Origin of the sequence: Sphingobacterium sp. 40-24, assembly GCF_001899705.1 — a bacterium.
Taxonomy (GTDB): Bacteria; Bacteroidota; Bacteroidia; order Sphingobacteriales; family Sphingobacteriaceae; genus Sphingobacterium; species Sphingobacterium multivorum.
In genome coordinates this window covers 173,015-220,604 of sequence record NZ_MKWH01000004.1, presented here as the reverse complement: position 1 = coordinate 220,604, position 47,590 = coordinate 173,015, and the positions used below count along the sequence as shown (strand labels likewise).

48 protein-coding genes and 1 pseudogene (1 of these 49 only partly in view) are annotated in these 47,590 nt (G+C 40.6%); 15 read left to right on the top strand and 34 right to left on the bottom strand.

The window, feature by feature from the left end; all coding sequences use genetic code 11:
* Positions 1 to 160: 160 nt before the first annotated feature.
* Complete coding sequence (locus BGP15_RS01320) at positions 161 to 727, bottom strand: ATP-binding protein (protein WP_115049953.1); 567 nt, start codon at positions 725 to 727, stop codon at positions 161 to 163.
* A 225-nt stretch (positions 728 to 952) separates the two neighbouring features.
* Here BGP15_RS01320 and istA point away from each other — a divergent pair, with 225 nt between their 5' ends.
* Together istA and istB are read left to right on the top strand one after the other, a co-directional pair.
* On the top strand, positions 953 to 2,530 hold the full coding sequence (istA, locus tag BGP15_RS01315; protein WP_236560129.1) for an IS21 family transposase: 1,578 nt from the start codon (positions 953 to 955) through the stop codon (positions 2,528 to 2,530).
* 34 nt (positions 2,531 to 2,564) lie between these two features.
* Entirely contained in the window at positions 2,565 to 3,281 is a 717-nt protein-coding gene (gene istB, locus BGP15_RS01310; RefSeq protein ID WP_159332801.1) for an IS21-like element helper ATPase IstB, read from the top strand.
* Positions 3,282 to 3,615: 334 nt separating this feature from the next.
* On the opposite strand, the gene BGP15_RS01305 is transcribed toward istB, so the two are convergent.
* The 21 genes from BGP15_RS01305 to BGP15_RS01205 all read right to left on the bottom strand — a co-directional run bounded on the left by BGP15_RS01305 (position 3,616) and on the right by BGP15_RS01205 (position 26,495).
* Positions 3,616 to 4,086 carry an Abi family protein gene (locus BGP15_RS01305; protein WP_286768501.1) on the bottom strand — a complete coding sequence of 157 codons (471 nt, stop codon included), beginning with the start codon at positions 4,084 to 4,086 and terminating at the stop codon, positions 3,616 to 3,618.
* Complete coding sequence (locus tag BGP15_RS01300) at positions 3,981 to 4,493, bottom strand: Abi family protein (protein ID WP_115049946.1); 513 nt, start codon at positions 4,491 to 4,493, stop codon at positions 3,981 to 3,983. Before BGP15_RS01300 ends, BGP15_RS01305 begins: the two co-directional genes overlap by 106 nt.
* Before the next feature lie 50 nt (positions 4,494 to 4,543).
* Positions 4,544 to 7,558 (bottom strand): type I restriction endonuclease subunit R, encoded by a 3,015-nt coding sequence (locus BGP15_RS01295; RefSeq protein WP_115049944.1) that lies wholly within the window; start codon positions 7,556 to 7,558, stop codon positions 4,544 to 4,546.
* A gap of 29 nt (positions 7,559 to 7,587) precedes the next feature.
* Positions 7,588 to 8,385, bottom strand: a complete 798-nt coding sequence (locus BGP15_RS01290; protein ID WP_201303485.1) for a hypothetical protein — start codon at positions 8,383 to 8,385, stop codon at positions 7,588 to 7,590.
* Positions 8,386 to 8,417: 32 nt separating this feature from the next.
* On the bottom strand, positions 8,418 to 9,698 hold the full coding sequence (locus BGP15_RS01285; protein ID WP_115049942.1) for a restriction endonuclease subunit S: 1,281 nt from the start codon (positions 9,696 to 9,698) through the stop codon (positions 8,418 to 8,420).
* A 2-nt stretch (positions 9,699 to 9,700) separates the two neighbouring features.
* Positions 9,701 to 10,696, bottom strand: coding sequence for a virulence RhuM family protein (locus BGP15_RS01280; RefSeq protein WP_115049940.1), 996 nt, complete (start codon positions 10,694 to 10,696; stop codon positions 9,701 to 9,703).
* A 3-nt stretch (positions 10,697 to 10,699) separates the two neighbouring features.
* Positions 10,700 to 13,039, bottom strand: a complete 2,340-nt coding sequence (locus tag BGP15_RS01275) for a type I restriction-modification system subunit M (RefSeq protein WP_115049938.1) — start codon at positions 13,037 to 13,039, stop codon at positions 10,700 to 10,702.
* A 330-nt stretch (positions 13,040 to 13,369) separates the two neighbouring features.
* Positions 13,370 to 14,239 carry a hypothetical protein gene (locus tag BGP15_RS01270; protein WP_115049936.1) on the bottom strand — a complete coding sequence of 290 codons (870 nt, stop codon included), beginning with the start codon at positions 14,237 to 14,239 and terminating at the stop codon, positions 13,370 to 13,372.
* 432 nt (positions 14,240 to 14,671) lie between these two features.
* Positions 14,672 to 15,058, bottom strand: coding sequence for a nuclear transport factor 2 family protein (locus BGP15_RS01265; RefSeq protein WP_115049934.1), 387 nt, complete (start codon positions 15,056 to 15,058; stop codon positions 14,672 to 14,674).
* A 1,077-nt stretch (positions 15,059 to 16,135) separates the two neighbouring features.
* Entirely contained in the window at positions 16,136 to 16,582 is a 447-nt protein-coding gene (locus BGP15_RS01260; RefSeq protein WP_115049932.1) for a nuclear transport factor 2 family protein, read from the bottom strand.
* Between the two features lie 151 nt (positions 16,583 to 16,733).
* Positions 16,734 to 17,063: a metal-sulfur cluster assembly factor gene (locus BGP15_RS01255; protein WP_070565732.1), complete on the bottom strand. Its 330-nt coding sequence runs from the start codon at positions 17,061 to 17,063 to the stop codon at positions 16,734 to 16,736.
* A 37-nt stretch (positions 17,064 to 17,100) separates the two neighbouring features.
* Positions 17,101 to 18,363, bottom strand: coding sequence for a hypothetical protein (locus tag BGP15_RS01250; protein WP_115049930.1), 1,263 nt, complete (start codon positions 18,361 to 18,363; stop codon positions 17,101 to 17,103).
* 1 nt (position 18,364) lies between these two features.
* The gene (locus tag BGP15_RS01245) at positions 18,365 to 19,192 is read right to left on the bottom strand and encodes a DUF2249 domain-containing protein (RefSeq protein ID WP_115049928.1); all 828 of its coding nucleotides are present in this window, start codon (positions 19,190 to 19,192) and stop codon (positions 18,365 to 18,367) included.
* A 14-nt stretch (positions 19,193 to 19,206) separates the two neighbouring features.
* Positions 19,207 to 20,133 (bottom strand): iron-sulfur cluster repair di-iron protein, encoded by a 927-nt coding sequence (gene ric, locus BGP15_RS01240; protein WP_070565738.1) that lies wholly within the window; start codon positions 20,131 to 20,133, stop codon positions 19,207 to 19,209.
* A gap of 29 nt (positions 20,134 to 20,162) precedes the next feature.
* On the bottom strand, positions 20,163 to 20,930 hold the full coding sequence (locus BGP15_RS01235; protein ID WP_070565740.1) for an ABC transporter permease subunit: 768 nt from the start codon (positions 20,928 to 20,930) through the stop codon (positions 20,163 to 20,165).
* A gap of 7 nt (positions 20,931 to 20,937) precedes the next feature.
* Entirely contained in the window at positions 20,938 to 21,651 is a 714-nt protein-coding gene (locus BGP15_RS01230; RefSeq protein WP_115049926.1) for an ABC transporter ATP-binding protein, read from the bottom strand.
* Positions 21,648 to 22,898, bottom strand: a complete 1,251-nt coding sequence (locus BGP15_RS01225; protein WP_201303484.1) for a nitrous oxide reductase family maturation protein NosD — start codon at positions 22,896 to 22,898, stop codon at positions 21,648 to 21,650. The genes BGP15_RS01230 and BGP15_RS01225 overlap by 4 nt, the downstream gene beginning before the upstream one ends.
* 10 nt (positions 22,899 to 22,908) lie before the next feature.
* Positions 22,909 to 23,358 (bottom strand): nitrous oxide reductase accessory protein NosL, encoded by a 450-nt coding sequence (locus tag BGP15_RS01220; RefSeq protein ID WP_083295915.1) that lies wholly within the window; start codon positions 23,356 to 23,358, stop codon positions 22,909 to 22,911.
* A complete protein-coding gene (locus BGP15_RS01215) occupies positions 23,345 to 23,959 on the bottom strand; it encodes a hypothetical protein (RefSeq protein WP_198386050.1) in 615 nt (204 codons plus the stop codon). Before BGP15_RS01215 ends, BGP15_RS01220 begins: the two co-directional genes overlap by 14 nt.
* Before the next feature lie 11 nt (positions 23,960 to 23,970).
* Positions 23,971 to 25,959: a Sec-dependent nitrous-oxide reductase gene (nosZ, locus tag BGP15_RS01210; RefSeq protein WP_083295916.1), complete on the bottom strand. Its 1,989-nt coding sequence runs from the start codon at positions 25,957 to 25,959 to the stop codon at positions 23,971 to 23,973.
* A 59-nt stretch (positions 25,960 to 26,018) separates the two neighbouring features.
* The gene (locus tag BGP15_RS01205) at positions 26,019 to 26,495 is read right to left on the bottom strand and encodes a c-type cytochrome (protein ID WP_115049922.1); all 477 of its coding nucleotides are present in this window, start codon (positions 26,493 to 26,495) and stop codon (positions 26,019 to 26,021) included.
* A gap of 262 nt (positions 26,496 to 26,757) precedes the next feature.
* On the opposite strand from BGP15_RS01205, the gene BGP15_RS01200 reads away from it, so the two are divergent.
* Positions 26,758 to 27,369 (top strand): Crp/Fnr family transcriptional regulator, encoded by a 612-nt coding sequence (locus tag BGP15_RS01200; RefSeq protein WP_112373502.1) that lies wholly within the window; start codon positions 26,758 to 26,760, stop codon positions 27,367 to 27,369.
* Positions 27,370 to 27,413: 44 nt separating this feature from the next.
* Positions 27,414 to 28,649, top strand: coding sequence for a hypothetical protein (locus BGP15_RS01195; RefSeq protein WP_147282063.1), 1,236 nt, complete (start codon positions 27,414 to 27,416; stop codon positions 28,647 to 28,649).
* Between the two features lie 108 nt (positions 28,650 to 28,757).
* Here BGP15_RS01195 and BGP15_RS01190 read toward each other — a convergent pair whose 3' ends face one another.
* The gene (locus BGP15_RS01190; RefSeq protein WP_115049917.1) at positions 28,758 to 29,204 is read right to left on the bottom strand and encodes a nuclear transport factor 2 family protein; all 447 of its coding nucleotides are present in this window, start codon (positions 29,202 to 29,204) and stop codon (positions 28,758 to 28,760) included.
* Between the two features lie 15 nt (positions 29,205 to 29,219).
* Between BGP15_RS01190 and BGP15_RS01185 the strand changes: the two genes are divergently transcribed.
* From BGP15_RS01185 to BGP15_RS01165, 5 genes are all read left to right on the top strand, one after another.
* Positions 29,220 to 29,492: a Rossmann-fold NAD(P)-binding domain-containing protein gene (locus tag BGP15_RS01185; protein WP_147282062.1), complete on the top strand. Its 273-nt coding sequence runs from the start codon at positions 29,220 to 29,222 to the stop codon at positions 29,490 to 29,492.
* Between the two features lie 177 nt (positions 29,493 to 29,669).
* Complete coding sequence (locus BGP15_RS01180; protein ID WP_115049913.1) at positions 29,670 to 30,236, top strand: hypothetical protein; 567 nt, start codon at positions 29,670 to 29,672, stop codon at positions 30,234 to 30,236.
* 21 nt (positions 30,237 to 30,257) lie between these two features.
* Entirely contained in the window at positions 30,258 to 31,118 is an 861-nt protein-coding gene (locus tag BGP15_RS01175; protein ID WP_070561051.1) for a helix-turn-helix domain-containing protein, read from the top strand.
* Positions 31,119 to 31,218: 100 nt separating this feature from the next.
* Positions 31,219 to 31,512 carry a putative quinol monooxygenase gene (locus tag BGP15_RS01170; RefSeq protein WP_047096321.1) on the top strand — a complete coding sequence of 98 codons (294 nt, stop codon included), beginning with the start codon at positions 31,219 to 31,221 and terminating at the stop codon, positions 31,510 to 31,512.
* A gap of 146 nt (positions 31,513 to 31,658) precedes the next feature.
* Entirely contained in the window at positions 31,659 to 32,312 is a 654-nt protein-coding gene (locus BGP15_RS01165) for a zinc-binding dehydrogenase (RefSeq protein WP_201303483.1), read from the top strand.
* A 115-nt stretch (positions 32,313 to 32,427) separates the two neighbouring features.
* Here the strand turns inward: BGP15_RS01165 and BGP15_RS26895 are convergent, their stop codons facing one another.
* The 5 genes from BGP15_RS26895 to BGP15_RS01145 form a co-directional block, all read right to left on the bottom strand.
* Positions 32,428 to 32,508 (bottom strand): AraC family transcriptional regulator, encoded by an 81-nt coding sequence (locus BGP15_RS26895; RefSeq protein ID WP_353681972.1) that lies wholly within the window; start codon positions 32,506 to 32,508, stop codon positions 32,428 to 32,430.
* A gap of 40 nt (positions 32,509 to 32,548) precedes the next feature.
* The gene (locus tag BGP15_RS01160; protein WP_115049909.1) at positions 32,549 to 32,890 is read right to left on the bottom strand and encodes an AraC family transcriptional regulator; all 342 of its coding nucleotides are present in this window, start codon (positions 32,888 to 32,890) and stop codon (positions 32,549 to 32,551) included.
* Between the two features lie 309 nt (positions 32,891 to 33,199).
* Positions 33,200 to 33,529 carry a SemiSWEET transporter gene (locus BGP15_RS01155; RefSeq protein ID WP_115049907.1) on the bottom strand — a complete coding sequence of 110 codons (330 nt, stop codon included), beginning with the start codon at positions 33,527 to 33,529 and terminating at the stop codon, positions 33,200 to 33,202.
* Between the two features lie 53 nt (positions 33,530 to 33,582).
* Complete coding sequence (gene uvrA / locus BGP15_RS01150) at positions 33,583 to 36,147, bottom strand: excinuclease ABC subunit UvrA (protein ID WP_115049905.1); 2,565 nt, start codon at positions 36,145 to 36,147, stop codon at positions 33,583 to 33,585.
* Between the two features lie 17 nt (positions 36,148 to 36,164).
* Complete coding sequence (locus BGP15_RS01145) at positions 36,165 to 37,046, bottom strand: bestrophin family protein (RefSeq protein ID WP_115049903.1); 882 nt, start codon at positions 37,044 to 37,046, stop codon at positions 36,165 to 36,167.
* A 129-nt stretch (positions 37,047 to 37,175) separates the two neighbouring features.
* Here BGP15_RS01145 and BGP15_RS01140 point away from each other — a divergent pair, with 129 nt between their 5' ends.
* Positions 37,176 to 37,601: a DUF4372 domain-containing protein gene (locus tag BGP15_RS01140; protein ID WP_201303482.1), complete on the top strand. Its 426-nt coding sequence runs from the start codon at positions 37,176 to 37,178 to the stop codon at positions 37,599 to 37,601.
* Positions 37,602 to 37,941: 340 nt separating this feature from the next.
* On the opposite strand, the gene BGP15_RS01135 is transcribed toward BGP15_RS01140, so the two are convergent.
* The 3 genes from BGP15_RS01135 to BGP15_RS01125 form a co-directional block, all read right to left on the bottom strand.
* Positions 37,942 to 39,093: an iron-containing alcohol dehydrogenase gene (locus BGP15_RS01135; protein ID WP_115049901.1), complete on the bottom strand. Its 1,152-nt coding sequence runs from the start codon at positions 39,091 to 39,093 to the stop codon at positions 37,942 to 37,944.
* A gap of 290 nt (positions 39,094 to 39,383) precedes the next feature.
* Entirely contained in the window at positions 39,384 to 41,030 is a 1,647-nt protein-coding gene (pgi, locus tag BGP15_RS01130) for a glucose-6-phosphate isomerase (RefSeq protein ID WP_115049899.1), read from the bottom strand.
* Positions 41,031 to 41,093: 63 nt separating this feature from the next.
* Positions 41,094 to 41,969 (bottom strand): AraC family transcriptional regulator, encoded by an 876-nt coding sequence (locus BGP15_RS01125; protein ID WP_034722848.1) that lies wholly within the window; start codon positions 41,967 to 41,969, stop codon positions 41,094 to 41,096.
* A 178-nt stretch (positions 41,970 to 42,147) separates the two neighbouring features.
* Here BGP15_RS01125 and BGP15_RS01120 point away from each other — a divergent pair, with 178 nt between their 5' ends.
* From BGP15_RS01120 to BGP15_RS01110, 3 genes and pseudogenes are all read left to right on the top strand, one after another.
* Positions 42,148 to 42,477 carry a transposase gene (locus BGP15_RS01120; protein ID WP_115049898.1) on the top strand — a complete coding sequence of 110 codons (330 nt, stop codon included), beginning with the start codon at positions 42,148 to 42,150 and terminating at the stop codon, positions 42,475 to 42,477.
* Between the two features lie 121 nt (positions 42,478 to 42,598).
* Positions 42,599 to 43,339, top strand: a pseudogene (locus BGP15_RS01115) (IS3 family transposase); the annotation flags it as partial.
* A gap of 425 nt (positions 43,340 to 43,764) precedes the next feature.
* The gene (locus BGP15_RS01110; RefSeq protein ID WP_115049894.1) at positions 43,765 to 44,253 is read left to right on the top strand and encodes a tetratricopeptide repeat protein; all 489 of its coding nucleotides are present in this window, start codon (positions 43,765 to 43,767) and stop codon (positions 44,251 to 44,253) included.
* Between the two features lie 252 nt (positions 44,254 to 44,505).
* On the opposite strand, the gene BGP15_RS01105 is transcribed toward BGP15_RS01110, so the two are convergent.
* The 3 genes from BGP15_RS01105 to BGP15_RS01095 all read right to left on the bottom strand — a co-directional run bounded on the left by BGP15_RS01105 (position 44,506) and on the right by BGP15_RS01095 (position 47,137).
* Positions 44,506 to 45,171 carry a response regulator gene (locus tag BGP15_RS01105; protein ID WP_070564641.1) on the bottom strand — a complete coding sequence of 222 codons (666 nt, stop codon included), beginning with the start codon at positions 45,169 to 45,171 and terminating at the stop codon, positions 44,506 to 44,508.
* Between the two features lie 14 nt (positions 45,172 to 45,185).
* A complete protein-coding gene (locus BGP15_RS01100) occupies positions 45,186 to 46,790 on the bottom strand; it encodes a tetratricopeptide repeat-containing sensor histidine kinase (RefSeq protein ID WP_286768500.1) in 1,605 nt (534 codons plus the stop codon).
* 179 nt (positions 46,791 to 46,969) lie between these two features.
* Entirely contained in the window at positions 46,970 to 47,137 is a 168-nt protein-coding gene (locus BGP15_RS01095; RefSeq protein ID WP_175441972.1) for a hypothetical protein, read from the bottom strand.
* A 28-nt stretch (positions 47,138 to 47,165) separates the two neighbouring features.
* Here BGP15_RS01095 and BGP15_RS01090 point away from each other — a divergent pair, with 28 nt between their 5' ends.
* Together BGP15_RS01090 and BGP15_RS01085 are read left to right on the top strand one after the other, a co-directional pair.
* The gene (locus BGP15_RS01090; RefSeq protein WP_159332799.1) at positions 47,166 to 47,315 is read left to right on the top strand and encodes a hypothetical protein; all 150 of its coding nucleotides are present in this window, start codon (positions 47,166 to 47,168) and stop codon (positions 47,313 to 47,315) included.
* Between the two features lie 215 nt (positions 47,316 to 47,530).
* Positions 47,531 to 47,590, top strand: partial view of a hypothetical protein gene (locus tag BGP15_RS01085; RefSeq protein ID WP_286768499.1) — the 5' portion only. Its footprint extends 912 nt past the window's final position; only the first 60 of its 972 coding nucleotides appear in the window; it begins with the start codon at positions 47,531 to 47,533; its stop codon lies beyond the right edge, outside the window.

Genomic DNA, 47,590 nt, shown 5'->3' with positions numbered 1-47,590 from the left:
AAACGTGAAATGTATGGTAAGGGGAGTTTTGAATTGCTCAGAAGAAAGGTCTGCCTTTCACAAACTGGATAAGTGCATCAAAATTGGCGAAGAACCGTTGGAGTGCAGCATTTTCGGCACTAATAAATACACAATCCAGTCGAAAAGTATGCTATAAAATTTACTTGTCCAAGAACGTTTTTCTATTCTGCATTCTATAGCTTTCCCCAGTGAGGTTTATCACTTCGCACCGGAACAATATCCGGTCTAAAAGTGCCGTTGCAATAACTTCATCCTCCAGCATTTTAGCCCATTCTGTCGGCTTCTTATTTGTCGTTACAATGATGGAGGTAGATTCGTAGATCTGGTTGATGAAATTGAAGAAAGCGACCGCGACATTTTTTTCCAGCGGGAACAGCATGACATCATCAATAACGATGAGGCCCGCCCGCAGCATTTTTTTGTACTCAGCAGCCTGTGAACGTACAAAGTCCTTTGTCTTTAAGGTAGAAACGATCTCTTCCATCGTTCTGAAATACACATGATATCCTGCCCTGACAGCGTCTCTTGCCAAGCCTGCTGCAAGCATTGTTTTCCCAGTTCCACTGGGTCCCATCAGCACGAGATTAAACAGCTGGTCGATCCAGTTAAGTTCCCGTAGTGCAGCGAGCCGTTTGTCGGTAAGCCCGTTACGTTTGGCTTCATAGAGCGAGAGATCGTTGTTTTTTGGCAGAGAAGCAGATTTCATCCGTCTGTGGATATACTTGAACAAGCTGACCCCTCAAAATTGAATTAGAATTAGGGATGCGTAGTGCGTTTAAAGCTGTTATTCAACTGCCATACTGGCTGATGTTGACCCCCTAATTTATTTTTTCAGTTCATTGCGCTGGAGCATGCTGACCCCTTAGCAAGTAGTTTTTGTTACTTAGTGATCAAACAATTCGGATCACTGATGGCTGGAAAACCAAAACGAATGAGTCAGATAAAGCAATTAATCAGATTGTACCAGAGCGGTAGCGGGATAAAAACAATCGCCCGCATCCTTGGTTTGAGCAAGAATACGGTGAAGTCCTATCTCAAAAAGATGGCCGACGGCGGTTTCAATACGGAAGAACTTCTTAAACAGGAGGACCCCCTGTTGGAAAAGTCGTTCTACGCAGGGAATCCTGCTTACAAGGCAGACAAGTTTGAGTACCTAAAAAGCCGTCTTGACTATTATGAAAAAGAACTTAAGCGTACCGGAGTTACCAAGCTGCTGCTCTGGCAGGAATATATAGAAAGTGATCCCACCGGTTATAGCTATCCACAGTTCAACTATCATTTAAGGCAACAGCTTGTCTCGCGCAAGGGCAGCATGGTGCTTGAACATACCGCCGGCGATAAATTATATATTGACTTTTCCGGAAAAAAGCTCCATTATATTGACAGGTCCACTGGGGAGCTGGTCGCCTGTGAAGTATTTGTGGCCTGCCTGCCCTTTTCAGACTATGCGTTTGCAATCGCTGTACCATCTCAGCAGACCCCTGACTTTTTTTATGCACTGAGCAGCTGCCTGGAGGCCCTTGGCGGTGTTCCAAAGGCCATTGTCCCCGACAATCTCAAAGCAGCGGTCATCAAGGCCGATAAATATGAGCCGGTCCTGAACCAGTCCATGGAAGACTTTGCCAATCACTACGGCACAGCTGTGGTTCCGGCGCGTGCGGGCCGCCCAAAAGACAAGTCATTGGTAGAAAATCAGGTAAAAATGATCTATACCCGTGTTTTTGCACCACTGAGAAACAGGCAGTTCTTTGATATCCATACGCTCAATGAAGCCATAAAGGTCTGTATGTTAAAGCACAACCAGACCCGGATGCAGCAAAAGCCATACTGCCGGGAAGAGCGGTTCTTAAGTTCCGAAAAATCAACATTGAGCGAACTTCCCAAAAAACGATTCGAGCTGAAGAGCTATGCTGAACTCAAAGTTGGGGATAACGGACATATCTACCTGCAGCGCAATAAACACTATTACAGCGTACCCTTCGCTTATATCGGAACAAAGGTAAAGATCATTTACACAAGAAATATGCTCTGGATCTATTGTCGGGGCAAACAGATTGCCTCGCACATACGCGGTTACCAAGAAAATACGTACACCACTGTCGCGACACATTTAAAGTCCGAACATCAGGCGTATAAAAACCGCTCGCATGAAACATACCTGACAAGGGCAAAAGCACACTCTGCGGAGTTCGCCAAACTTCTGGAAGCTCTCTTTGCACGCGCGCGTTATCTCGAGCAGCTATTCCGTACCTGCGATGGGCTGTTCAGGTTAAAGCGGGACTTCCCGGTAGAAGAGTTTGATAAAGCATGTAGTTACGTGCTAAAAAATAAGCTATATACCTACTACTACTTTAGGAATGTGCTTGAAAACGGAACAGCAAACAATCAGAAAGAAACTTCCGTAAAAAGCTCCCTGCCGGAGCATGCCAATATCAGGGGAAGAGCGTATTATGCAGGCAGCCAGCCGACACTGTTTGATCAGTCAAACGATGGACCCGCAATACAGTGATGAATAGAATAAAATAAACAAATAATAAAATAAGATGAATATTGAAACACAGATGAGAGCGTTACGCTTACATGGTATGGAGCGTAACTGGAAAGCATTGAATGAAACCCGCCGCAGTACAGAACTCACCCTTTCCGAAGGACTGTCCCTATTGCTGCAGGCTGAATCAGATGAACGGGATGAAAAAAGGTTTGAGCGACTTAAACAGAATGCCGGCTTCCGCTATCAGGATTCGATAGAGGAGATAAACATGGTCGCTACCAGAGGTTTGGACAAGGGATTGATCACTACGCTGGCTACCGGCGAGTACATCAAAAAAGGAGATCCGATACTCATCAGCGGTGCTACGGGATGTGGGAAGAGCTTCCTCTCTTCAGCATTGGGCCATCATGCCTGTACCCAAGGGTATAAAGTCATGTACTTTAACCTGCAAAAACTACTTCTAAAGACTAAAATGGCCCGCCGGGAAGGTACACTGCACAAGCTGATGGACAGGATATCAAAAACAGACCTGCTTATTGTCGATGACTTCGGCCTGGTAAATCTGGACCAGCAGCAAAGGCTGGATCTGATGGAAATAATTGAAGATAGACACGCTAAGGCCTCGACAATAATTGCCAGTCAGTTACCTGTGGCCAGCTGGTATGATGTAATCGGTGAAGATACAATTGCAGACGCAATACTCGATAGACTGATCCATGGATCTTACAGAATCGAACTTAAAGGCGAAAGTCTAAGAAAAAAGAAGTAATATTGTCAGGTCATCAGTTGGACTGAAAAAAGCCTTGTTAGAGGGGTCAGTATGTCCAGCGGAGGGGTCAACTTCAACATTATATCCATATTTATTTCATACCTTAAATTTATGTCTAGTTTTAGGGGAGCAGCATACGGTTTCAAAACAGAAGATTAATTAAATCAAGATATGTACTGCTCTACACTGTTTACAGTTCAAAAAATCCAACTATAAAAGAAAACCCAACGCCTAAAAAGGGTTGGGTTTTATAAATTCTTGTTTTAAAGTGCTGCTCTATAGCAATAGAGTATAGAGGGGCACTAACTACGCTACAAATATACAAACTTTTCTATTAAATAGCAAGATCAAAAACTATATGTTGATCAATCATTTCATTCACAGCTCCATTAGTTCTAGCATTAGCGAACAGAGCTATGAGTTCTCTCTCTAAATCATCAGCTCTATTTTGAGAAACTTTACTCAATACAAAAAGAATTAGACGAATTGACGCATTAAGATTCGTTTGATTACGTGTTCTTAATCTATATCGTTTGTTGGGAATTCTTCGAATACCTAAAGGTTGATTACAATCAAATAAAACACCACTGTGACTACAAATATTTCGAATATTGATTAGGGCTAAAATATGATTTTCAAGCACTTCTATGTCTCTTATTTGATATACATCTGAAACTTTTTGCTTAACAATATCTTCTTTCAAATTTTTAAAAAGGGTATATACCTGACCAAATGTAAAAAATTCCAACGTTTTCCAGGTCGGTGCATAGATATCGTTAATATATTTAGCATGATGATCTCGTATAGGAACATTTTTAGATTTAAATTTATCGTATAGATCTTCGGCAACTTTTGAATAAATGGGGCATGCACTACTCTAGGATCATTGAACCAAGTTGGAGATTGTAGATAGTGATTAGAAACATGATAGACTACCTGCGTTCGAAAATGGACTTCAATTCTATATAAATATTTTCCCAAAAGATTCCGCAAATCAACGTCGAAATAATAGAGTTTGATAATATCATCAAGACTGATCCCCTCACGAAGATTGTGATTTTCATCCACTTCAAAGTAATGCCAATAAAAACCGAGCCGATAATACCCTATATCTAATAAATATTCTTTGGCTTTTTCATCGTCATCAATATACAGCCCTCTATCCTTGAGTAACTGAATTTGTGCGTCCACATCTGTAGCTTGTCTCCCCATGTTAATTTTCTGAAAATTAATAAATACTTGCTAATTAAACATACTGCTCACTACCTATCCAAATAACGCTGTGTACTATTTCTAAACTCCTGTTTAAACTGATCATCCATTAGACGTTTAGCAAATTCCATCTGAAACTTACGCATAGACAAAGCTACATCATCAAATATCTTCTTATAAGCTAGCTCACGCGTATAAGGATCAAGATTATCCACATACTTCTGCTGATAATCTGGGTGATCAGCGATACGTTGGGTAAATGTCTCGTAAACCTGACGTTTATCCTCTGGTGTTGCTTCCCAATCGGCAAACCAGCGATCATTGAAATCGCGAATAATCTTGTCCAAGGCATCGGTCTCATCATCGCCATGCGCACCACGCGGGTTAGCATTGGCAGGATCTAAGGTGCTCTCATCCTTATCAAGCAATAACGATACATTCAGCCGCACACGCTCAATGCCATATGTAGACAAATCTACCGCATCCAATAACTCATCCAACAGTTCATCTTCTTTACGCTTTACGATCATCTTAGGAATAAGGAATTTTAGGAACCAGAATAGCTTTTCCCAAAACATATTCTCAAAACTGATCACCGCAGCCACTTGACCATATACTTTTACAAAATGTTTAGCCTTGATCTTGAGATCCGCCTTTTGTTCTTCATTTAAATCTAAGGTGTTATTAAATCGTAATGCAGCTTGGTCGATAATAGGGCTCAATTGATCTGCCTGTACACTTTGAAAAAATTTAGTATTGAAAACCTCCACCTCGTGCCACTCGTATATACCCGAATCATCAAGGCTATCTTTTAGATCGTGCAGTACATTTACATCGGTAGCACCACTTAAGGATGTCGCGGTATAAAATGGATCGAATGCGGCTTTGATATCAGCACTATCATTAAAGAAATCAAGTACAAAAAGGTTCTCCGTTTTCTTTCCGTATTTATTGGCTGAACGATTAAGTCTTGACAACGCCTGTACGCATAATACCCCTTGCAATTTCTTATCCACATACATCGTGGTCAGCTTAGGCTGATCAAAACCCGTAAGGTATTTATTGGCAACAACTAAAATGCGATTGTCATCCTCATCAAATTTGTCTTTGGTCTCTGAATCTGGAAATCCATTCAAAGATGCTTCGGTATACTCAATACCATCCACAAGCTTTTTGCCTGAAAATGCAATAACAATTTTAAAAGGATTGTCGTATTCTGCTAGTATAAGTTTCAAGGCTTGATAGTAGCGTATAGCCGATTCGATACTTTGCGTAACGACCATTGCTTTAGCTTTTCCTTTGAGCAACTTTTTGTAATAAACTTGCTGCAGAAAATGCTGTAGCATTATTCGTGCTTTGGCCTGTATGGTGCGAGGATCACGCTCTACAAAAGCTTTTAATCGTTTCTGTGCCTTGCTGGTATTGAATTCAGGATTATCCTCAACAGACTTTTGTAATTGGTAGTAGCTGCGGAAGGTGGTATAGTTCGCCAATACATCTAAAATAAACCCTTCCTCTATCGCCTGCTTCATTGAATACAGATGAAATGGCTTAAAAGATCCGTCGGCCTGTTTGGTACCAAAACGCTCTAGCGTAGCATTTTTGGGTGTTGCTGTAAAAGCAAAATAAGAAGCATTTTGACGCATTTTACGAGCTTCCATTGCACGCAGGATTAAATCCTGTGCATCGACCTCTCCCTCTTCGTTCGTATCCAGTTTTCCCAAAACCTGGTTCATCTTGTCCGCTGCTGAGCCACCTTGGCTACTATGCGCTTCGTCGATAATAATAGCAAAGCGTTTATCGCTCATGTCATCGATGTCCTCAAGGATATGTGGGAATTTTTGAATGGTGGTTATGACAATACGTTTTCCGCTTTCGAGAGCCAGTCTTAGATCGCTGGAAGAAAATGCTGCACCAATAATATTTTTAACCTCCGAGAAGCTCTTAATGTTATCGCGCAATTGCCTATCCAACACCCTCCTATCAGTAACTACAATAACTGAATCGAAAAGCGGCATTCCCTGCTGATCTTCGACTTCGATTAGTTGAAAGGCAGTCCAGGTAATTGAATTAGATTTACCAGAACCAGCGGAGTGTTGCACCAAATAGGTATTTCCCACTCCTTCTTTACGCACATCAGCTATAAGTCGCTGTACCACATCTAACTGATGGTACCTCGGGAAGATGTAGAATTTCTTATTAAGCGGGACACTATCCTTACCTTCTAACAGCATAAAATGCTGAATAATGCTAGCCCAGCTTTCTTTGCTAAATGTTTCCTCCCAAAGATAGGCTGTACGGTGTCCATTAGGATTTACAGGGTTTCCCTTTCCCATATTATCCCCTTTGTTGAAGGGCAAAAAGAAAGTATCCTTCCCTTGAAGTTTGGTTGTCATATACACTTCGTCCGTATCAACAGCGAAATGTACTAGGCAACGTCCGAACTGCAATAAAGGTTGATTACTATCACGCGTATGTTTATACTGGTGTATTCCCTGTACCGCAGCAGTCTGGCCCGTCCAAGTATTTTTTAGCTCAATCGTACAGAGTGGTATGCCGTTGACTGTAATGACCATGTCTATCTCCTCTCCCGGATTGAGATTAGAGTAACGTACTTGTCTGGTTACAGCAAATTGATTGTGTTCAAAATTATCACGAACAGCCTGTGCACTACTGGCACTGGGTGCTTCATAAAAAAGTGTGAGATGTGCATTATCTACATCCAGTCCCTTTTTGAGCACACGCAATACGCCATACTTCTTGACCATACGATCATAACGTTCCAAGATCTTTAGTTTCCAATCCCCATAAACTTGCAGCTTGGCAAGTTCTTTTGCTTGCGTAGCCTGAAGAAAATTCCAGAAACGGTGTGTATCCAAAGCGTAGGTCTTGTCAAAATCAAGTGCATCGCCTAGATAGTACCCTTTTCTGGAGAGATATTGCCCATATTTATCATTGGCATCCGCAATATTGGTTCCCTGCTCTTTCAGATCTTCCAAAGATGATCCTGTAAGCGCCTTTTCAATAAGGGACTCTAAAGCTTGTTCGTTATATTTTGAGGTCATGGATTTAATGATTATCGGCTAAATATTTTTTAATCTTTTAAATTTGCAAAGGGTCGCTTTCCGTAATAGCGCGTAAACTCTTTTATCAAATTTGTCTCTACCATTGCTGGTTCAATACCTTCTATAGTTTTCCAGCACACATAGAGTTCTTCGGCCTCTTCCAATTGCCAGATATATCGGCCGCCCTGATGTCCGACGGCCTTTCCTTGGCCGAACTTAAAGTATTGTATTAACCTTGATTGTAATGTTGATGCATTAGAGGTTGAACCGGCCTTACCAATATAAACAATTTGACTGTTTTCTATCCAATTAGCTTTTAATTCATCTAGCGATACATTAGGATTTTTCCCCTTAAAATAACCACCGGAGCCTATTTCCCGAAAAATGTATTTTTTTGCTGTTTTTAATATTATATACACGCCCTTCGTTTGAGGTATTATTTTATTATTTTGTCTAACCTGATGAATAGTTACAAAACCTTGGAAATCCAAATCTTTCAGTTGAGTAATAATATCCTCTGCATGATTGAGACTTAACATTTCCAAAATACTTTGTAAAATTGGATTTATCGCCTTCTCGTTTAAAACAGTCTTGATTGGAGCTTGATCTGCTAAAGCCGCATCCTTGGTTTCAACGATCTTGACCACACGTCTAAAATCGTTTACAGTGTAACCATTGCCTACACCGAAATCACTCGCATAAAATCCTAATGTACGAATCTTAGCCCGAATGCTTTTTTGCTTCTCCGAAGAGGCATTACATTTTTGCTCAATGAGCTCCTCAATTGCTAACGCTTGTAGTTTTGTAAAAATAGATTTCCCTTTCATTCAAATCTTGTTTTATAATTGGTTAATGGAAACTATCCTGCTACTTTTATCTTCCCTGTCACAACCTCGTTAATTAGGCTTTGTTTGTATTCTTTAAGTTTGACAATTTGCTCTTGTTTCTGAAGGATGGCTTTGTCTATTTTTGAGGTTTGCTCTTGCAAAAAAGCCACAATTGCTTTCTGTTCAGTTAAAGGTGGTATGGGAAAAAAGAAATTATTGAAATTTTCAGTTGGAAATCTCCATCTTCCTAACATTGATACTCCTTGGCCATGAGCATAAAATATTTTGCTACTATAGCAATCCTGTAAAACAAACAAAAAATATGGTGAGAAATTTCTATTGTTTATCAATGTAAAAACTCTATAATCAGGACTTATAACCCCATCGTGCTCCGAAATATCAACCCAACCAGTCAATAAATCCATATGATTCATAGCAAATTCTCCTTTGTAAGCTAACTGATATTTCGAATAGTCCATGGCCAATTGACCTTCACCGCTTTTGACATCTTTTACTTTTATTCCTTTCTGAGTGATTGACAATACGTCATATCCTTCTCGTCCAGCAATTCTCTTTAAGATTGAAAAAATGTATTTCAATCTCTTTATTTCCCAATGCTTTGGGATCTCACCAATCCAATCTATTCCAGAATCTTTAGTAGGAACAACCTCTCCTTTTACATGTGGAATTCCTTTGGTGATTGCATGGTGAATCGTGATTTGACGTAACTCTTTTAGTTTTTCTATTTGCTGCTCTTTAAGGTTGATTGCTATTCCTATTTTCTCAGATTTGTCATCTAGATAGTTAGCTATTGCTTTCTGTTCGTGTATCGGAGGAATTATAGATTTTAAGCGAGAGAAGCTGTCTTTTGGAATAGTATTTCTAAGACCTCTATATAAATATTTGAGTTGCTTTTTGTCATCTGCATTAAGATAATAATAATACATGAAAGGAGCATGTATACCTTTTGTTGGCTTCATCACTGTATAAGCTCCAGTGATCATTCCATCAAATGATGACAATCCTACAGTTCTAGGTGTCTCTTCCACATCGAACAAACAAAAAACAAAGTCATTTACTCTCACTTCCTGATATGTATCAAATTCAGCAGGAAACTTTCCCTCAGGATTTTCCATATCACGTTTGACTATACCTCTTAAAGTTAAAGACAGCAAGTCATATTTAATCGAACGCTTTCCAACTTGATTCTTGACTAATTGAAATACATACTTATTTGGCCTCATTACCCAATGCTCTGGAATCTCACCCAACCAGTCTATCCCACTATCTTTATATTTTTCGTATCGCTGCATGTTTACTTCTTCTTTTTACTTTCTAGACTTTTGGAGGTTGTATCAATAAAGGCGACAAAATCCTTCTCCACTTTGGATAGTTCATTTTTCGTTTTCTCTTTGTACTTGGCATATTCTAGCTCAGCCTTTTTCACTGCTTGATCATGGCTTATTGCCCCAGCATGTTGCAAAACTTCATTACCCACCATATGTAGAAAATCATCTAGACGCATAATCCAATCCTGCATATACATCGGCTTGCGATTCAGTGCCTGCAATTCAGCTAGCTCCAAATACGCCGTCACCGTGCGATTGAGAATATTAAGCTCGTCCTCTGTCAAATAATTTTTAGCAACTTGAATCTCTTGTTTACTTGGTTGTTCGCCTTTGAAGTTAGTTAATCCAAGATTCGGCTTATCAGCATCAATGCGTTTGTAAATAACCTCAGCAGCTGTATTTCCATGCGCAGCAAAGTGCATCTTGTTCTGTACAGTCTTAAAAAAATGCTGTGATACCTCCGTCTTAGGGTCGTAATCAATACTCGTCGCATAGATATCCAACACTTTGCGCCAGAATACCTTTTCGGATGAGCGTATATCACGGATGCGAGCTAATAACTCGTCAAAGTAATTGCCCCCGCCAGCTTGCTTCAGCAACTCATCATTCATGGTAAAGCCTTTGACGATATACTCGCGTAAACGTGCGGTTGCCCACTGACGAAACTTGGTGCCCTGATGACTCTTTACACGGTAACCTACGGAGATAATGACATCGAGGTTATAGAACTTAACTGGTTTGTCTGAACCACTAATGTGCAAAATTTGCACATTGCTTTTTTCGTCTAGTTCACCGTCAGCAAAAACATTACTGATATGCTTTGTAATAACACTTCTTTCTTTCTGAAAGAGATCGGCCATTTGTGCCTGTGTAAGCCATACTGTCTCATTCTCTAAACGTGTCTCGATGCGGGTAACACCGTCTTCACTTTGATATATAAGTAGATTACTTTGTGGCTCCATAACCTAGAAGTTTAAAATATCTTGCAATAAACCATCTGCCTGCTCTTCTAAAGCCAAGAGATCAGCCTTGACTTCTTCGATAGAGCGTAATGGTGTATGCTTATAGAAATATTTGTTGAAGGAAATCTCATAACCGATCTTGACAGAATCCAGATTAATCCAAGCCTCCTCCACATGTGGAAGTACCTCGCGCTCAAAATAGCTGATAATGGATTCGTCTAATGGGATCTGCTCACTGTCGCGCAGATCACTCTCGGTCTCGTATACGGTAAACTCTCCAGCTTTAGCACTTGGATAATAACCAAACAAGGATAACTGCTCCTCGGAGCAACCGAATTGGTTTAGCAATTGAGCTTTCTTATCGCCCGTGATCTTCTCTACCTTTTTGATCACCTTTTCTGCTTCGGCATCATAAATGCTTATCGCCGATAAGATTGCTTTCTTTTCCGCAGCAGTAAGGGTAACCTTATGCTTTTTGCAGGTATCGTCGACCAAAGTTGAAAAAGCATTGAAATCCTTAAACTCATCATCGCCAATATGCGACCAGAGCACAAGTGCGAGATCATATAGCGTTTTTGGTTTATTCCATGTAGCTGCTTCGATCAGCTTAGCGAGTTGCTTTTTGTTGAGTCCCCAGTCTTCTTTCTCAGCACGATGGTTAATCTCTTCGCTTTTGCTAGTAAGGTCTGTATAGACAAGGTCGCCATAGGTTTCGTACAAGACCTGCATCGGAACTTTGAGGGCTTTATCAAATCGCAATTCGTCCAAAGCCGCCGCTGTAAACTGTGACTTGAGCCTTTTCGGTCGTTCGATATTGACTTTATAGTAGCCGAAGTCCGCATTCTTAAAGCGTTTGACTTGCAGCAGATCATTCTCTGCGCTCTCGAATTTGTTCTCAAGATAATTTTTAACAATCTCCCCTATCTGTGCTGGCGAAAACTCAGAGTTCTTGCTACCCAGGTTTTTACGTAGTTTTTGAAACAGCTTATTAGCATCAAGCAATTGCACATGTCCTTTACGTGTAGCAGGTTTATTATTGTTCAACAACCAAATATAAGTGGTTATACCGGTGTTATAGAACAAGTTATTGGGCATCTGAACAATTGCATCCAATAGATCGTTCTCGATAATATAGCGACGGATGTTACTCTCTCCTGAACCAGCGTCACCTGTAAAAAGCGATGAGCCATTGTGCACGGATGCAATACGGCTTCCGATCTTATTGGAAGTAGGTGCTTTCATCTTGTCCACCATTTCCATCAAGAAAAGGAGCTGTCCATCGGAACTACGTGGCGTGGCATCAACGGTTTCCCAGTTGCCCCAATAGTCTTTAAGTTTAATCTGAAAACGGCTATCGATAACATCCTTGCCGTCTTTGATGTACTTCTGTTCTGAAGCCCAAGATTTACCATAAGGTGGATTGGACAACATGAAGTCAAACTTCATATCCGAAAACTCATTGGTCGATAGCGTGGAACCCACACGGATATTCTCCGGGTCCTTGCCCTTTATCATCATATCGGACTTACAGATGGCATAAGTCTCATCGTTGATTTCCTTACCATACAAGTATACATCCCCTTTGTATTTAAAGGCATCGTCTTCGACAAGATAGTTTTCACTTTCGGTAAGCATACCGCCACTACCACAGGCAGGGTCATAGATGGTAATAATATTGGGTAGATGATCTTTTAAAGGTTCGAAGACCAAGTGGGTCATTAACTGAATGACTTCACGTGGTGTAAAGTGTTCCCCAGCCTCTTCGTTATTCTCTTCGTTGAATTTGCGGATCAGCTCTTCGAATACATATCCCATTCCCAGATTGGACAATGCCGGCAACAGACGTCCCTCAGGATCGTTCTTTGTTAGCGGTGTCAGGTTGATATAAGGAGAAGTAAACTTTTCCAATACGTCCAATAATACATCTTTGGCTGCCATATGACGTATCTGCGCACGCAGATTAAACTTCTCGATAATCTCCTGCACATTGGCAGAAAAACCAAGCAGATACTCTTCAAAATTGGCCACCAATTTTTGTTGCGAATTGGTCGCTGTGCCTTTGAGCTTCTCCATTGTCCAAGGGGATGTGTTGTAAAACACATACTTGGATGCATGTCTAAGTCCATCTGGATCGAGTTCGATCTGGCCAGCATCCTCCCGCTGATAGCGTACTTCTTCAAGTACCGCATCTTTCGTCGTTTCGAGCAAAGAATCGATACGACGTAATACGACAAAAGGCAAAATAATATCACGATACTTACCCCGAACATATACGTCGCGAAGGCAATCATCGGCAATGGACCAAATAAAACTAACTAATTTATTATGAGCAGTATGAGTCATCTATCTATTTATCTAAAATCTCTATGGCTTAACCTACAAATTAACATTTTTTTTAACTGATTAGCAATAAATGTTATTAACATTGTAAAATAGCATTCTTTTTAAGCTGTCACAAGGATAAAATGGTAAGATAAGGTCAAGGCTGTTCAGTTTATTAATGCTTGATCTTTCTACTAATGTGCGCTGATGGATATTCTTAAACACCAAAATCAAGCTCCTGCGAAAGACTGATCGTGAAACGAACAACTGTAATCTTTTTTGAACAGTTAAATATCAAACAGGTCCAAAACCAAACAGTACCACAAACTTTCTGCGGACGTACTATTGGACTTAGTTACCAGTCCAGTTTCTAAGCACTGTCGGAGTTTTTATTGTTATTTGTCCATTTTGGCTTCTTTTAGCATAAATTTTTAAAATTGAATTCAAAGGCCTACTGACATTACCCCGCATCGCAGCTTTCCATTTTGAGGTACCGTCACCAAAATAGTTCGTATTTTTTTCAGACAATTTCTTTTGAAGCGCTTTAGAATACGAAGATTTATTACCATATATTGGCTCTACTTCCTCTAAATCGCCTTCTTTTGATATTTTTACTTTAAATAGAAAAACACTATCTACATCATTTTTTGACAGCTCAGGACGACTAATTGAACTTAGATTTTTTTCAAGTTCTTTCGTTCCTCCAACATACCTGGCAGCAAACGCCCATACGTTTTCTGTAAGATAATCTCTTGTACCCGAAGAAATGGTAGCACTAAATAATGATAGATGAAGTTTTTTTCTTTCTATAGTAATGGATTTTATCCTCTGAATCTTTTCTATTCCTAAACTGGCATTGCTATTAAACTCGTCCGATTGTAAATCCAATACTTCAATCGAAGGGTATGCTTTTTTTAGAAGCCATAAATCTCCTTCAAATGTCAGGTCAAAGTGCTCAGTCTTGGTGCCTAACGAATCATTCTTAAAATTTAATAAAATGTAATAAGGTTTTAAATCCTTATATCCTAAAACAATTGAATTTATTGAATCATAGGATTTAAAAAATGTCTGGTTGGTGGCAATATCAAACTGTATATCATCAGTCCAAAAGGCTGGATCATTGTTACGACTAGTTTGAGCTATACTCTTGGAAGTACAATAGAAACATATTATAATTCCTAATAAGAATGAAGAGAATATTCGTGATGTTTCTTCTATCATAACTGATTATTTAAAATATTTAATTGAATAGCCTGGTCCCTAATAATAAAGATCTTCATACAGTTTAAATAAGCCAAGCCAATTTATAAAAAAAATCACTCCGATAAAACTATTTCAAATTGGCTATTGTTCGTGCAATACAAAAACGGCTACAAGCTGCCTTTCGAAAGAAAGGTTCAACATAAAAATTGGCGCCGTACATTGAAAATCCAATAGTCTTAAAAAACATTGGATGACGAAACAAAAAAGAGTAAACGATAGGAAACATAAAAATTGCTGTACAAATAAACGCTAAGAGAAAGGGTCTGATGAGAATCAGGCCCTTTTGACGTAAAAAGCCACATCTCACGATATGGCTTCTAAACTAAACTTAAACATATGATTCACTAGTGGTTTGTCTTTTATTACTGACAAACCACTAGTTATTGGATACTACTTATACGAATTGATTGATTTGGATACTTTCCAGTCATTGCCCACACGCTCCAAGGTAACCAGATCAGTCTTCGTAAAATTCTCAAATCTCGAAGTTACTTTAGCGACCATATAGTCTGCCGATTCTTCTAAAATATCTGTGGTTACTGTGCAGTTTAGCTTTTCACCTTTTTGTTTTTTCAATAGTTTGACCACTCCACTACGGCTGTTAGATTGCGCATTGGAAGATTGGATCTTTTGGCTGAAATCTTCAGCGAATAACTGCTCTACACCTGCAGATTCTCCCTCGGTGGTTACCGCAACGTAATGCTCTAAAGCGAACTCTGCTGTAGAAAGGTTAACGTTTGCTTTTGTTGCTTTTGCGCCAGGTCCTTCAGCTGCCATAGCGAATGTAGATACTGCGATTAGGGCTGCTGCTGCGAATGTTTTTACTAGCGTTTTTTCTCGAAATTATTTGTTTTTTATTTGATGATAAAGCTATCATGAGTGCCTTTTGAATACACTCATGATGGTTCATAATATCTTTTTTTATAGTGTTAGTTTTTTATCTAAATAATTTGTTCTTCAATTGTGATGAAGCTATCATGAGCATTTCCATCGATGCTCATGATGACTTTTGTTCTTATTTGTTGACTCAAAACTACAACACAATACGCCCCTAGCCTACGGGCTTTAGACTAACGCTCTGGAAAACTCGGTGAATGGCGGGAATAGAGAGGTGAGCCTGCTTCGTATCAGATTCGTACCACGTTCGGATCATCAATAGATATTGTACAGACACTCAACAGACCTTGTCCAGTCTCTGTACAGGGAAAAACTGGTCAGAGACAAGTCAACAATAGAACACTACACGCCCTGATCCGAAGGCTGTACGAAGCAGGTACGAACAAGACCCCAATAAAAGTTATTTAAACTCATCCCTAATTAGCAGTTTTTAGCAAATAATGCCTAGTGCAGCGACGAAATCCTTGAGTTCGTGTTGGAGCGATCACTGAGATACCATGTTTTTGGTCATAACCATGCAGGCTATGGTAAGAGGAAAACTAAGGCTATCCAGTTCATCAACGCTTTGTCGTATGAGCTGTTGAAGGAAAAGGTGTGATTAAACTACACGATCAACTCAAGTGTATTCAAGATCTATAAACGAGGTGATACTACTATCTTTCTACTTATTCTTCTACTTTCTTTCTACTTATTCTTCTCCTAATCTTTCCCTAGTTCTTTCCCTAAAATATTTACATTTTTCCTTCTGAAATAGCTCACAGCCCATTGTACGAGCATTATAACAACTCTATTCCTTTAATCTCTTCTCCTAGATTCATCTATTCTTTCTACTTAATTATTCTAATTGAGCTCCAATAGCTGGCTATCCCCGAGGCAACTCGCTATTTTAAATAGATCATGAAAAAGCCACATCTCCCGACATGGCTTTACAACATATATATTTATTTGAAATCGCTTTTATTTATACGAATTGATCGATTTGGATACTTTCCAGTCATTACCCACACGCTCCAAAGTAACCAGATCAGTTTTGGTGAAGTTCTCAAATTTCAAGGTTACTTTAGCCACCATATAGTCTGCAGATTCCTCGATGATAGCTGTGCTTACTGTACAGTTTAGCTTTTCGCCTTTTTGTTTTTTCAAAGATTTAACCACTTCGCTACGGCTGTTAGACTGCGCATTGGTAGCTTGGATCTTTTGATTGAAATCAGCTGCAAATAACTGCTCTACACCTGCTGATTCTCCCTCTGTGGTTACCGCAACATAATGCTCTAAAGCGAAGTCTGCTGTGGAAAGATTTACGTTTGCTTTTGTTGCTTTTGCTCCAGGTCCTTCAGCTGCCATAGCAAATGTAGATACTGCGATTAGGGCTGCTGCTGCGAATGTTTTTACTAATACTTTCATAATGTTTTTTTTTATTGTGTTAGTACTTTTGTTCTTATTTGTTGACTCAAAACTACAACACAATAGGCCCTTAGCCTAAAGGCTTTAGACTAACGATCGGGAAAACTCGGCGAATAGCGGAAATAGGGAGGTGAATTTATTCTTCAAGAAATCATTCTCGTTCCAATAGGCTCTTTCCCTCTTCGCTGATCCGATCGGGAGTCCAAATAGGATCCCAAACGAGCTCGATAATTATTGCCCGCTGTGGAAATTGCTGTTGCAATGTTTTTTCAACGCCATGAACGATAGAGTCGCCCATCGGGCAATAGGATGAAGATAACGTCATGGTAACAACAATACGACTGGGATCGGTTAAATTAATATCATAAATTAAGCCCATATCTACGATGTTGATCCCCAATTCGGGATCCATCACAAGCATCAATACCTGAACAGCTTTTAACTGATCGGAAGCCTCCGGTTTTGTTAGATCAATTTTCATGGTATCTTTCATTAAATATATAGGCGAGGTGCGTAGTTTATTTACTTTTTCTTTGATGAAAAACTACTTTTCCGACATTGACAACATAAACAGCAGCAAGTGCTGCCCAAAGCCAGGCTGCACAGTATAATGCCCACCTGAATTGAACGGCTACAGCAACCGCCATGACGACAAGCGCCACTAGGTAAAGATAATATTGTATAGAAAGTAATCGCTGACTATAAAGTTCCTTGGGCAAAGGTATTTTTTTGATGCCATTGAGATCTTTATAGCGCCAATTCCAGATCATAAAAGGCAGGGTCTTATAGGTCATCCCTAAAATAATACCCGTTATCCATCCAAAAAACACCCATACGGCATATAAATTCACCCAATTACCAGACTCCTGCCGGACAACCATAGGTAAGGTGAGAAACGCGAACAATAAACTCAAAAAGGAAATGAAACTATGTTTCATCGGAATATCCAGTACCTTACGAGCCCGGTGCACAAAACAATCCACGACAAAAACGGCCCAGCAAACTACTCCCAATAGCACTATTGCTCCAAAGCTAAGAGATCTTAATCCCACAGGATGGCTGTATCCGTCCAATAAAAAAAGTACCAATCCAAGGTTTATCAAAATGACCGAAACATAAAGCCACTTTGTTTTGGTGGATTGTCCCAAGAGAAACATCGGCAGCATCTTCGCTCCCGCTCCCAGGATCAACTGCAAAAACCAACCAACAATACCGACGTGGGCGTGTAGCTTTAGGATATCGAGGTGACTTTTTGTTAGAAAACCATGGGCTAAATTAATGGCAAGCAAAAGGCCTAAGGTGGTTGTAAAACAAAGCCAGAAGGCCGAGAACGTAAAATAAAGGCGTAGTTCAAATAGATGCTCCACATCTTTAGTCGTCATCCACAGCAAGTAGAAGTACAGGTAGGAGCTGAGCGTAATCAATAGCCCTCCAACGCACATGAGTAAACCGATCTTGAAATACCAGAAACTATAAATCAACACACAGGTTCCCGATGTCAATAGGATATAACTGAAAAATGCCAATTTGGAAGAGCGAAGTGAACGTTCAAAAATAACCGGCACCAGCTGATACGCCGCTCCATAAATCACCATCGTGCCCCAACCTAGTGCTAGGCTATGGACGATTGCCAGCACTTTTGGTTGAAAATGGTGCCCAAAGAGCTGCCCCCCGCTAAAAACCAAGAGGAAGCTGAACAGTAGAAAAAAAATGCCCGCAGTGATAAAAAACGGCAATACAGCATACGCTTCTGGGCTCTTATGAATAGCAATATGTGCCATTTTATTTAACGGGGTAAATTAACAGATGGACATCTCCAGGATGTTGTTCATGGATGAAAATCCGATAAGAAAAATGATCCAGTTCTTCTAGTAAATGGAGCGGAACCTTCCGATGTTTTACATAGACAACCTCATCGGCTTTCAGTTGAGCAAGGGCCTCAAGAATTGATTCCATGGGCTGCGGCATAGGCAATGTCCTGACATCCAATGTAACAAGTTGAAGCGCGGAAAGTCGTGCTAATTTCTGCTCAAAAAGTCGTTTCGGCACAAATGAAATATGATCGCCCTCAGCAGGCTGAACGGACAGCACTGTATCTTTTTTATAAAAGTAACTTCTGAATTCGCCCTCCGCCCATTCGTGGCTATAGCTTGGCACTCCACACTCCTCCATACGCCTAATCAATGGAATAGGGACAAATGAATTGCTGATGCAAAGAATCCCTCCTGCGACGAGTGAGCGATACAACTGAAAAATATCTCTTAATGGATCTTGCCCCATTTCCAATAGGGGTCTCACATCGAATACAACCGTCACTGCTGCATCATCCATCCAACTTGGCCGCTCTGCTGCATCGAATGGATCATTGACTTTCTCAGCTCCATCTGACATCCAAATAAAGCCGAGCGGTACCAGCGCAGCACGGAAATCTGCAACCGAACATCCGCCAATTTTTGCTGCTTCGCCTATGGAGACCCGAGGGGCCAGTATCCGACGCAACACCGGGATCCGGATCTTACGCAAGGGTTTGGCAATAGCTGCAATGGCTTCAATGCTTAAGTCATTATAGCTGATCAGTTCTGAAATCTTGGTATGCTGGTTTATCCGCATGGCTTTTCTAGTTTTTAATTCATTTGAACACCGTAGCTCGCGAGCAACTTTGGAAATAAAATATTATTCTCCAGGTGGATATGCTGCAAAAGATCGGATTCGAAAGATTCGATCTGTGAAAATAATGACGTGTAGGAATTGCAGGCATTGGCTGGCAATGTGTAATTTTGGGTAATTTTGCGCAACTGCTGAAGTTCCTTTCCTGAATCTTCGTGTTCGGAAATCAAAAATTGAATGAGCTGATCTACCTGTTTGCTGGTCAATTCTTGTTCATTCTTGGTTGCCGGAAAGAGCTGCTTCTCCTCTTTATCCAAATGATGGTAAAGGTCATCAAGAAAGGCATCGAGTTCTTGGGACAAGTTGACCAGCTCGGGATGCTGCTGTGCATGCACATCGGCCACTTTATGTGCAAGTTCCTGAATAATCGGTCCTTTTTCCCGGACATACCGATGATGAACATTCTTAATATAATCACTTAAAAAATCGATATCCCAATCTTTAAAATTTAGCGGTGGGCCGGCTATAGGAAGCTCTTCGGATTGGTTTAACCGTCTGCGCAATTCAATTTCATCGAGACCAACACTATGAGCGGCCTCCTTAAGCGTCTGCTTACCACCGCAACAAAAATCTACCCCAAGCTGTTTTAAAACTTCGGCCTTGCGGATATCCTTGGCAGCAATATGGCCAACGGTTTCCAGTGTTTCGCTTTCGAGCGGTTTGCCAAGGCGAACCTGCCAGTATTCGGGCCCCGATTCAAGATAATTCCAAATGAGATCCTTTCCACGTTCACCCAGCAACTGATAATAGAGCGGTTTAGGATCATGATCGTTTTTGATAATAAATGACTCGCCCGAATCCAGGGCATCGAAGTGATCAAATATGGTCGGGTGTTTAAGTCGAGGTTCTATATTGAAAACCTCCAATAACGGTGATTTAATCATGATAATAGTATTAAATGGTCAATAAATTATTATAAATCCTTTTTCTTAAAATAGCGAATAGATAGCCCTAGAGGAATGAGGCACCAGAGCAACATGACCAACAGGGTGATCGCAATGCCGAATGTATTACCGAAGAAATCCCGAAATATCGCCCCTGTATAGCCCATCATCGCGGATAGATCGACCTGTAATAAAATAAGGATGCGACAGATATCGATGGGATTGAGCATGGACAGTGCAACCATTCCATGTTCGATGGGATAATCCGCAAACTGAAATAGGATGAAAAGCACCAGTGCGTCAAAAAGCAGCGTGAAATAAAGCCAAAGCAAAATTGCCAATCCTATCCCCTTCGACTTATCTCTGATCAATACAGATGTCCACATCGCGATCGAAACGAAAATCAAAGAAAGTAACAGTCCGCAACCGACCAAAGTAATTCCCGAAGAGCTAAATGCATAGATAAAAGTTGGTATGCCAACGCCAATAAAAAAAGCTAAACTAAGTGCACCTGCCAGACCCACATACAGGCTGCCCCAAATGCTTTGCCGTTGCAAAGGCTGACTGACAAGGCAATTGATAAACTCGGAACTCTGGTAGATATAGATGCCTGAAAAAATGATACTCATCAGCGGAACTACAAACAACACAATATTCAGTAGACTGAGTAATCCCTTTTCATAGTTGTCCTCCATGCTATAGACCGTCATGGAAAGTACAAAGAGTAATATGGTGTAGCATAAAATGGTCTTGTTGCGCAAGAGATCCACAAAAACGTAGCGTATAATTTTATTCATCTTTTCTCTAATTAGACAGGTCGCGGTTCTGCATCAAATAAGCGATTGCTTTAGATAGCTTTTCAGTACCTGTATCTTCTTTTAATTGCTGCAAACTCTTATGAAACTTCAGCTCTCCTTCCTGCAGAAAGACAATCTGCGATACAAATTCATCGAGATCACTAAGCACATGGGAACTGATGATGATCAGTTTACCGCGTCCGATTTCTTTTTTGATTTTATCCTTGAGAATTTCGGTAGACAGAGGATCCAGTCCTGCTGTAGGTTCATCCAGGATGAGTACTTTGGGGTCAAACATAAATGCGATACAGGCACTTACTTTTTGTCTTGTGCCACCGGAAAGCGTTTCCATCCGTTTTTCCAACAGCTTGTCCACGCCAAAAGCCTGATAAAGATCCGAATCCGCCTGGGGCTGTTTACGGATATCTTTGATCATATCCAGGACCTGTTTGATGGACATATTCTCAGGATATTGACCGATCTGCGGCATATAGCCGATATGGTTCCGATAAGCCCATTGCTGTCCAATGTCCTGTCCTTCAAAAGTGATCCGTCCGGCACTCGGCATGACCATACCTAGGACAGACTTGATCAAAGTAGTCTTACCACTGCCATTGGGGCCAATTAAGGCAACGCATTCGCCGCCATTCAAGGTCAGATCAATGCCCTTTAATGCATTGAATTTTCCAAAGCTTTTCGTTAACTGCTGGATACTAATCATACTTTTATTGATTTCATGCGAGGCTTATCGTCTTTAAGCCCCTCGGGTGTCAGACTTGGTAATAGCTTTTCAGTCCGGTCGAACAACATGGCCATAAAACTTCGAAAAAGTAACATCGCCGAAGGATAGCGCTCAACCATCATCGAGAATAGGCTAACGGGACGAAAAGGGATATCCCCAAATCCGTCTTTGTCCAGATCGTATCCCTCGTATTTGTCCCAATAGTTATGCACAAAGCTGTTGAGTGTAAGGGTACCATTGGTGGCAACATCAAAGGTATTCTGAAGAAAATTATTGTCTTTAAGCACATTGTCCATACAGCTCGACTGAATCTTGAGCCCCCATCCGTTGCTCTTAAAATTGTTATGTTCAATATGGATACGATTCGATCCTTCCATAAAAATACCCGTGGTATTGCGGCTAAACTGATTGTTGATGATCTGACTATCGGAAATATCTTTGAGCAACAATCCATAGGCGGCATCGCCCCAATTCTCTTCGAAATTATTGTTTTCCATATGGACATGCTTGGTATACATAACAGCTACACCTGCACCATTGCTGCGAAAGGTGTTTGAGATGTAACTGTTCTCATGGGAAAACATAAAATGGAGACCATAGCGCAGATTTTTTTCAGAAAGATTGCCCTGTACTCGAGTATGGGTCACAAACTCAAGATAAATACCGTCCCTATGTCCAGACACTTCATTATTTTCAACACTTAAACTATCTGATTTCCAAGCATGAATACCATTACCAATCAGCTGCTCCGCTGTACCAAAAGCTCTGAGGATATTGCCCCGTATTTCAACGTTTGTAGCATTCTGCGCATAAATCCCGAAAAAATTGTCCACGAGCTCATTGTCAAAAATTTTGATATGCGCTGTATTGTAAATTTTAATACCGGCAATATCATTCATGGAAGAATGTCCCGAATGCTGTATTAAAAAGCCTTGAACAGTAACCTGCGGTGATTTGATCGAGAGCGGTTCATATTTTTTCTCGCCGTCCAGCACAGGTTTTCCCAGGCCTTTCAGGAAAATTGCCTTATCAATAACAATATTCCCCTCCTTATACACACCCGCCGCTACTAAAACGGTATCACCTGATTTCGCTTGTGCTAAGCCAGCCTTTATTGTTCTGACCGACTGCCCCTTTCCTACCTGGATGGTTGTCGCCGATACAGGCACGTTTACGAGCCAAAGACAAGCCATTGCACAGTACAACGCTAAAGCTAGATTCTTCATTGTTATTCATTTATTTCCACAGATCATTCCAGGTCATCACCGTGCCACCGATCTCTGCTTTGACCTTATCCAGTTCCACCCGTTTTTCAAATACAGCAACATTGCCTCGCATTGGGCTTTTCAAGGCTTCACTTTTGAGATAATATGCACCTTCAGCCGGTACGAGCTTATGGCTAACATAATCCGGCAGGTAATAAACGGCAATCTCTTCTTTTTTGACCGAGTTCCCTTTGACAAAGGCGATCATACATTGTACGTCATCAAAATTAAAGACCCGTCCCTTTTTTGTCTGCAGCTGCGTACCAAAACGCGCGTCCGTTATTGTCATCTTACAGTGGGCACATTGCTCGCTACCGTATTTAATAGGCTTGGGTTTATTGTTGCCCTGACAGGCCTGCAAACTACATAGAACCAGCAATATACTACTACAGATCAACGCAAATAATTTATAGTTTCTCATATGATTTTAGTTTTAGGGTTTTATTATTTTGCCACTCCCGCACTGTACAAAAGGCCAAGATAATTCCACAGAGTATAAAGATCCATCCCCCGATATCAGGTATAGAATAGGCGCCAAAATTTAAAAGCTGTTTGTATCCGATCAGTGGTGGCTGATAAGACATTCCGGGAACTTTTATCGGTGCAGATGGATCGAGCTGATGCCCATAGTTGTATTCCCAGATATAAAAGTCAACCAGGGCTGCGACTCCAAAAAGCAGAAAACAAAAGAATAAGCCATAGAGCAGTTTTCTATTCTGCACGAAACCGGTAAGCAAAAAAGCAAGCGCAAAAAATAAGATGATATAGGGCAAGACCTTAAATTCTATGAAATCTTCCGCATGTAGCGTTTTCATCCCGATATAGTGGTTCAGTCCATTGATAATATCAACTTGTCCGGCCAACTTGTTGCTATAGATCTGTAGTTCTAGCCCTTCTGGGTATTGTGCTGCGTCGAGCTCAATACGCCAGATGGGTAGGAAGATGACCGCTACCAGGGCCAGGCCACTCAGGATCAAAAGAATCCGATGTACTGCTGACAGGTGACTTGTAGTTTTCATCATTGTAGGTTATATTAATTGGTCTTCTCTTGCGGTTGATTGGTTCCCAGACTATAAATCAACGGAACATTGTTTCCTTTTTTTGAGATACGGATATACCCCTGCATCTCTTGGTGTAACGCGCTACAAAAATCCGTACAGTAGAACGGGAATACACCTACTCTATCTGGAACCCATTTCAATGTCTGTGTCTCTCCCGGCATAATGAGCAATTCTCCATTCTTTGCGCCTTTGACAGCAAAGCCATGCGGCATATCCCAGTCCTGCTCAATATTGGTCACATGGAAATAGACTTCATCGCCTAGTTGTACACCCTCGATATTGTCCGGAGTGAAGTGTGAACGGATGGATGTCAGGTATACATGTACCTGGTTACCTTTACGTTCAACGCGTGCATCTTTGTCTCCTTTGGCAACAAATGGGCTGGTATTTTCTTCAATTTTAAAAATCTTCACACTTTTGTCTTTCACTTTCTCCGCTTTGATAGCTTGCGCATAATGTGGTTCACCAATGGTCGGAAAGTCTAACAACAATTGCATTTTGTCTCCCGAGATATCAAACAATTGGGCACTCTGAGCCAACTCCGGTCCTGTAGGGAGAAAGCGGTCTTTCGTAATCTTATTATAGGCGATGACATATTTGCCTTCTGGATTTTTGGTATCTCCACCAGGTATCATTAAATGGCCTGTTGAGTAAAATGTTGGTGTACGGTCGAGCACCTTTAAATCCTTAATATTCCATTTCACCAATTCGGAAGACACAAAGAATGACGTGATTGCATTTCCTCTGCCATCAAATTCTGTATGCAGTGGGCCCAAGCCAGGTTTTTGGACTTCGCCGTACAGCGCAGATTCGTATTTGATAATTGGGATACCACCGAATTTTCCTTCGAATTGTTTTTCCTGGATTGCTTTCTGCATCTTAGCGAACGAGAATACAGGTATGACCGCAGCCAGTTTACCCGACCCTACAATATATTCGCCTGTAGGATCAACGTCGACACCGTGCGGAGATTTTGGGCAAGGGATATAGTAGCATAGCCCCTCCAGCTCCTCTGCCTTCAATACGATCGTTTCTGTATTAAAAGATGTTTTTGCGGTATGTGATTTCTCGTCGTAAGTGTTATGGGCATACTTCAACCCGGTAACCTTTTTCCCTTTTCCGGCTTTCAAATACTCTTCGGCTTTTTTCCAGTTGACGGCCAATATAAAGTCTTTGTCATTTTTGGATGCATTGACCTCCAGCAATGTATTTGCCTGTTCGGTATTGTAGGTGGAGAAGAAGAACCAACCATGAGAAGTCCCTTTACCGGCTCGGCTCAGGTCATAGTTTACACCGGGTGTCTCAATCTGAAAAGCCAATTCCATGTTGCCATTATCCTTATTGACGCTGACAAAGCTCAATGTTCCGCGAAAATTCTTTTTAAAGGTATTGATAGGTACATCGCCCGACTCACCGTCCAGCGGAACCGAAAATCGCGTTCCTGCAACAACATATTCGGTATTTTCAGTAATGTACGGCGAAGAGTGGTTTCCACCGCTGTTGGGGAGTTCGAGTACTTCAGCCGTACGAAAAGTTGTCAGATCCACCCGGGCAATACGGGGGGTATTGTTGGCATTGACAAATACCCAGCGGCCGTCGTAGTTTCCATCGGTTTTCGAAAGCTGCACGTGGTGTAAATCATCCCAAGGTACATTGCCATGGGACGTTTCGAGCATCGGTTTAGTTTCTTCACTAAAACCCCAGCCCTTTTCGGGATCTAGTGAAAAAACGGGTATTACACGCAATAATCTGCCGGATGGAAGTCCATAAACGGAGAGCTGCCCACTAAATCCCCCGGATACGAAATTGTAGAATTCATCGTATTTCCCTGGGGCAACATATACCTTCTCAGCGGCATCACCACTCACGGCGGCTCCCGCTCCTTTGGGTTTACAGGCATGGAAAGTCGATAACATCGCGCTCGCCATTAGGCTCGTCAATATGTATTTTGTTAAAGTCATTCTATTCTTATTTTAAGGTTAATACCTATGCAGCTTTGTTGATTCTTATTCAGCTTTTATTATTTTACACCATCATTTTGTCGCATAAACTCCAATACCTTTCGGGCTTCCTCGTCCGTTAGATTTTGGTTAGGCATCCGGACCATGCATAGTTCAAGTTGCGCCTGTAATTCCGGATCCTTATCGATCATCGGATCAGGATTAGTGATAAAATTCATGATCCACTGTGGTTTTCTCCGTTGTGTCACACCTTTCCATCCTGGCCCGACTAGTTTCTCGTCGGTTAGCTTGTGGCAGGAAGCACATTTCAGGTCAACAATCAATTTTCCGGCTGCGGCCATTGGTGCATCCAAATGGTCAGCGATTTCCACTTTGTCAAATTTTCCCTCACCGCGGTGAGGATCATATCCACTGGCGTCATTTGCCGAAGCCCCAGATTCATTAACACTGTTGGCAAGGGTCTTTTTCTCGCCATTGTTTGAGGAACAGGAATAGATAAATAATCCCATCAAACAACATACAATTAGCTTTCTCATCTTATTTTGGTTTTGTGTTCAAACTTGATTGTGTTTTACTTAATCCAAAGGTATTATCGAAGCGTGTAGCCATTTTATGAGGCAAATCATAAAATGATTCCGGTGAGAACAAACCATCAATCAAAAACAATAAAACACTATATGTAAGCACATTAACACCATATTGATTTTCATCACTCATTCCCGTGATCTACATCAAGATCTATTTTGTGACACTACTATATCTTTACGCTGTGTAGTAAAAACTAACTTATATCGAACGATGATTCCAACCGCAATACTTCTCGAAAAGGGAGCGAGCAGCCTACATGCCGATATTGGTGAAATACTTTTTCATGAGGATAGCATGGCCACATTTTATTATCAGTTGTTAAGTGGGCGAGTTCGTCTTTCTAATTTCTTATCAGACGGTAGGGAGGTCCTCCACAATGTTATCTGTGCCAATGAGGGCTTTGGAGAAGTAGCGATATTGGACAATGGCGTTTATACAGTGACGGCAATTACCGACAGTTCATGTACATTACTGAAGATCAGTTCGAAAAAATTCATCGAAATCATACATGAATATGGCAACCTACATCGTTTGGTATCACAAAAGATGGCGCGCGAACTACACTTTAAACTCTTTATGATCAAATTAATTTACAATCGTTCACCGGAGGAGATCCTCTCCAATCTGATCCAAAAGTTAAATGAAAGCAAGAGACTCGTTTGTCAGGAATGCAACCGACTTATGCTTACGCGCCAACAATTGGCTAATATGACCGGGTTAAGAGTAGAAACAATCATCCGGACAATGAAGCAAATGGACAAGGAAGATAAATTGAACATTATCCGCGGAAAAGTTTTTGTTCCGGCCGATGGTATTGATTGAAGCTTGAAACAACGATGTTTCAGCTATCGGAAAGAAATCAACGTATGAATAAAATCAGTAGCTATTTAAGTATCAGGAAATGGATCGTCATCACCCTATTCAATTTACTTATTGTAGGTATTTTCGGGTTGATTATGCGCTTAAAATTTTTATTTCCCATTCCTTGGATCGACCAGAAAAACCTCATGCATGCGCATTCGCATTTTGCTTTTTCCGCCTGGGTATCCCAAGCTCTTATGATTTTTCTCATAATGACCGTTCTGGGAATAAAAACCAATCAGATTTTGTGCAGGAAATATCAGCATATCCTATGGGCTAATTGGACGGTTTCGATAGGCATGCTTATTTCCTTTTCAGCTGCTGGCTATAACCTATGTTCGATTATATTATCCTTTTTATCGATACTTGTCTCTTATTGGTTCTGCTTTCAATTAGTGCGGGATCTTAAATCATCGACGCTTCCTCCGGCCATTTCGATCTTAATTAAGTCGGCACTATTTTTCAATATATTTAGTTCACTAGGGACCTATTTTCTGGCATATCTCAAAGTGAGCCACCAACTGGATCCATTAAAACAGCTTGCATCAGTCTATTTTTATCTTCATTTTCAGTATAATGGCTGGTTTTTCTTTGGCTGTATTGCTCTGTTTGCCAGTTGGCTGTATAAACGTACTGGTAAAATACCAATAAGTCCGCGTTTTTCGCTCGTGTATGTCATGACTGTTATACCAACCTATTTCTTATCTGTTCTATGGTGGAAGGGTTTACCCCTGTGGCTATATATTATTATAGTCATTACAGTCGGATTGCAATTTGTCCTGTGGGGAACATTAGCACAACGAGTCGTCCGACTGGTCCGAAGCAATATTTCACTCCGCTTAAGCCCCGATACATCTAAAATTTGGTTATGTGTCCTGTTTGCCATTTTTATCAAACTGATATTGCAAGGCATATCGGTCATACCTGCTCTGAGCCAACAAGCTTATGGATTTCGACCAATTGTTATTGCTTATCTTCACCTCGTCCTTTTGGTGGTAATATCACTCTTTTTAATTGGGTATGCTTTTCAGATTTGTATGTTAAAAATCGAAAAAGGCATTCACTATGGCGTTTATGGCTTACTTGTTGGAATCTTTTTGAATGAATTTGTGTTAATGTTGCAGGGGCTCGGTGGATTTATACATTATTCTATCAGGGGAACACATCATGTGCTGACGGTCGCTGCAGCTATTATTGTTGTCAGCCTCTACAGGATAACGCAAACCCAATTACGCAAATGATGCTATTAGCATAAGCCATGAGAGATGATCGATTATGAAATAGCTAGAAAATAAGCCACATCTCTCGACATGGCTCTACAACATTTATATATTTATTTGAGATGGCTCTTATTTATACGAATTGATCGATTTAGATACTTTCCAGTCATTACCTTCACGTACAAGAGTCACTAGGTCTGTTTTGGTAAAGTTTTCAAACGTCAACGTCACTTTGGCTACCATATAATCCGCCGACTCCTCAAGGATTTCGGTGCTTACCGCACAGTTCAGCTTCTCGCCTTTTTGTTTTTTCAAGGATTTAACAATAGCGTTACGGCTGTGATTCTGTGCATTGGAAGCTTGGATTTTTTGGTTGAAATCCTCGGAGAACAATTGTTCTACACCTGCAGATTCTCCTTCGGTAGTTACCGCGACATAGTGCTCTAAAGCGAAATCTGCTGTAGAAAGGTTAACGTTTGTTTTTGTTGCTTTTGCTCCTGGCCCTTCAGCTGCCATAGCGAATGTAGATACTGCGATTAGGGCTGCTGCTGCGAATGTTTTTACTAGCGTTTTCATAATGTCTTTTTAATAGTGTTAGTTCTGTTGTATTCTTACACCGATGTAGCTCAGGCTCTTTCGGAATTATCAGGCAAATCGGTTTCTTACACCAATGCCGACCCAACAGAGTTTACCGAAAAATTAAAGCAGTTTAACGTTCCCGAATTTGCCATTTTACTAACCGCCGGTTTTGCCGAAGATCAGAAAAACCACCAGTTTGAAGAGGTAACAAACGATCTGGAAAACCTTTTGGGAAGAAAACCTTTGGCATTGAAAGAAGCATTAAAAGAAATCTATAAGTTGTAACAGCCCATACGACTTCATTAATGGTAAAATCTTACACCACCACACTCAGCATTTGCCGAGTGTGGTGGTGTATTTTAGACTGTTTTTTTATTTTGTTAGTTTTGCATATATAATTCATCTGACGGATTGATTAAGAATATCCAATATTTCTTCCCAGGTCAAATGCACATAAAAACGATGCAAGATTTTGAGTACATAAAAACTGTTCCTGACGAACGGCTCTCCGGTTTTGTGGAGAGTTTCCTGCTATGTGCCAATCATACCGATGAAGATAAAGGAGTCATTATTTTTCCCGATGGAAGAGTGGACATTATGTTTAGTTGTACAGATCAGGAACCATTGGTAGCCGAATTATTTAATCTGGATAAAAAAGCAAGCCGGTATATTTTCAAAACGCAAACAAAGCTTTTTATGGTATGTCTTATCCTGCTCGGTGCCGAATACCGGCTCGGATACAACGGGACAGATTTTGGAAAAGATGAGATTCGGCTTCCCGCAGATCTTTGGGATATTTCTAAAGAAGACCTTACAAGCTTAGATAGCTTTGCAGAAAAGGTTTCGGAAAAACTTTTGGAAATATTCCCGAAAAAGATGGATGAAAAAAAGCAACAGCTTTTTGAGCTTATCTATTCGTCAGGTAGTAAGGCGTTATCAAGTACCCTCCTTACAGCAAGAAAAACTCAAATGGCTAAAATCGCTTTTGGAACGAATTTCTTAATGACACAACCAAAGAACACTCCGTAAAAAATCAATTTAATTTTGACGATGGACATTACAAACCTTCCCGAAGATCTATGGGAACATAACGAAACTCATACTTCGGATTTGCAAATTTTCAATTACGAAGTGTATAAGAACGGTTCTAGAAACAAGATTGGCCTGGATAAAAATGTATTCAGTTTCTTATTGGATGGTCAAAAAAACATTCACTTTTCTAATGATATCATTTCAATCAATGAAACACAATCGCTACTTATCACATCTAATAATGTTTTGGTTACCGAACTGGTAGGTGTAAGTTCATACCGTTGTTTACTCTTCTTCTTTTCTCACAAAAACATCACCGATTTTTTATTGAAACATTCCCATTCTTTCAGTCAGAATGCCTCAGATAAAAAGATAACGGATATACCTTATTTCCTTTTAGAGAAAGACAATTTTATCATCCATTATATTCATTCGCTCCAACAAATTTTCGGTTTGCAACAATCTATCTCTCAAAAGATTTTGGAACTGAAATTTGAAGAAATAATGCTTTATCTGGCGGATAAATATGGGACGGTATTTTTAGATTACTTACATTATTTACTAATCAATGAAAGAGAATTATCATTTAAAATGGTAATTGAAAAGAACCTTTATACGAACTTGAATATTGACGAAATAGCCTTTCTGTGCAATATGAGTGCCTCTACTTTTAAGAGAAAATTTATAAGTATATACCAGGAATCTCCAGGGAAATGGTTTCGGCAAAAACGGCTTAACAAGGCCAAAGAATTGTTACATAATAATCAAGTCACACCTTCCGAAATTTTTATGGACTTTGGCTATGGCAGCTTGTCAAATTTTAGTGCAGCCTTTAAAAATGAATTTGGGTATAGCCCCAACCACATCCACTCAAATTGACCTCTTTTCATAACTTATTGAACCAAACCAATAAACGAAGCAGCGCTGGTTTTTCTAATTTGGTCTGATGAAAGAATTGTTTAACTAAAAAATAAAAAAAATGAAAAAATTAGGATTGTTAGTTCGGTTGGAAGCAAAGGCCGGCCAAGAAAAAAACGTTGAAGATTTTATTACAGGAGCATTACCGCTTGCTCTTGAAGAAGCCGGTACCGTTACGTGGTATGCATTCCGTATTGATGCTTCTACCTTCGGTATTTACGATACTTTTTCAAACGAAGAAGGTAGAGAGGCACACCTTGGCGGTAAGATCGCAAAAGCATTAATGGAAAATGCACCAGACCTATTGGCAACACCTCCGTCTATTGAAAAATTGGACATTTTAGCTGCCAAATAGCCTAAGATAATACCATTATATTTAAGGGAGGATTTTGCAAAAACTCAGCAAAATCCTCCCTTAATTGTTCAGAAAAAATCTTCTCTTCCTCATTTTTTTAGATATCTAAAAAATCAACCCAAAAAAGCTTACGTCACGCTGCTGGTGTGACAACAGGATCAACCGTTTATATTGCTGGTGCTGGACCTGTGGGACGCTGCGCCGCAGAATCAGCAAAGCTTCTTGGAGCTTCCTGCGTTATTGTAGGAGATATGAACAAGGAGCGGTTGGAACTTGTCAAACAGGCGGGAATGGAAACTGTTGATCTTACCCTTGATGCCAGTGTAGCAGAACAGATCGAACAGATTCTCGGAGTACCAGAAGTGGATGCCGGTGTGGATGCCGTAGGTTATGAGGCGCATGGACATGGTGATGAAGACTACAAAATAGAAAATCCCAACGCAGTTATCAATGATCTTTTCGATGTTGTTCGCGTAAGCGGAGGTATAGGGACTCCAGGTATCTATACTCCTTCTGACCCAGGAGGACGTGATGAGAATGCTAAGCACGGTAAACTGACTGTCGACTGGGGAAAAGGTTGGCTTAAGTCATTTCATATTCAAACGGGAATGGCTCCAATTGGACGTTACAATTATCAAATTATGCAGGCCATTCTAAGGGGCCGTATCTCCATGAAAACGATCATGAACCCGCAGGTTATCAGCCTTGACGAAGCACCACAAGCCTATAAAGACTTTTCGGATGGTTCAAGCAAAAAGTTTATTATCGATCCACATGGCATGATAAAAAACCGTTCGTAAACTCACGTAGAGCGAAAATAAAAAGTAAAGGTGGGACATCGAATAAATGTCCCACCTTTTTTAAATTTCTCAGCTTAACCAATTACATACCTATTTAACGCGCACTTTGCGTTAATCAGTGTCTATATTGGCCCGGAGAAAGCCCCTCAAGCCTTTTAAAAATTTTAATGAAATGATTCACATTATTAAACCTGATGCGTAACAGGCTTCAGTCACAGTAACGGAACTGTCAGCCATTATTTTTTTGCATGGTCTATGCGCGTACGCAGAACAAATTCCAAAGGAGTTATGTCCAGTATATTTTTAAAATATTGATAAAAAGATGATTGGCTCAAACAGCATTCTCTTGCCAATTTTTCAACAGTTATTTTTTCCGTAAGGTGCTTATGCACGTAATTGATCGCCGGTTGAATTCTATTGTCATACATTGGTTGATTGCTGTTCACTGACAAACGGTTCTGGGTCTGAAGAAGCCTTAATAGAAGTACTTTAAGAGAGAGGTCCGCAATTGCCTCTTTTGCAAAACCTTCCTCCATACTAAGGTTAACAAGTTTATTGAGACTTGTTACAAGCTCCATGCTATTTTCGAATGCTGATGCGAAAAATCAAGTTTCCATTCAAAAGGTGCCTGACGATTTGAATTCCTCGGACATCACTTTTTCTCCTCTCATCATACTTGAAACTACCAATCCACCACTATATGAAAGTATTACATTGTCACTTTTATGAAATGTTTCAAATATGTTGAGCTCACAGTTCGGAAGATTAAAAGTCCTCCGGTGCTCCAGTCTGGAATCCAATTTAGAACCGTCGCTTAAATTTACGTGATTTATCGGATAAGATTTCATACTTAAGTCTTTATATATTTACTATTGACCAAATAAAATTTACTTAATCCCAATTTTCGCAGCCGCCAGATTTGATAGCAGGATGCCATACATTTCGGATCTGCACCTGTTAAATCCCTTTCTGGAAATAATACAGTAAGCCAGGAGGGATAAATTGACCAGAACGGCAAAGGAATTCGATAGGATGATCTGCCAATCCTCTTTCATGATTCCATACCAGACCCAGAGGGAAAGACCTGAAAGTAAAACAATAAGTATTAAGATTGAAATGTCATCCGCATTTCTGGTTCTTATTACCTTTATCAATTGGGGCATCATTGCAAATGAAGTTAAGACACCTGCAATGAGTCCAATTAAGTCTGTATTCATACGACATATTTATTTTGTTAATAGCGGACATCGCGTCCTTTAATTTTCATTTTTTAAACATAGGCAGCCAAATATTTAGCTGTTTTGCTTTGCTTATTCTTAGCTACTTCCGCGGGAGCTCCTTCAGCAATTATCTTTCCGCCATCTTTACCCGCACCGGGTCCCAGATCTATCACCCAGTCACTGGAGGCCACAACATGCATATCATGTTCAACCGTAATCACGGTATTTCCGGCATCAACCAAAAAATTCAGCTGACCTATCAACTTTTCCACATCAGACGGATGCAGTCCTGTCGTCGGTTCGTCCAAAACGTATAAAGTTTTCCCTTTTTGCGTACGCTGCAGTTCCGATGCCAATTTGATACGCTGTGCTTCTCCCCCAGATAATTCTGTGGCTGGCTGTCCAAGACGTATATAACCCAAACCGACCTGTCTGAGGACTTCAAGACTTTGCCTTAAAGACCTGTCGCTGCTGAAAAAATCCCAGGCCTGATCCACAGTCATGTCCAAAACTTCGGCAATATTTTTATCGTCATACTTTACTTCCAGTGTTTTGTCATTATATCGGGTTCCCTTACAGGTCGGACATGGTGTATAAACACTGGGAAGGAATAACAGTTCTACCATAACAAACCCTTCTCCTTTGCAGTGTGCACATCGTCCCTTGGCTACATTAAAAGAAAAACGTCCCACATCATATTTCCTTTTTTTAGCTAGCTCAGTTTCAGCAAATAATTGCCTTACCCTGTCAAACAGCCCCGTATAGGTTGCCAGATTTGAACGTGGTGTTCTGCCGATTGGCTTTTGGTCAACTCTTACCAGCCGCTTGATGTGTTCCATGCCGTTTGTGATAACACCTGAAGTATGAATATTGGTTTCCTGTGATAGTTCAGGCTGTTCATCGCTGCTTTCCTCCATATCCTGTCCCAAATAATCCGATATCAAGTCTACCAGCGCCTGACTTACCAGACTGCTTTTACCTGACCCTGAAGTACCTGTAATACTGGTGAGAACGCCCAAGGGAATTGACACATCCAGGTTTTGGATATTATTTCTGGTGATATTACTGGCTCGCAGCCAGTGCTCAGCTGTCCTGACAACCTCTTTGGTAACAGGAACCGGATCAATATAATGACGGGTTACCGACCGTTCTACAGATTGTAGTCCTTCCAGGGGACCGCTATATAATATTTCCCCGCCATTGGCTCCCGCCTGTGGCCCAACATCCACAACCCAGTCACAATGTCGGATAATATCAACCTCATGCTCTACGATAAACATTGAATTACCCGCATCTTTCAATTTTATCAAAACAGCCAACAAGGCTTCTGTATCTGCAGGATGAAGACCCGCTGACGGTTCATCCAGAACGTAAATTACGCCAAACAGATTAGAATGTACCTGTGTCGCCAGCCTTAACCGCTGTAATTCACCGGGAGAAATACTTGGCGTGCTCCGCTCCAGCGAAAGATAGCCCAGACCGAGATCAATCATGATTTTTAGCCGTGCAACAAGATCTACCGCAATATTTTGGGCAACGATAGCTTTCTCTGGATGTTTATCTTTATCATTAGATAAAAATCTACCCTCCGCATATGGAGTAAAAATGGCCATCAGCTGAGATAATGACTGATTGGAAAGATCAGCGATGTCGAATCCCTCAAATTTTACAGCCAAAGATTCCTTTTTTAATCTCTTTCCGTGACATTCCGAACATTCCGTATTCAGCATATACTGTGATACCCGCCTCTTCATCATCGGACTGTTGGTATTTGCAAATGTTTGCAGAACATAGCGTTTGGCACCGGTAAAAGTTCCCATATAGCTTGGCGGCAATTTCATTTTCACTGCGCGCTGTACCTCCGCTGCAGACAGCCCCGAATATACGGGTACTGTAGGTGTTTCATCGGTAAACAGGATCCAGTCCCGGTCTTTTTTCGGCAGATCCTTCCACGGCTTATCGACATCAAATCCTAAAGTCATCAAAATTTCCCGGAGATTTTGCCCTTGCCAAGCCGATGGCCAGGCAGCTACTGCCCGTTCACGTATTGTCAGGGAATCATCCGGTACCATCGATTTTTCTGTGACATCGTAGATGCGTCCGATACCATGGCATACAGGACATGCTCCTTCGGGCGTATTGGGAGAAAATCCTTCTGCATAGATGATAGACTGTTTGGGCGGATAATCCCCTGCCCGGGAATATAACATCCTCAATAAATTGGAAATAGTCGTTACACTTCCCACTGTAGAGCGGACGGTAGTACCTCCCCTGCTCTGTTGCAGGGCAACAGCCGGAGGCAGTCCATGAATGGCACTGACCTCAGGAACATTCATTTGATTAAATAAACGTCTTGCATAGGGTGACACTGACTCCAAGTATCTTCGCTGTGCTTCCGCATAGATCGTACCGAATGCAAGAGAAGATTTACCCGAACCCGATATCCCCGTAAATACGACAAGCTTATTTCTAGGAATATCGACATCAACATCTTTGAGATTGTGTTCCTTGGCTCCCCTGACACGTACAAAACCTTCGGAATTCTGTTCGCTTGGACTTTGATCTGAAAGGTCTCTCTTTTTAGAGCCTTCTGTATTTTTACCAAAAATTTTCATAAAACAATGCTTTAAGGTTACATAAGATAAAATCCCTGCGGCTCAATTGGATCTGGGATTTCCTTCTCATTGAATAGTTGACGGATATTGATCTCTATCGTTCGTGAAAGTGCGGTCATAGGCGTATCCGTAGGGCTGTTGCTGAAAGGACCCTGAAGCCTATGCGCTAGCATTTCCAAGAAAAAAAACATCATCGAAACCGAAATAAGAATGACAACCTGCAGCACAATGTTTAAGTGGAACGAGGATGACAGACTTAGAAAAACCGCAAACAAATAGATGGCGGCATGCAATATCTGACCAAATGTCGGTGGAAAAACGGTATTTTTAATCCGCTCTGCTCTTCCCATCGATGCTACAAGATCATTTAATGTTTTTTCAATCTGAAGCAGAGCAAATTCATTCAGCAGGTTTTCATCATAAAGTTTTTTCAAGCATCCATTCTGTAATTGACTGATCGCAAAGGGGACATTTGAATGTTCTCGTAGCTTTTTCATTTCCTCTCCGCTGAGCAAATCTTCTAGAACAGGCCAAATATCCAGCCGCCTAAATGCTCTTTCTAAGGCTCTACACCAGCCAATTTGATAATGGGAAATTTTAGCCACATCTACGTTTTCAGTTTTCACATAAAGCTGGAGCTGCAGGATCAGAGAACGGCTGTCATTTACGATTGCTCCCCAGATGGTATGGGCTTCCCACCACCGGTTATAGGACTGGTTGATTTTATACGATAACAGAATCGAGATCGCAATACCCAATGTTGTCGCTATGTGAATGGAAATATCCGGCGCATAATATGGTAATAGACCAAAAGTAACCCCCAGAAGGGCAACTGTAAACAATTGTACCTTAATTCCATTTAATAGAAATTTAAATGGAACTCTGCGGTTTATTATCATGGGACTTTCTATTTAACATTATTATTACTATACAATTCAAAACACTTGCGTCCAAAACGTTTAAAAAGTGGCGGTGTTTGGATATAGCAAAGTTGCTATATTTAAATCGCAAAATTATAACACACCGCCATGATAAATTTAAATGTTTTTAGTCAGATTTTATCTCTTATCGACCGCGAATTATTCAAAGATTTGGTTTCAAAGCACAAAAGTGACAAACATCAGGAAGGGATCAACAGCTGGACGCATCTAGTCAGTATGCTTTTCTGTCATTTTCCCTCGGCAGATTCGGTTCGTGATATTAGTAACGGTCTACGCAGCACCACTGGCAATGAGTACCACTTTTTGACCAATAATACGAAGTGGAAGGCTTCTTTGCTTGCAAACATCTACAAACAACGCTGGCATATCGAAGTCTTCTTCAAGCATCTAAAGCAGCGCTTAAAAGTATTGACATTCATAGGGACTTCTGAAAATGCAGTGATGATCCAGATCTGGACTTCACTCATTGGCATATTACTGTTAAAATACTTACAAAAAAAAGGCCAAATATGACTGGAACCTGTCCAATCTGGTCGCATTCATCAGAATGAATATCTTCGTGAAAATAAACATCTGGCAATGGATAGATGATCCCTTTCTCAGGCCCCCTATAAAAGGAAAAAAGGGACAGCTAAAGATCTTCGCAGATTGAAAAATAGGGGTCAATATCGAAATGATGAAAAAAGCTATGCTTGTACCACAGAAATCCGTTCCTAAAATTTATTTAGGACACATATGAATTCAAAATAAGAATTTCCGATTCCAATTTAATAAATATAGTTCCAAAACACCAAACGGAGGAAAGTGATCCACCCTAAATTAAAGGGTAAACCACTTTCTTCATCAAACTGGTCTAATTCTGATAGATATTGCCTTCAAAAGAAGCATTGTAAAGATCTTTTAGGTCCTGTAAAGTAGGTTTACGCGGATTGAAACCTGTACATGGATCTTCTAAAGCATTTTTGCTGATGAAATCCAGATTTTTCTCCCAGTCTTCACGGGAAATACCGAATGCTTTAAGTGAACCTATGTTGTTGACGGACGCTCTAAGTTTCTCAATTTCCTGAGCCAGCTCCTCTGCTGATGTCTTGCCAACAATTTTGGCCAGATCAGGGTATCTGTTTGTTGCTGTGTGATTGTAACGGATCACATTTGGAAGGAATATCGCGTTGGCTGCACCATGGGGAATACCATAAAGGGCACCAACTTGATGCGATAATGAGTGTACAATACCCAACCATGCATTATTAAAAGCTAAACCTCCCATAAATGAAGCATCGTGCATGTTTTGACGAGCCTTGATATTGCCCGGATTATTCACCGCTTCTTGCAGATTCTGAAAAACAATTTCCAGACCTCCTTTTGCCAGTACATCTGCATAGTTGTCTTCAATATTCGACACATAGGCTTCCACACAATGTGTCAAAGCATCCAGCCCCGTATTTGATGTGATGTGAGCCGGCATTGAAGCACATATTTCTCCATCTACAATTGCAATATCCGGAGTTAGCTCGTAAGAAACGATCGGATACTTCACCCCTTTTTCTCTATCAGTGATAACCGCCAGACCTGTTGTTTCTGTTCCGGTACCACTTGTAGAAGGGATCGCTACAAATTTAGCCTTCTGGCGTAATGTCGGAACAGTGAAAGGTTTTGTCATTGCCTCAAAATCGGCATCGGGATATTCATAGAAGACCCACATCATTTTTGCCGCATCGATTGCAGAACAGCCCCCAAGACCAACAATCCAGTCCGGTTCAAAATCACGCATCACTGCAGCTCCCTTAAGACTTGTTTCCGAAGACGGATCTTCTTCAACACCGTCAAAAACAGCAGTTTCAAGTCCTGCTTCGTTTAAATAGGAAAGTGCTCTATCTAAGGTCCCACTTCTTTTCATTGATTGTCCACCAGTTACAATGATCGCTTTCTTTCCTGAAAGGTTCTTTAATTCTGATAAACTTCCAGCTCCGTGAAATACTTCGCTGGCAACAAATAACTTGCTCATATTTTATTTTAAATTTCTTATACAAAAGTACTGCAATGACAGACGCTGATGTTATACATTGAATATTATATGATATACATTTGCTCCCTTATGAATAAACAACTGAAATTAAAACAAAAAGGCAGAAAACAACCATTATTCTATTCAAAATCAAATACTTTACACTGAGCACAACATTCATTTTTATACATTTAATCACTGACATACAGCATATAGCGTACTGTATTAAGTATAAAAAGCAGAAGTTTATTACTTCTGCTTTTTATACTCGGAGTAAAACCTATCCTGAATCAGCGCCAGGACTTATATTGATTGATCAACCCATTGGTAGATGAGTCGTGGCCCTGAACCTGGTGATCCTCCTGAAGTTCAGGTAAGATAGCATTAGCTAATTGTTTACCAAGTTCAACACCCCATTGATCAAAGCTGAAAATGTTCCAGATGACCCCTTGCACAAAAATTTTATGTTCATAAAGAGCGATCAGTTTACCCAATGATTTTGGCGTTATCTTTTTCAGCAAAAATGAATTTGTCGGACGGTTTCCCTGAAATACCTTGTATTTACGCTGCTGCTCGATTTCATCAGCCGATTTTCCTGATCCCTGCAATTCGGTTATCACTTCCTCCGCTGACTTTCCGTTCATCAGTGCTTCGGTCTGCGCAAAAAAATTGGACAATAGTATTTTATGATGTTCTCCCAGCGGATTTAAACTCTGAGCAGGCGCGATGAAATCCGAAGGTATCAGCTTAGTCCCCTGATGAAGTAACTGATAAAACGCATGTTGTCCATTGGTACCGGGTTCGCCCCAGACTATAGGTCCTGTCTGATAATCAACTACATGACCGTTACGGTCGATATATTTACCATTGCTCTCCATATCCCCCTGTTGAAAATAGGCCGCAAAACGGTGCAGGTATTGATCATACGCAAAAATACCCAAGGTCTCAGCACCATAAAAATTGATATACCAGATCCCCAAAAGAGCCATGATTACCGGAATGTTCTTTTCAAAGGGAACATGCTGAAAATGCTCGTCGGCCTCATGGGCACCCTCCAATAACGCCTGGAAATTATCATATCCTATTCCAAGACTGATGGATAGTCCTATTGAGGACCATAATGAATATCTGCCCCCTACCCAGTTCCAGAACACAAACATATTACGCGTATTGATTCCGAACTTTTCCACCTCAGCTTCATTCGTACTCAGCGCAACAAAATGTTTTTCGATATCTTTTATTTCAGCCCCCGCCTCAAGCAGCCAAGAACGCGCACTATGGGCATTGGCCATGGTTTCCTGGGTGGTAAATGTTTTGGAAGCAATAAGAAAAAGTGTAGTTTCAGGATTAACATGCTTAAAGACCTCAGAAATGTGCGTACCATCGACATTCGATACAAAATGCAGATTCAGAGGCGTTTTATATGCTTTTAAAGCCTCCGTTACCATGACGGGGCCGAGATCTGACCCACCGATCCCGATATTGACAACATCAGTTATCGCCTTTCCCGTATATCCGGTCCAGCTTCCCGAAAGTACATCCTGTGTGAAATTTTTCATCTGGTCCAGTACTTCATGAACCTGGGGTATGATATTCACTCCATCAACAGTAATTACCGCATTTTTTGGCTGGCGCAGTGCTGTATGCAGAACAGGCCTGCCCTCCGTTGCATTGATCTTGTCTCCAGCGAACATTTTATCAATCGCCTGGTCTAGTTTCACCTCTTTTGCCAGCTCCAGCAAAAGGTTCAGCGTCTCTCCAGTAATTCTGTTTTTTGAATAATCAAACAGTACATCGCCCCATTGCACTGAAAACGTGGAGAAGCGATGGGGATCTTCTATAAACAAATTGCGGATCTGCACATCTTTTATCATCTGGAAATGTGCCGTAAGCTTCTGAAAAGCCGCTGTATCTTTTAAATTAACCGTTGGTAACATATGTTTAAGATTTATGTTACAAACCTCGTTCAATTCTCCGGCGGTCACGCAACCAACTTATACCTATGTCTTATACATTTGCGCCAATTGCTGCTGCAGGTCCGTGGGTGTTTCATCAAGCTTAGCCTTAACAAACTTATTAAGTGCAGCGGGTGAGTTGAAGCCAAGTTCGAAAGCAATTTCTTTATGGGAATAGCTGGAGAGCAGCAACAGCTGCTTGATCTCATTCATGATCCTTGCGTGGATGGTTTCGATCGAGGTCAGCCCCGCGGTTTTCTTGGTGATCTCATTTAATTTTTTGGGTGAAATCAGCAATTTTTCCGCATACCAGCTTACTGTACGTTCTGTCTTGTAATACCGCTCCAGTAATTCTAAAAATTTCCCATAGAGTTTTGTATTTTCATTGGTCAGTTTATTCTTGTCCCACTTCGTGTGGACAAACTCGACCAGCTTAAGTAACGTTATCTTGATGTAAAACCGTGCCTGTTCTTTCTTTACCGATGTTAGGTCATGGTATAGTTTTTCTATCTGATCCAACAGCAACTCTACTTCCTTGGTCTCCGCTACGGGCAGTTCAATATGATTGAGTTTGACAGAAATGTTGTGATTGTAAATACTCAGCTCATTTTTAAGGATATCCGAACAGAACAGCACTTCATCAAACAGGATCATCTTGCCCTCAAAGTTGCTGCTGATCTGTTCTTTTGATGATAGCTGTCCAGGAAATATAACACAGATGTTATTTTCCGTCACATCGTACCGACGGTCCTCTACCTGCATTTTCATTTTGCCTTTTTTAACAAATAATAGACAAAAATGGTCTTTTGTATGCGGTTCCCTATATTCCTCCAGTGCATTCCTGTCCAATTCAAAAATATGAAAGGGCGTGATTGCCCTTTCAGAATTATGCTGAATATCTTTCAGATGATGTGTGATCATATTTATTTTTTATATTAAATATTGCCGTGCAAATATTTTGCTGCTTTTTTGTCTACCAAAAATAATAATTCTCCCTGAGATGGCGCAAGCAATTGTGCCGTGGAGTTGCTACATTTGACCGGAGACTTTTTTAAAGGAAAAATTTACAACTAAAAGAGTTAACAATTAAATTTGAGGCATGGGTAAGCGACCACGTTTTTTTGATTCAGAATTTAAAATCATGGCAGTAGAACTGTCGTACGCAAAAGGGACAGCAGCATCAGCAGCGAAAGAGCTGGGTATAAATGAGTCTATGCTGGGTAAGTGGCGAAGGGATTCCAGGTTCAATTCACGTATTGATGAGTTGAATCTGAGAATTGATCTCAATTCCAGTGACACTAGCAGGAATCTAGAACAGGAAAACAAGTTGTTGAGAAAGGCATTAAAAGATGCCACAATTGAAAGAGATATTTTAAAAAAGGCCATCAGCATCTTCTCCAAGGGAGACCGGAACGATATAGATTTATAGCAGATCATAAGGATAATTTTTCGGTTGGGAAGATGTGCAAAGTAATGCAAGTGAGCAGTAGCGGTTATTATGATTGGCAGAATAGAGATCAGGATATCTCCAAAATCAAAGCAAGGAAAGACCTTCAAAAAAAATAAAGGCCAGCTATGACTCCAGTGACAGTACATATGGCAGTCCAAGGATTACCAAGGATCTACAACGACAGGGTATACAGATTTCACGCCCATGTGTAGCGCGGATAATGAGAAAGGAAGGTATCCAGAGTATCATCCGCAAGAAATGGAAGATATCAACAACAGATTCGAAACATAAATTCCCGGTATGTGATAATATTCTGAACAGGGACTTTCATGCCGATCAGATAGGCACTAAATGGGTAAGCGATATTACTTATCTGAAAACAGGTGAGGGTTGGTTATATCTCACAGCTGTAATGGATCTCGCTGATAGAAAAATTATTGGATGGACACTTAGTGAAGGAATGTCAGCAGAGCAAACCTCTCTTGCGGAATTAGAGAGGGCTCTAAAAGCCAGAAAAGTAGAAAATGGTTTAATATTTCATTCAGATAGAGGTGTTCAGTATGCGTGCAATGACTTTAAAGACAAATTAAAAGCATTAAAGATCGATGTTGTTCAAAGTATGAGCAGAAAGGGTAACTGTTGGGACAATAGTGCAATGGAAAGCTTTTTCAAAACGGCTAAAAGTGAAAAATTCAACCGTTACAACTTTAAAACCAGGCAAGAGGCTAAGTTATGTGTGTTTAGGTATATTGAGGGTTGGTATAATAAAGGCAGATTACATTCAGCAATTGGATATAAGACACCTGGTGAGCTAGAATTGGAAATGGAAAAAGCTGCTTAAAAAGTCTCCGATTTACTATTGCAATTCCACGGTCTTCCTTGTTCTGCTGAACATAAGCTGTAAAATATTCCAGATCTTTACAATCCAGCTTACCATCCGCACTTAGTTCTTCCAACTTTTCAATCAATTTTGATTTTGGGGCACAGCTGTAAAAGAGGAGACCCAATGAAAGAGCCAGCGATGCCATTATTCCGTATTTGCTTATATTCATATTAGATTAATTTTATACTATCAGTCTACGTTGACAGCAAATCTAGCGGATGATTATGGGCTAATTCTACGGTTTCCCGTAAAGACTAAACTTAGGACTGATTAGATTTCGACAGGCACTCTACTTAACAAAAAAATAAAAGGCAGTAGGAGTCATTGTATCCTAAATTGTGTAGTTTTGGAGAAATTACAGCCAAAACGTATTTCTTATCCATATGAATTCAAATCTTCCAATAAATCGGTCAATATCCTGGCCATCCTTTTTAACTGTATTCGCCATTGTGATCGCTTTTCTTTATGGTTATGAGTATATCGCCAAAACAGATGATATATTTAATGGCGTAATGATCTTCTGCGTTATAGCGCTAGTGTTGCGAATTACTATTCCAAAAAGTCATCGAAAAGGGTTGAAAGCACTTAAACAAAATGACTTTGAAACAGCGATTGTACATTTTAAAGAGAGTGTTGATTATTTTACTAGAAACAGCTGGGTTGACCAGTATCGTGTCATTACAATTTTGAGTTCTTCAAAAATGAGCTATCGGGAAATGGCGCTCTGTAATATTGCATTCTGTTATGCGCAGACTGGGCAAGCCGAAAAAGCAAAGGCGCTCTACGAAGAGATCTTGGAAAAATATCCGGATAATGGAATCGCTTACTATGCGCTAAACTCAATCAATACCTTTTCAAATCAGGCTGATTAAATGATCGCGCATTTAGCTGGATCTCTCATAAGTCGGCTGTTACAAATGATCATAAAAACAAATAAGGGCTATCGGTGGATAGCCCTTTCTCATCATCTTATTGGTTAAAATATGGCACTAAATATCTTGAATGCATCAGATATCGTATTTTCGGCAAGTAACCCAACCTCGTTATTTACCTTGCTTTCACAAAAGTAGCACGATACCCCCAAGAGTCTTTACGGAAAACCGTAATCCAATATAAGAGATTATTTATATAAAACCTAATTCCTTGCAGTGTGCAACAAGCTGTTCATTTTTGATAAAACCTAGTACATCTTTCATGAGGTTGAGCCTTTTCTCGATACTACTCAGACTCGACGGGCGGATATCACGCTGCTGGAGATATTCGGGCATTTCTTTTTGGGACACGCCTTCATACAGGAGTTTAATGATATGCAGGTCAAACTGCGTAAACTCGTGCGAGTTCTGCTCCTGAATAAATTTTTTACTGTCCGGCGATTGGTACGTTCGGTTCTGATCAACAGCTTGCAATGCCTCGCGCAGATGTTGGCCATCGCGGCGCGCTTTGCGAACAAGGCCATCAATCTCGTTATTCTTGAACATATCATTGATCAGGGACGAACGGTCCTTGGCCGTCAGGACAATAACCTTAATGTCTGGTTGTACAATCTTGACAGCTTTGATCAGTGAAAGGCCATCCTTTATCTCCTGCGGACTATCATCATCTTCGAATTCGATATCCGTAATGAGTAGGTCATATGGTTCGCCATCGCGGATCGCATTTTTAATCCAGGTCAACGCATGGTCACAGTAATAAACGTATTTGGTATTGTGAATACCGAGGTCGTGCAGGGTTTTCTGCACAGAAATGTTGGCTATCTCGTGGTCTTCGGCAATCAGTACTTTCTTAAACATACATTATTGTCTTTTTATAATGGGATAGTGGTCGTGATATTGAGCCCTTTTCCCGGTTCATTCACAAAGGTAATTTCACCACCGAAGCTTTCAATACGGGAAACCGTATTCGATAACCCTTTTCCTTTCGGTTTTTCTTGTGGGATTCCTATACCATTATCCTTATAGAATATGTTAAGCTGTTGGTCTGTTATGTCAAAACGTATGACGACCTGTTCGGCCTGACTATGTTTCTTCATATTGACCATCAGCTCCTGAAGCACATGCTTCACTTCATCTTTAATACGTTTGCTAATATCGTCCCACTGTTCGGCATCATTACCGGCGATTAATATCTTCCGATGGTCAGCAGCAAAGGATTTGAGTAAGATGGCCAGTTGCTCGTTATAGGGTGTCTCTGTGATCGTTTCCTGTTCAACATCGTGGGAGATATCGCGTGACTGATGGTACATATTTTCCAGTTTATCGAGCACACCATCGCGATCGACATTTTCGTTATGTTCAATCTCCGACATCACCCGGTAAATGCCGTTGGCAACGACATCGTGAATCTTCTTGGAAAGATGAAGCTGTGTTTCTTTAACCCGGTTCTGTGCTTCGAGTTCTAGACGTTGCTTGCGTCGTTTATACCAAAGCGTTCCTCCACCAACAGCTAATAGGAGTAAAAAGAAACTTGCGCCGGTAATGGCTCGTTGTCGTATAAGACGGTTCTGCTTTTCGGCATTTTCTTTTTCCAGCCGCAGGTTATCGGCTTTATTTTTTTCAACTTCGTAGCGGATTAGGGCGAACTGGTTTTTGGCGGCGGCGCGGGCTTGCTGGATGCTGTCGCTTATTGTCTCAAATTGATTAAAATAAAAGGTAATTGAGTCTGACGAGCCTACCTTTATCATTCGTGAGAGGCCTTTCATCTGATCATCTCCACTCTTAAGTCGTCTCGCCATGGCTAGCTGTTTTCGAGCATAGAATAAGGAAGAGTCTGGATTAATCCTTTCATAATAGTCTGCTAAATGAGCTAGACTTGCATTCAGGCCCCATAAATCTTTTTTTTCCTCTCTAATCTTCAGGGCTGTTAAAAGACCTGAAACTGCTGAATAATTTGAATTTCTACGCCATCGGACGTAGCTTATATTCGACAAAGATCTTGCATACTCAGTTGGCAAAGCATGCACTTCATTTAATACACTATCTAAAATATCAATTGCTTTATCATATTCTTTAACATTCATATAGCTCATTGCTAAATTATTTTTATAAACTGATGTTGTCAATGAGTCGTCTGAAAAGTGAATAGCTTTTTTATAGAATAGAATTGCTTTCCTATAGTCACCAAGTTTATTAGTGCTGGCTCCCAAATTATTATAATCGGAACTTAAATATATACGATGTTTGGGGTTTTCGAAATTCAAAAAATTCAAGGCCTGTAAGGCGGTCTCCTGTGCTCCAAAATAATCTCCTAGATCCTTTTGCAAAATTGCCATGATAATTAAACAATTGCCTGTATTTATACTGTCTTTAGATTCAAGGAAAATATCTTTAGCCCGACTAAAATTTAAAAACGCACTATCGGAAACACCTTGTTCGAGATAATTGTATGCAATATCATAAAATGGATTTTCCACTGAAGGTTGTTTATCTATTTCTTTCTTGTAACAAGAGGAAAAAAATAACAGGGAGAGGAATATATAAAGAGGCTTCAAGATGGTTCATTTTTCTCGAAAATAATTAAAATTAACCATCAAAGCAATATATAAATTTAAAACGGGAGGTAACTAGATGCTACCTCCCGTTTGTGTATTTGTTATGGTTTTGGTGGCCGAGGTGGAATTGGCGTGCTCGTTTCCCCCCCGTTATCCCCCGGATCCACAGGAGGTGCATCTGCCGTTTGTACTGTTGACGTTCCTGCGCCAGGTTGTGAATTAGACGGTTGACCGATTCCAAATAGAAAATATAATATTAAACTCCACATGATTCAAAAAATTTAAAAAGTTGAAAAAATGAGTAGTCCCCGTGCACCATGCACGGGATTGCTACAAATGTTTTCAGAAGGCCTTCTGAATTTTTTGGGAAGTAAGAGTGTCAATCGCGGGAGGCAGAAGCTGCTTCCCAAACCGGCTAAAGACTACCGCGAGATCTTCTCATTGTGAAATCAGATTAGTATCTTAGTTTATATTTTAATCGATCTATCATCTGACTTCGAGAACAAAGTTATAGCAGTTAAAACCTTTTCTATCAAACCATTCCGGCAATTCTGAAAGGTCTGATAGAATTCTAGAGATTCCGCAAATTCCGATGTATTTAGTTTGAATGATCTTACGGGATTCCGTAAATTCCGATATAGAATTAGCTTATTTTTGATGCCATGCCAACAACATTTTCCCAATTTAAAGAAGAGGTTCTTGCCCTATATGAGGCGAAGAAA

Excerpts from the sequence above, each read along its gene's own strand:
- ric (WP_070565738.1), bottom strand. The coding sequence starts at position 20,133 with ATGATTAAATCACCGTTATTGGAGGTTTTCAATATAGAACCTCGACTT.
- BGP15_RS01255 (WP_070565732.1), bottom strand. The coding sequence starts at position 17,063 with ATGAAAATTGATCTAACAAAACCGGAGGCTTCCGATCAGTTAAAAGCT.
- istA (WP_236560129.1), top strand. The coding sequence starts at position 953 with ATGAGTCAGATAAAGCAATTAATCAGATTGTACCAGAGCGGTAGCGGG.
- BGP15_RS01135 (WP_115049901.1), bottom strand. The coding sequence starts at position 39,093 with ATGAGCAAGTTATTTGTTGCCAGCGAAGTATTTCACGGAGCTGGAAGT.
- BGP15_RS01300 (WP_115049946.1), bottom strand. The coding sequence starts at position 4,493 with ATGGGGAGACAAGCTACAGATGTGGACGCACAAATTCAGTTACTCAAG.
- BGP15_RS01270 (WP_115049936.1), bottom strand. The coding sequence starts at position 14,239 with ATGATAGAAGAAACATCACGAATATTCTCTTCATTCTTATTAGGAATT.
- BGP15_RS01250 (WP_115049930.1), bottom strand. The coding sequence starts at position 18,363 with ATGGCACATATTGCTATTCATAAGAGCCCAGAAGCGTATGCTGTATTG.
- BGP15_RS01265 (WP_115049934.1), bottom strand. The coding sequence starts at position 15,058 with ATGGCAGCTGAAGGACCTGGCGCAAAAGCAACAAAAGCAAACGTTAAC.
- pgi (WP_115049899.1), bottom strand. The coding sequence starts at position 41,030 with ATGTTACCAACGGTTAATTTAAAAGATACAGCGGCTTTTCAGAAGCTT.
- BGP15_RS01215 (WP_198386050.1), bottom strand. The coding sequence starts at position 23,959 with ATGATGAAAACTACAAGTCACCTGTCAGCAGTACATCGGATTCTTTTG.
- BGP15_RS01235 (WP_070565740.1), bottom strand. The coding sequence starts at position 20,930 with ATGAATAAAATTATACGCTACGTTTTTGTGGATCTCTTGCGCAACAAG.
- BGP15_RS01230 (WP_115049926.1), bottom strand. The coding sequence starts at position 21,651 with ATGATTAGTATCCAGCAGTTAACGAAAAGCTTTGGAAAATTCAATGCA.
- BGP15_RS01280 (WP_115049940.1), bottom strand. The coding sequence starts at position 10,696 with ATGGAGCCACAAAGTAATCTACTTATATATCAAAGTGAAGACGGTGTT.
- BGP15_RS01200 (WP_112373502.1), top strand. The coding sequence starts at position 26,758 with ATGATTCCAACCGCAATACTTCTCGAAAAGGGAGCGAGCAGCCTACAT.
- BGP15_RS01095 (WP_175441972.1), bottom strand. The coding sequence starts at position 47,137 with ATGTGGAGTTTAATATTATATTTTCTATTTGGAATCGGTCAACCGTCT.
- BGP15_RS01160 (WP_115049909.1), bottom strand. The coding sequence starts at position 32,890 with ATGGAGCTTGTAACAAGTCTCAATAAACTTGTTAACCTTAGTATGGAG.
- BGP15_RS01320 (WP_115049953.1), bottom strand. The coding sequence starts at position 727 with ATGAAATCTGCTTCTCTGCCAAAAAACAACGATCTCTCGCTCTATGAA.
- BGP15_RS01285 (WP_115049942.1), bottom strand. The coding sequence starts at position 9,698 with ATGCAGCGATACGAAAAATATAAAGATAGTGGGATAGACTGGTTGGGT.
- BGP15_RS01090 (WP_159332799.1), top strand. The coding sequence starts at position 47,166 with ATGAGTAGTCCCCGTGCACCATGCACGGGATTGCTACAAATGTTTTCA.
- BGP15_RS01140 (WP_201303482.1), top strand. The coding sequence starts at position 37,176 with ATGATAAATTTAAATGTTTTTAGTCAGATTTTATCTCTTATCGACCGC.
- BGP15_RS01260 (WP_115049932.1), bottom strand. The coding sequence starts at position 16,582 with ATGAAAGTATTAGTAAAAACATTCGCAGCAGCAGCCCTAATCGCAGTA.
- BGP15_RS01195 (WP_147282063.1), top strand. The coding sequence starts at position 27,414 with ATGAATAAAATCAGTAGCTATTTAAGTATCAGGAAATGGATCGTCATC.
- BGP15_RS01125 (WP_034722848.1), bottom strand. The coding sequence starts at position 41,969 with ATGATCACACATCATCTGAAAGATATTCAGCATAATTCTGAAAGGGCA.
- BGP15_RS01290 (WP_201303485.1), bottom strand. The coding sequence starts at position 8,385 with ATGAAAGGGAAATCTATTTTTACAAAACTACAAGCGTTAGCAATTGAG.
- uvrA (WP_115049905.1), bottom strand. The coding sequence starts at position 36,147 with ATGAAAATTTTTGGTAAAAATACAGAAGGCTCTAAAAAGAGAGACCTT.
- BGP15_RS01295 (WP_115049944.1), bottom strand. The coding sequence starts at position 7,558 with ATGACCTCAAAATATAACGAACAAGCTTTAGAGTCCCTTATTGAAAAG.
- BGP15_RS01205 (WP_115049922.1), bottom strand. The coding sequence starts at position 26,495 with ATGAGAAAGCTAATTGTATGTTGTTTGATGGGATTATTTATCTATTCC.
- BGP15_RS01220 (WP_083295915.1), bottom strand. The coding sequence starts at position 23,358 with ATGAGAAACTATAAATTATTTGCGTTGATCTGTAGTAGTATATTGCTG.
- BGP15_RS01190 (WP_115049917.1), bottom strand. The coding sequence starts at position 29,204 with ATGAAAACGCTAGTAAAAACATTCGCAGCAGCAGCCCTAATCGCAGTA.
- BGP15_RS01170 (WP_047096321.1), top strand. The coding sequence starts at position 31,219 with ATGAAAAAATTAGGATTGTTAGTTCGGTTGGAAGCAAAGGCCGGCCAA.
- BGP15_RS01275 (WP_115049938.1), bottom strand. The coding sequence starts at position 13,039 with ATGACTCATACTGCTCATAATAAATTAGTTAGTTTTATTTGGTCCATT.
- BGP15_RS01120 (WP_115049898.1), top strand. The coding sequence starts at position 42,148 with ATGGGTAAGCGACCACGTTTTTTTGATTCAGAATTTAAAATCATGGCA.
- BGP15_RS01245 (WP_115049928.1), bottom strand. The coding sequence starts at position 19,192 with ATGCGGATAAACCAGCATACCAAGATTTCAGAACTGATCAGCTATAAT.
- nosZ (WP_083295916.1), bottom strand. The coding sequence starts at position 25,959 with ATGACTTTAACAAAATACATATTGACGAGCCTAATGGCGAGCGCGATG.
- BGP15_RS01175 (WP_070561051.1), top strand. The coding sequence starts at position 30,258 with ATGGACATTACAAACCTTCCCGAAGATCTATGGGAACATAACGAAACT.
- BGP15_RS01225 (WP_201303484.1), bottom strand. The coding sequence starts at position 22,898 with ATGAAGAATCTAGCTTTAGCGTTGTACTGTGCAATGGCTTGTCTTTGG.
- BGP15_RS01145 (WP_115049903.1), bottom strand. The coding sequence starts at position 37,046 with ATGATAATAAACCGCAGAGTTCCATTTAAATTTCTATTAAATGGAATT.
- BGP15_RS01105 (WP_070564641.1), bottom strand. The coding sequence starts at position 45,171 with ATGTTTAAGAAAGTACTGATTGCCGAAGACCACGAGATAGCCAACATT.
- istB (WP_159332801.1), top strand. The coding sequence starts at position 2,565 with ATGAATATTGAAACACAGATGAGAGCGTTACGCTTACATGGTATGGAG.
- BGP15_RS01155 (WP_115049907.1), bottom strand. The coding sequence starts at position 33,529 with ATGAATACAGACTTAATTGGACTCATTGCAGGTGTCTTAACTTCATTT.
- BGP15_RS01180 (WP_115049913.1), top strand. The coding sequence starts at position 29,670 with ATGCAAGATTTTGAGTACATAAAAACTGTTCCTGACGAACGGCTCTCC.
- BGP15_RS01110 (WP_115049894.1), top strand. The coding sequence starts at position 43,765 with ATGAATTCAAATCTTCCAATAAATCGGTCAATATCCTGGCCATCCTTT.